The following is a 57,671-nucleotide window of genomic DNA, read 5'->3' as shown; positions in this document are numbered from 1 at the left end:
CAGAAAAATTGGCAATACCTTGAAAATCAACTTTTGTTGAAAAATGTGGAATATGCATATATACAAAATGGAGGTAAACAAAATCAACTATTTGAGGAGATCCATATTATAAGTGGACAAGAAATTTTGCCTTTAACTTCATACTATATATTGAAGTATATAGAAAAGTATAAACTCGTTCCAAAAGATATATTTAATAATAAGGTAGGAATCATTGCCGGTGAATTAGAAGAAACTATTGATCTCATAGGGAATATAATGGATGATATTACAGACTTAACTTTGTTTGCACCACAACCTTTAATCTATAAGGATATTGTTATTGCTTTACATCAAAAGAAACGATTAAAGGTAAGGGTTGTTAAACCTGAAAAGGTGATACTAAGTAAGATGGATATTGTATTTGATTTAAAAGATAGAGGCATCTACGCAACATGGTGCAGTCCCAACGCTATCTATATAGATTATAAGAATAAAGTAGTAAGGTATATGGATCAAATTGGAGGGGCGCTGCCTAGAATATGGTATGATTTTGATATAGTATGGGAGGGTCGGTTAATTAAGCTTTTTGAATTGCAAATGATATTAGCAGTTCAAGGCATAACAGGACGCTCTTTAAGAAAAGAATTTAAACAGCTAAACCTAAGCATTCGAGATGTCTACACTAGGCGCATAAGTTGACATCTAGCTTAGAGTGGGTTATAATTTTAAAATTAATAGTTGAATGCGCTTTAGAAAGGGAGTATTTTAAAATGGCAGAGAAACAAATATTACTCACATATGAGGGGATTAAAGCCTTAGAAAAAGAACTTGAAGAACTCAAGACAGTTGAACGTAATAAAGTCGCTATTGACTTAAAAGAAGCGAGAGCACAAGGTGATTTATCTGAAAATGCTGAGTATGACGCAGCAAAAGATAGACAAGCTGAGATTGAATCTCGTATTGTTGAAATTGAAAAAATGCTCAAAAACGTTGTTGTTATTGACGCTGATGATGAAGAAACGGCTGATAAAGTTAAGCCAGGACATAAAGTAAAATTACAAGACCATACATTTGAAGAAGAAGTAGAATACCTTATTGTAGGTTCTACAGAAGCAGATCCTATAAATGGTAAAATTTCAAACGAATCACCAGTAGGTGCAGCTCTTATTGGGCGCCAAGTTGGAGATGAAATCGTTGTGGAAACAGAATTTGGAACAGATCGTTATACAATTTTAGCTATATCAACTAACTAAAGATTAAGTTGAAGCACGGAGGAGGAAAAATTTTGTCAGAAGTAGAACAAAATGTAGTAGAACAAAATGTAGTAGAACAAAGTATAAATGTAAATGAGCTTATTAAAGTACGTCATGATAAGTTAAAAGATTTACAAGAAAAAGGTAAAGATCCATTCCATATTACAAAGTTTGATGTTGATGCACATAGTCAAGATGTTATCAATAACTTTGATGAAATGGAAGGCAAAGATGTAACAATTGCTGGACGTATTATGGCAAAAAGAGATATGGGTAAAGCGTCATTTATTCATATTCAAGATCAACAAGGTAGAATCCAATCTTATGTTAGAAAGGATGAACTTGGTGAAGAAGATTATGCAGAATTCAAAAAATATGATATCGGTGACCTTGTAGGGATTACTGGACTTGTATTTAGAACACAAAAAGGTGAGATTTCTGTACGTGCACATAAAGTTACGCTTTTAGCAAAGAGTCTTCAAATTCTTCCAGAGAAATATCATGGATTAAAAGATACAGAAGTACGTTATAGACAACGTTACTTAGACCTTATTGTAAATCCAGAAGTAAAAGATGCATTTGTTAAACGTTCTATGATTATCCGTGAAATTCGTAGCTTCCTTGATCAAAAAAGCTTCTTAGAAGTTGAAACACCAGTACTTCACTCAATTGCAGGTGGTGCTGCGGCTAGACCATTTATTACACACCACAATGCATTAGATATTGATATGTACATGCGTATTGCTCTTGAACTTCACTTAAAACGTCTTATCGTTGGTGGATTTGATAGAGTATATGAAATTGGTCGTGTATTCCGTAACGAAGGTATGTCTGTAAGACATAATCCAGAGTTCACACTTCTCGAACTTTACCAAGCATACGCAGATTACGAAGATATTATGAACCTTACAGAAGAACTTATTCGTCACGTATCAAGAGCTGTAAATGGTACAGCTGTTGTAGAATATAATGGCGTTACAATTGACCTTGAAAAACCATTTGCTCGTTTATCAATGGTAGATGCAGTTAAACAATATGCTAATGTTGACTTTAGAGCAATTGCGGATGTAGAAGAAGCACGTAAAGTTGCTAAAGAACATCATATTGCATTTGAAGCACATCATGGTAAAGGTGATATCCTTAACTTATTCTTCGAACATTATGTAGAAGAACACCTTATCCAACCAACATTTATTACAGAACATCCTGTAGAAATTTCTCCACTTTCAAAACGTAAACCTACAGATCCTGAATACACAGAAAGATTTGAGTTATTCATCGTAGGACGTGAGCATGCAAATGCTTTCTCAGAACTTAACGATCCAATTGACCAAAGAGGACGTTTCATGCACCAAGAAGAACTTCGTGCAGCTGGTGATGATGAAGCAACTGAAATGGATGAAGATTTCCTTACAGCACTTGAATATGGTATGCCTCCAACTGGTGGTTTAGGTATTGGTATTGACCGTTTAGTAATGCTCCTTACTGATTCTTACTCAATTAGAGACGTACTCTTATTCCCAACAATGAAACCAATTAATGAATAATCTTAATAAAAAAGATACCCGCATATTAATATGTGGGTATCTTTTTTTTATTTAAGGTATTGTTTGCTTCAATGGAAGAAACAATATAAGGCATAAGGTTAGGTGTATCAGAATAATAGCTTAGTATAAGTATATTAAGTGTATAAGAAGCATCTACGATTAATGGAGAACATAGTATCTTGCCATATAACTTTATAAATTCAGCTTGTGAGCTGATAGAACAAGAAGAGATATAGGTCAATGTCTCATCTAAAATAGTATTTATTCTTGAGGAATCAAGTTTTAATAATATTTGATTTAGAGCAAGGCAGGTATATTTAAGTGCAATATCAAATTCTTTCTGGGTGGCATAAATACTAGCAAGATAGCCATAGATTTCAATCAAATCATCTCCATAGCTAACTTTTTTGTAAATATGAATAAGTGGTAAGACTTTCTCAAAAAGCTTATTAGCTTGTAAGAGGTTTGAACATTCTAAATGAGTATGTATAAGATGTAGATTAATCTTGATTTCTTCTTCTAGGGCTAAATCATGCTGTTTTAATAAAGAATCATACAAGGAAATAGCTTCTTTAGGTCTGTTAAGCTTACGAAGGCAATGCGCTTTTATAAATTTTAATTCTGTTGTTAAAGTAAAATGCTCCCGATAGATGCTTATTAAATCTAAGGCTTCTGCATATTTAAGGAGTTTATAATAAGAATGAATAGTATAGTTATAAACTTGTTCAGTATAACAGGAGGAACAATGAGGCTGATAATGTAAGAAGAGATATGAGTAATCCAGAACGTCTTTAAACTGATTTAAATAATAGTGACAATGCATAAGATGATAAGTTATATCGATGTATTTAGGATCCGCATCTTTTTGGTTAATACATTCTAAGCTAACTAGAAAATAAGTTAAAGCCTCTCTATAAAGGTGTTGTGATTCAAAAAAAGTACCTGCAATTTCAAAAAGAATTGTACGTTCTTGATTAAGATTATATTTTTCTAATAGGAGAGACATTTGAAAGAAATCGTTATTATGTAAAAAAGTTTTAATTAACTCAGGATGTGATATAAGATTAGAAATAAAAGTTGATGCGATAGATTGTGCCTGTATAGTAGGAGATTCTAGTAAATATTCTAGAGTGGTATTGAATGGTAATCCTTTAGCTTTACAAAGCTCCCTCATATTTTCAAATAATACTTGGGCAGTAGAGGGATTAAGAGCAGTTTTATTTGTTTCAATCATACTAAGCATATTTCTTGTAATGTATGTTCCACATAATTCGGATTGTTTAATTTTATATTGCTGACGTAATACTTTGAGCTTTTCACCGGGAGACAGAATTTTAATATCCATGATTAACCTCCAGATTATATCAAATAAGTGTTAATATAATCATATAGAAAATTGTACAAAAAGTAAATAAATATTTAGACTAATTACAAAATAATAGTATATATCTAACAAAGTGATAAAGTATGTTGACAATAAAAGGCATAAGGCATTATACTATTAGTAGTTCTTTTTAAGACTACTAATAGTGAAACTATATTGAAATAAAATAATTTAATATACTACGAGGAGGGCAATAAATATGAGTACAATTAAAGTAGGAATAGTAGGTTACGGTAATATTGGACGTGGTGTAGAGGCAGCATTAAATCAAAATCCAGATATGGAACTTGTAGCTGTTTTTACAAGAAGAGCGCCAGAAACACTTCAAATTCATAATGCTACAGCAAAAGTTGAGCATATGGATGCTTTAGAAAGTTATAAAGGTAAAATTGATGTTATGATTTTATGTGGAGGATCTGCTACTGATTTACCAGTACAAGGGCCAGAAATCGCACGTCACTTTAATACTATTGATAGTTTTGATACACATGCGCGTATTCCAGAATACTTTACAAACGTAAATGAAGTGGCAACTGAAGCTAATACAACAAGTGTTATTTCTGTAGGTTGGGATCCAGGTTTATTCTCAATGATTCGTATGATGTCAGGAGCAATCTTACCAGTAGGAGAAGATTATACTTTCTGGGGTAAAGGTGTAAGTCAAGGACATTCAGATGCGATCAGACGTGTTAAAGGCGTTAAAAATGGTATCCAATATACTATTCCAATGAATGAAGCAGTGGAAAGTGTAAGAAATGGTGAAAATCCAGAACTTGCAACAAGAGATAAACATCTTCGTGAATGTTTTGTAGTTGCAGAAGATGGAGCAGATTTAGCTGAGATTGAAAATACAATCAAAACAATGCCAAACTACTTCTCAGATTACAATACAATTGTAAACTTTATCAGTGAAGAAGAATTAAGAAGAGATCATGCAAAAATGCCACATGGTGGATTTGTATTTAGAAGTGGTGCTACAGGATTTGAAGAAGAAAGTAAACAAATTATTGAATTCTCACTTAAACTAGATAGTAATCCACAATTCACAGCAAATGTTTTAGTAGCATATGCTAGAGCAGCTGTAAGAATGAATAAAGAAGGTATGAAAGGTGCAAAATCAGTATTTGATGTACCACTTTCATACTTATCACCAAAAACAAGTATGGAATTAATGACAGAATTACTTTAATAGCTAATATAAAAAGAAGCTCATGTATTTTATATACATGAGCTTCTTTTTATATTAATAACGTTTAATTATTTATGAGCAAGAAGTAGTGCAACTTCTCGGACTACTTTACAACATACGGCAGTAGATACGCCAGATGGGTCATAGTGAGGAGACAATTCTACAATATCAGCTCCAACGAGATGGTTAAGACATGTTAATGATTTAAGAGCGGATATTAATGTATTAAAGCAGATGCCACCTGGTTCAGGGGTGCCGGTGCCAGGGAAAATTGAAGGATCTAAAACATCTAAATCTATTGTTAAGTAGACAGGACGATCCTTTAACTTAATAGTGATATCTTCAAAGGTCTCTAAATTAAAGGGATTAAGATAAGTATGTTCTTTTGCCCAATTGAACTCTTCTTTAGTACCAGAGCGTATGCCAAATTGATAAATGCGATGATCACCTAAGAAATCCCAAGCGCGTCTAATAACAGAAGCATGTGATAGTTTTTCGCCCATATAATCATCACGTAAATCAGTATGTGCATCTAAGTGGATGATACATAAGTCAGGATGTTTTTCGTAAAGTGATTGAAGAGCAGGGAGTGAAACCAAGTGCTCTCCACCAATCATTAATGGCTTTTTATTATCATTAACAATTTGTGTGATAGTGGTTTGAATTTCTTTAAGTGCGTTTTTGGTATTACCAAATGGCAGTTCGATATCTCCGATGTCACAAAGACTATAATCTTCAAGATCTAAATCTAAATAAGGAGAATAGGTTTCAAGCCCATAAGAATCAGGACGAATAACGCTAGGGGCAAATCGAGTACCTGGCCTAAAACTAGTTGTTCCATCAAAGGGAGCACCTACTAAGACTATCTGTGAAGACTCATAAGAGGCATCAAAACCAATGAATTGTTGTGTAGTACTTACATTATGCATTTTCTAGACTCTCCTTTACGTAGGTTGGGAGCATAAAAGCGCCCATATGTAAATCTGTATTATAATAACGTGTACGAAGTCCAAAATTCATCCAGGCTTCTTTTTGAAGATCTGCTAATGGGTCATACTTTTTAGATGCAAAGCCAAATAACCAATGACCGGAAGGATATGTAGGCATATGGAATTGATAAACCTTTGCGATAGGGAATGTAGCTTTGATTTTAGAGTGTGCACGTTTCATTTCATGAGCGTAAGATTCATAATAAGGACTTTCATGTTGATTAATTAAAATACCAGCATCACTAAGTACACGTTTACAGTTGTTATAAAAATCATAAGTAAAGAGGCCTTCGCCAGGTCCGATGGGATCAGTTGAATCTACTAAGATGAGGTCGTAAATTTCATCATTCGCTTCTTGAACGAATTTAAGACCATCTTCAAAATAAAGAGTAAGACGAGGGTCTTGATCTAACTGACAAGCAGTCTGAGGAAGATACTGCTGACATAGACGAACAACACGCTCATCAATTTCGACCATATCTACTTTTTCAATATGATTATAGCGGAGAATTTCACGTGCAGTACCACCATCTCCACCACCGATAATGAGAACCCTTTTTATACTAGGATTAACCGCCATAGGAATGTGAGTAATCATATCATGATAAATAAATTCATCTTTTTGGGTTACCATCATTAATCCGTCTAGAGTAAAGAAACGACCAAAGGTATCACTTTCAAAGAAGTCAATTTGTTGAAAAGGACTTTTTTCAGAATGCAGATGCTCTTTTACTTTAATTGAGAATCTAGTATCTTCTTGATGATTCTCTGTATACCATAAATCAATCATAGTTATCTCCTTCATGTTATTAATAATCATCTATTGTAAACATGGCTTCTGTTACATTAGTGCCATAGAAAATTTCGTCCATCTCATGACGGACTTTTTTTGCAATAGATTGTGCTGTACCAGGGTGTAACTCATCTTTTGTATATCCAAATAGATAATTGTTAAGATCAAAGTTTTTTAACTTGCATTTTGTATGGAAGATATTTTCTTGATAAACATTTACATCAATCATATGATAAAGATGTTTAATGTGTTCAGGAATAAAGTTTTGGATAGAATCTATTGGATGATCGATAAAGAGTTTATTACCTGTAATATCACGTGTGAAACCACGAACTTTATAATCAAGTGTCATCATATCAGCATCAAAAGAGTGAATAAGATAGTTAAGCGCTTTTAACGGTGAAATTTCTCCGCATGTTGAAACGTCAATGTCAGCTCTAAAAGTACTAATACCATCTGTAGGATGATATTCAGGATATGTATGTACAGTAATATGGCTTTTATCAAGGTGGGCTGCAATAATCTCAGGAATTGGTCCTGGTGAAGCACATTGTTGATCAACACTAGGTTGAGGTAATGGATTCTCTGAAATTAAAATAGTTACACTGGCACCTTGAGGTTCATAGTCTTGCTTTGAGATATTAAGAATGTTAGCCCCAATAATTTGAGTAACAGTAGTCAGTATTTGTGTAAGTCTATCCGCGTTATATTGTTCATCTATATAATCAATATAAGCTTCTCGATCCTTAGGGGTTTTGGTATAGCAGATATCATACATGTTAAAACTTAAAGTTTTTGTAAGGTTATTAAAACCATGTAACTTCAGTTTTGGTACGTCTAAATGTTCCATGTGCGAATAGACCTCCTAGAAAATAATCATAAATTTTTAACATTGATATTATATTCATAGATGGAATAAGAATGCAATAGAAAATTTATATAGCTATATATTAGGTTTAGTAATAGTGTTATTAAAATGGACAACTAATAGATGATTAAAAGTTTTTAAATACTAAACAAAAAAAGAAAAGGCTTTGTTTGTTTTAGAATATAACGTACTTATATATTAGAAGAAAAGATAAAAAACTATTATTTGATAATATAAAAAAATTAAAAATCATAATTTCAAAAAATGAATAAGTTTAGTAATGGTTTATATTAAAATTATAAATATTAAGTTTGAAAAAATTTGTTAATATCAATTTAATCTGTGAAAATATGTCAGAAATCGACGAAAATTGTAAAGCATATAAGCCTTCTTGAATATAGTGTAATTATGGGGGGGTCACTATGAAGAACAACTTAGAGCTTAAATGGGAAGAACTCAAAATCCCATATACAAATACAGGCATTACCTTTAGTACAACAGATGAAATTAAAGCGGATGAAAGCATAATCGATCAAGAAAATGCTCTGGCAACACTTGAATTTGGCTTACAGTTAGGTGCAAAAGGTTATAACATGTATATATCAGGATCAGATCAGAAAACTATTTTTGACTACGTACTTGGAAGGCTTAAGGATAAGGCAACCAAACGAAATGTTCCCCCAGATATGTGTTATATATATAATTTTGAAAACCCTTCCACACCTAAAGTTATATGGATGCAGCCAGGGGATGGTATACGCTTTAAAAATGATATGAAAGAATTTAAACAGTTTTTAATAAATGAATTAAAAGATAGACTTGATACTCTTGAGGCAGAAAAGAAAAGACAAAAATTAATAACTGAACTAGATGAAAAAAAAGAAGAGGCTTTAGCTGAATTAAAAACATATGCGAAAGACATGGGATTTCAAGTAAAAATGGCAGAAGAAGGATTAGGTTTTATTCCTCTTACATTAGAAGGAAAGCCTCTTTCAATGGATGCATATGAAAAATTAGATGATGCAGACAAACATACGATAGAAGAAGTTATAGATCAACTATCTGAGTTCTCAGAAGAAGTGCTGAAAAAAGTAAGAGATATTGAAAAGTTATATAGTCAATATATGGATGATATAGATGAAACAATTGTATTAAATGAAGTAGGCTATTACATGAAATACCTTAAAGATACCTATGGAAGCTATGATGAAGTTAGCCAATATCTAGATGATATTGCAAATGATATTTTAGAAGATGTGAGCATCTTTGCTGGGAATAGCAATAGTGAAGGGCAGGATATTAAAGGTCTTTTACCATGGCTTGGGAACAGTGGTGTTAGTGAAAAAGTTAATCATTATAGCATTAATGTACTTGTTGATAATGGGGGATTAAAAGGTGCGCCGATTATAACATCAAGAGATTTAAGCCAGGGACATTTAGTAGGAAAAATACGCATTGATACTGAAGTCACTACAAGTCATACAGATTTTAATCAAATTTCAGCAGGGATGTTACATCAGGCAAATGGAGGTTATTTATTACTTTATGTAAAAGACCTTTTAGATTATCCGGGTTCTTTTGACCTTATTAGAAGAACATTAAAGACAGGGGAGGTAAATATTGAAAGCATGGGTGGAGGAAATAACACCAATACTATTGGTATAACTCCTCAGCCTATACCTGTAGATTTTAAAGTTATTTTAGTAGGTGATTATGAGATTTATCATTTATTAACTGAAATGGATTTAAGTTTTAAAGATCTCTTCAAGATTAATATTGATTTTAAAGATACAATTACAAGTGGTGAAGTAGCTATTATGAATATAGCTAGTCAAATAAAATCTCTGTGTAATAAAGAAGATTTACCACCAGTAAGCTGTGATGGCATACTGCAACTTGTGGAGTACAGCCATAGGTTAGCGGAAAGCCAAGAAAAAATGAGTGCTAACTTACAACCTATAATGGATTTAGTAAGAGAAGCAAGTGTATTTGCACAAGGGACTATAACTAAGGATAATATTATCCAAGCAAGACGAATGAAGATGCTTTTTAAAGACACGTTACAAAAAAATATAGAAGAGAAATACGCCAAAAATATATTTTTAGTTGATGTAATGGGGAAAAAAGTAGGACAGATTAACGGATTAGCTGTATATTCAGTTGGAGATTTTTCTTTTGGAAGGCCTGTTAGAATCACAGCAACGACTTATAGAGGGAAGAGTGGTGTTGTTGATATTGAAGGCGCTGTAGGGTTAAGTGGAAGTATTCATTCAAAGGGTGTTCAAATTATTACAGGTTTCTTAGGTAATCACTTTGCACAAAACTATCCATTAAGTTTATGTGGAAAGATTTGTTTTGAGCAAAGCTATGGGGGAGTAGACGGAGACAGTGCATCAAGTGCAGAACTTTATGCAATTTTATCAAGCTTATCAGAAGTACCTCTAAGGCAAGGAATAGCAGTTACAGGTTCTATTAATCAATATGGACAAATTCAACCTGTTGGTGGTATCAATGACAAAATAGAGGGCTTTTATAGAGTCTGTAAGCAAAAAGGATTAACTGGAAAGCAGGGGGTTATGATTCCAGATCAAAATAAAGGTGATTTGGTCTTGGATGAAGAAGTAATTAAGGCTGTAGAGCAAGGGAAATTCCATATTTATGCTATTACTTCTTTTAGGGAAGGAATCGAGGTCTTAACTGGAGTACCGGCAGCTCAAGTTGAAGAACGAGTAGCGCATAAGCTAAAAATATATAGTGTGGATAGCCCAGAGAAGCTTTCTAGGTTAAAAAAACAAAAAGTTAAAAAAAGTAAGTAATAAAAAGGGACTGTTTAATGTAACAGTCCTTTTTTCATATTTATTAAGGATTATCTACAGGATGCTGAATATTATAAAAATAATAGTAAATAAAATATGGAATATGGTATAATAATTCATATAAATAAAAAGGGGAGTGACCACATGAAAAATACTATTATCTCAGTACTTGTTGAAAATAATTATGGGGTAGTTGCACGTATAGCAGGTCTTTTTACAAGAAGAGGATTCAACTTAAATAGCTTTGCTGGAGAAGAAACTCATGAAAAACAAATCTCTAGAATTACTATTTCAGTTACTGAAGATGAAAATTCTATTTATCAAATACAACAACAAGTTGAAAAGTTAGTAGATATTAAAAAGGTAAAAGTATTAGATGCTAAAAAGGATATTATAAGAGAACTTGCAATTATTAAGGTAGCATTAAAGCCGGAGTTATGTAGTAAAATTAAAGAGCTTACTGAACGTTATAGCGTAAAAGTAATAGATATTGATACTGAAGTAGTTGTATTTGAAATATGTAATAGCAAAGATATGATTGATGAATTTATTGATACAGTTAGAGACTATGAAATTATTGAAAGTGTAAGAACAGGTGTGATTGCACTACAAAGGGGTAATCAACATATCTAGTGACCAACTTAGGAGGCAGGTGAGTGGAGAACATATTGAACTTACAAGATGTCATTATAAATGAAATCTTGGCAGAACTTATTGATGAAATAGAAGATTGGTTGGTTATTTATGATAAACAGGGGAAAATGATCTATATCAATAGACACGTAGAACGCTTATCTGGATATTCAAAAGAAGAAATTTTACAAGATCCTATGAAGGCACCATGGGATATAAATACATATAATACAACCCTTAAAGAACGTGCTCTTCTTGCTATAGGACAAAATAGAAAGTTTGAGACCATTACACTAAATAAAAATAAAAAGCAAGCAGAATTTTATCTTTCATTAACATTATCCGGTATTAAGGATAGGAATGGTGAACTTGTATTATACATAGCTATAGGAAAAGATATAACAGGAGCAAAACGCTTACAAGAAAAATTACATCGATTAAAATATATTGATGAAGTTACTGGATTACCAAATCAAGCAGCTTTCATAGAACATATTTATAGTAAAGTAAAGAAAGAAGATGCAAGTTTTGCAGTTATTTTGTTTGATATTAGCAAGATGAGCTATATTAATAATACCTATGGATTAACAACTGGTGATGCATTAATGAAGGAAATTGCAGATAGATTACACAAAGTATTACATAAGGATGGGGCGATAGCAAAACTTAATTCAGATATTTTTGCTGTAATTTATGAAGATGTAGAAGAGCAAGCAGAAGTAATTGAATTTATTAATATTATTTTTAACCATATACATAAGCCATTTAAAATTGAGGAAAAAGAAATTTATATTGAAATGTCAGTAGGAGTGAGTATGTTTCCTACTCATGCAAAAAAAGCAGGACAGCTCATTAATAAAGTACAAATAGCACTTGCGAGAGCAAAAGAATGTCTAGGGAAAAATAAAGTTATTTTTTATGAAGATCAGATACAAGATGAAGTACAAATGAGGATGTTACAAGAGAGTGATATACACCAAGCATATAAAAATAACGAATTTATCGTATACTATCAACCATTTATTGATTTAGAAAGAGAAACCCTTACGGGGATGGAAGCATTACTAAGGAGAAAAAAACAAAGTGGTGAAATAGTAATGCCGAGTAAGTTTATTGATTTACTTGAGCAACTAGAACTCATTGAGCAAGTGGGTGTACAGGTCATTGAAGAAGTATGTAGACAACTAAGAGAATGGATTGATGAAGGATATAGTATTGTACCTATTTCGATTAATTTATCAATGCTTCAATTTAAAAATCCTAATCTATCTAATGATATTATTAATATGTTAGAAAAATACAATATTCCACCAAGCCTTATTGTGCTTGAGATTACGGAAAATATGGTGATACAAGAAGTTGAAATGGCACAACAAACTATTTTAGAACTTAGAAATTATGGATTTAAGATAGCCATAGATGATTTTGGAACAGGTTATTCTTCATTGGGGTATCTTAAGAAGTTTTTATTTGATCATCTAAAAATAGATATTTCGTTTATAAGAGAAATCACTAAGAATCCTCAAGATAGGGCCATAGTAAGTGCTATTATATCTATGGCAAAAGCATTGAGTTTGCAAACTATAGCTGAAGGTATAGAAACTCTTGAACAATTAGAAATTATACAAGAAATGGGATGTGAGATGGGTCAAGGCTACTTATGGGATGCACCTCTCAAACCAGAAGATATTAAAAATAAGTATCTATTAAAGCTATACAAATAAGTAAAAGAGGCAATGATTATTATTGTCTCTTTTTATATAAAGTGTAAAAGTACAAAAAATGTGAGTAATAGGTAAAAAATGACCTTGTAAATGCGGGCTTAAATATGCTACACTAAATAAAAATAATAGAAAATAAAGGAGCTAGTATTGAATGGATACAATTCAAAACATGACATTAGCTCAGTTAAGAGAACTTGCAAAAGAAAAAGGTCACAAGAATATAAGTAAGCTTAAAAAGGCTGAAATTATTGATCTTCTTATGTCTAACAATTCTAATCAAGTTGCCCCATCTTTAATTAACCAATCTGACTCTGTTCAAGAACAACAAGTAGTTCAAAGTAATTCAAGTGTAGAAATGAAAGTAAGTAATGCTTCAACCTATGAAGAAAATGTTGAAGAAGCAGAAATTGATGAAGAAGAAGTAGAAGAGCCAACACAATTAAGTCGTACAGACCGTATGACAGGTGCAGGGATTTTAGAAATTATGCCTGATGGATATGGCTTTTTACGTGCGCGTAATTTTATGCGTGGTGAAAATGACATTTACTTATCTATTTCACAAATTCGCAGATTTAATTTAAAGACGGGAGATTGGATAGAGGGGGATATGCGTAAGCCTAAAGAAGGAGAGAAGGCCGGAGCACTTTTATATGTTCATAAAGTCAATGGTGATCGTCCAGAAAAGGCTAAGTATAGACCGAACTTTGAAACACTCACACCGGTATTTCCAAAGCAAAGACTTTCTTTAGAATATGATGAAAGTGTATTATCAACTAGAATCATAGACTTAATTGCACCTATTGGAAAAGGGCAAAGGGGGCTTATTGTAGCACCACCTAAAGCAGGTAAAACTGTTCTCTTAAAGCATATTGCTAATGCGATTACACATAATCATAAAGATGTATCCCTGATCGTTCTTCTTATAGATGAAAGGCCAGAAGAGGTAACAGATATTAGAAGAAGTATAGAGGGACAAGACGTACAAGTTGTCGCATCAACATTTGATGAACCACCAGAGCATCATAAACAAGTTGTTGAGATGGTACTTGAACGTGCAAAACGTATGGTTGAACAAGGGAAAGACCTTGTTATTTTACTAGATAGTATTACAAGAATGGCAAGGGCCTATAACTTGACAATTCCACCAAGTGGACGTACTTTATCAGGAGGGCTTGATCCAGCTGCACTGCATATGCCGAAGAAGTTTTTCGGTGCTGCAAGAAAGATAGAAAATGGTGGAAGTTTAACTATTTTGGGAACTGCTCTTGTAGAAACAGGCAGTAAAATGGATGAAGTTATTTTTGAAGAGTTTAAGGGAACGGGTAACATGGAACTTGTTTTAGATAGATCTCTTTCAGAACGTAGAATTTTCCCTGCTATTGATATCTACAAGTCAGGTACTAGAAGGGATGATTTACTTTTAACACCAGATGAAGCAAATGTAGCATATAACATCAGAAGAGAGATGTCTCGTGGAAGTTCGGCAGAAGTTACAGAGGGGCTTATCAGTAAAATGCTTAAATATCCAACAAACACATTTTTTGTTGAAAAAATGAAGCAAAACCCATAGGATTTGTCCTTGCAATTTGAAAATAAGCATGATATAATACTAACGTTGTCATAATAGTATTGTTAACGTTTGAATTAACATAGAAAGAAACATGAAAGAGGTGAATAGCATGAATAAAGAAATCCAACCAAAATACGAAGAACTTGAAGTTGTATGTAACTGTGGTAACACAATTAAAACACGTTCAACTAAATCAGATATTCGCGTAGAAGTTTGCTCTAATTGTCATCCTTTCTACACTGGTAAACAAAGAGCTGCACAAGCTAAAGGTAGAATTGATAAATTCAACAAAAAATACAACGTTTAATAATCGTAAACGAGAGGGGTTGAGAGGATGGTCTCAACTCTTTTTTTTTATTCGACACGAAAGCTTTACTTTTATGTTGTATAATTTAATATAAATAGAGGTCTTAGTTCAGATGGTACTTTGATTTTATCTGAACTTTAGATTTTATAGTTTCTTAAAATGAGGAGGTGCAATAATGGCAAGAACAGACATTGGTGGCCAAGCAGTTATTGAAGGCGTTATGATGAAGGGTAGAAAAATCTACGCTGTCGCTGTTAGAAAACCAGATGAAGAGATTGTAGTTGATGTACAAGATACAAAGAGTATTTTAGACAAATATAAAATACTTAGATGGCCTATATTAAGAGGTATCGCAGTCTTTGTAGAGTCCCTTACACTTGGTGTCAAAACTTTGAGTTATTCTGCGGAAGTCTTTGGCGATGATGAAGAGCTAGAAGAAAGTAAGTTTGAAAAATGGCTTATGGAAAAGTTAGGCGATAAGGCAGAGAAGTTTTTAATTGGTGTGACCATGTGTATTTCCTTTGTCCTTGCAATTGGAATCTTTATGATTTTACCAATGCTTATGAGTACCTTATTTAAAGGCTTCATAGAGTCCTCATTTGTGCTCAATTTAGTAGAAGGTGCATTTAGAATTGCCATCTTCTTAGGATATATGAAATTAGTAACTTGCTTGAAAGATATTCAGCGTACATTTCAATATCATGGAGCTGAACATAAGACAATTAACTGTCTAGAAAAAGAGCAAGAACTTACTGTAGAGAATGTTAGAAAGTGCTCTAGACTTCATAAAAGCTGTGGGACAAGCTTCTTATTTGTTGTTATGATTGTAAGTATTCTAGTATTTAGTTTATTTACAACAGAGAGTGTCTGGTTACGTATGGTAGTACGTATTGTAATGGTACCAGTTGTAGCTGGTATTTCATATGAATTTATTAGATGGGCTAGAAAAGCAGATAGTAATAAGCTTGCTATTCTTCTAAGTAAACCAGGTATGTGGCTTCAAAAATCATTTACAACTCTTGAACCAGATGATAAACAAATAGAAGTAGCGATTGCTGCAGTAAAAGGAGTTTTAGATAATGAACATAGCGAGGGAACAACTAAAAGATGCAACTGTTAATCAGATGATAGCATTAGGTAGAGACGTACTTATGAGCTATAATAAACCTGATGCAACAATCGATGCAAGATTACTTGCTCTTCATGTATTACACTGCAATATGAGTGAACTTTTGCTACATGGGAATGAACGAATGACAGAGCATTTAAAAGAATCTTTTATGTATATGATAGCAAGACGTGCTGGTGGTACACCTCTTCAGTATATTACAAATAATCAAGAATTTATGGGATTAGAGTTTTATGTAGATGAACGCGTACTTATCCCGAGACAAGACACAGAAAGTCTTATTGAGGCTATCATAAACTATAGCAAAACACATAAGTTAGCAAAAGCAGTTGAAGTAGGTGTAGGGTCTGGGTGTATTAGTGTTTCTTTAGCACATTATATAGATGGACTTATATTAGAAGGAATAGATATTTGTCAGAATGCCTTAGATGTAGCAGATAAAAATATTAAAAAACATAATTTACAAGAACGTATTACCCTCTTGAAAAGTGATGTGTTTGCAGATTATGATGGAGAAGAAGAGAGTTTAGATTTAATCGTTTCCAATCCACCGTATATTACTTTTGAAGAATGTAAGGGGCTAATGCAAGAGGTAAAAGAATTTGAACCACGTAAAGCCTTAACTGATGAAGGGGATGGGCTAAGGTTCTATCGTGAAATTACAAAAGAGGGTAAAAAGTATTTAAAACCTAATGGATTATTAGCTTATGAAATAGGTTATTTACAAGGAAAAGATGTATGTGCTATTTTAGAACAAGAAGGCTTTAAAGATGTTCAATTAATCCAAGACTTAGCACATCGTGATCGTGTTGTTATTGGTACTAAAATATAATTTTTTTAATGAGGTGAATGAATGTTTGATCAGTTAGAAGATCTGGTACAAAAATTTGAAGACATAGGTGAAATGATCAGCGATCCAATGGTTATTGCAGACCAAGACAGATGGCAAAAACTGATGAAAGAACACAGTGATTTAAGACCTATTGTGGAAAAATATAAAGAGTATAAAGATACGTTAGCAGCAATTGAAGATGCATTAATGATGCTTGAAGACAAGTTAGACGATGATTTTAGAGAACTTGTAAAAGAAGAGCTTTCAGAAAACAAAAAACGTGTTGAACCACTGGAAAATGAAATCAAACTTTTACTTCTTCCAAAGGACCCTAATGACGAGAAAAACGTTATCGTAGAGATTCGTGGTGGTGCAGGTGGAGATGAAGCAGCATTATTTGCAGCTGACCTTTACCGTATGTACAATCGTTATGCAGAACGTCAAAAATGGAAAACAGAGCTTATGGAAGTTAACGAAAGTGGTATCGGTGGATTCAAAGAAGTTATCTTTATGATTAAAGGGCAAGGTGTATATTCTAAACTTAAGTATGAAAGTGGCGTACATCGTGTGCAACGTATCCCATCAACAGAGTCAGGTGGACGTATCCATACATCAACAGTTACAGTAGCAATCTTACCAGAGGCAGAAGAGGTAGATGTAGAACTTAACATGAATGATGTACGTATTGACGTATTTAGAGCATCTGGTAATGGTGGTCAGTGTGTAAATACAACAGACTCTGCTGTACGTGCAACACACGTTCCAACAGGTCTTGTTGTATCTTGCCAAGATGAAAAATCACAGCTTAAAAATAAAGAAAAAGCACTTAAAGTATTACGTGCTAGACTCTATGATATGGAACAAGCTAAGCAACATGCAGAAATGGCAGCAGAAAAGAAAAGCCAAGTAGGTACAGGTGACCGTAGTGAACGTATCCGTACTTATAACTTCCCACAAGGGCGAGTAACAGATCACCGTGTAGGTCTTACATTACACAGATTAGATACTATCCTTGATGGTGACTTAGAAGAAATTGTTGATACACTTACAACTGTGGATCAAACAGAAAAACTTAAACTCGTAACAAACGAATAATAATATAAAAAAGCTGTTGCACTTAGTGCAGCAGCTTTTTTTATGTAAATAACTTAATCAAAGATAAAAATTAGAATGAAGATAAATATTAAGTTAATGTGAAATAAATTTAAAGAAAATTATAATATATTTTGATTAAAATGTTAAATATGTTACAATTATTATGAATGATAGTCCTAAATAGTAATATACATATACTGTAGGACTAAAATTACCAAAATATAGGGGGTTACAAAATGAAAAAAAGTACAAGGAAAGGTTTGAGCTTTTTACTATCTTTAGTCATGGCTTTTGCAATGATTATACCAACTTATGTAAAAGCAGCAACACCTGGCAGTACAGAAGTTAAGCTTACGATTTTGGGCACAAGTGACATGCATGGTAATTTGACAAGTTATGTGTACGAAGCAGCAAAAGACTATGAAAATAGTGGATTTGCTAGAACTGCAACATTGGTTAAACAAACACGCACGGAGAATCCTAATACATTAGTAATTGATAATGGTGATACAATTCAAGGAACCATTATGACAGATGACTTATACAATACAGATTTATCTAAGCCTAATCCAGTAATGGATATGATGAACTACATTGGATATGATAGCATGACACTAGGAAACCATGAATTTAATTTTGGTGTTCCTATGATTGAAAAACTTAAAAAAGAAGCTAAATTCCCTATTCTTTCAGCTAATATTTATAAGAAAGCTACAGGAGAAAACTTTGCTACACCATACATAGTAAAAGAATTTGACGGTGTAAAAGTTGGTGTACTTGGGCTTACTGTACCTTCAGTTCCATCATGGGATGCAAATAAGGAAGGTGTTAAGGACTTAGAGTTTAAGCATATGGCTGATGAAGCCCAAAAATATGTTAAGATTTTAAAAGAGAAAGAACAAGTAGATGTTATTATTGCTACAGCTCATGCTGGTCTTGATTCAAGACATGAACAAGATGGAGGAGATGCTGCAAGATTAGTGGCAGAAAGATGTCCAGAGATAGATGCTTTCTTAGTTGGGCATGACCATATCACAGTCAATGAAAATATTAATGGTGTGCTTGTAGCAGCACCTTATAAAGACAGAGAAGTTGTTCGTTTTGACTTAACAATCAATAAAGATACAAAGAAAGTTACAGATAAGCAAACAACTATTTTGAAACTTGCAGATTATACAGCTGACGAAGGTGCAACAAAAGTAGCGGCACCTTATGATAAAGAAACAAAAGCATTTTTAGAAAATACTATTGGGGTGGCAACAGAAGACTTCCATCCAGCTTCCGAAGTAAAAGGTATTCCAGAAGCTCAAATTAAAGATACAGGTCTCATTGACCTTATCAATAATGTTCAATTAGAAGCAACAGGAGCTGATGTTGCAGCAGCAGCATTATTTAAACCATCAGCAAACCTACCAAAAGGTGAATTAAACTTTGCTAATGTATTTGATATTTATCAATATGCAAATACATTAGTAGGTATTGAAGTAACAGGTAAAGAACTTAAAAATTATATGGAATGGTCTGTATCTTATTACAACACATTTAAACCAGGCGATTTAACAATCAGCTTTAATCCTAATATTCGTGTGTACGCTTATGATATGTTCCAAGGTGTAGATTATACAGTAGATATTAGTGAGCCAGTTGGTAGCCGTATTAAAGATGTTATGTATAAAGGGGAACCTTTAGCAGATGATATAGTACTTAAATTAGCGATTAATGACTATCGTTATAGTGGAATTGGGCCAAGTGGTGAAAAGATTATTAGTGGAACACCTTATTTCACATCAGATCCAAAAGCACTTAGAACTTACATTAAAGAGTATATTGAAAAAGAAGGTACAATTACTCCAGTAGCAGATAATAATTGGAAAATAGTAGGGAATGAATGGAATCTGGAACTTAGAAAAATAGCAGTAGAAGCTATTAACAATGGTACAATTGTACTTCCAACATCAGCTGATGGTAGAACAGTAAATGTTGGAGCTGTAACAGAATTAGACCTTATTCAAGCAGGATTACATCCAACCTATACAGACTTTATGACAGTCATTCATACAAATGATAGTCATACAAGAATTGAAGAAACATCAAGTGATGGAATGGGATTTGCTAAAGTAGCAGACAAAGTAAATCAATTAAGAACAAGATACGGAAAAGATCATGTGCTTCTTTTAGATGGTGGAGATACACTTCATGGTTTGCCACTTATCACGACAACAAAGGGCGAAGCAATGACAAAGGTAATGAATGCATTAGGATATGATGCTATGGTAGCAGGTAATCATGATTTTAACTATGGTTATGAAAGACTTATTGAACTTGATAAGATGTTAGAGTTCCCAGTCCTTAGTGCGAATGTAACTAAAGGAAATGATGATATTTTAACTCCTTACATCATTAAAGAAGTAGCAGGTAAGAAAGTAGCTATATTTGGGCTTGAAACACCAGATACAACAATTATGACACATCCAAAAAATGTAGAAGGACTTACATTTGAAGATCCAAGTAAAGCTGCCCAGAAGATGGTTAAAGAATTAGAAGGAAAAGCAGACTTTATTGTTGCATTATGCCATTTAGGATTAGACAGTAATAGTTCTATTACAAGTGAAAAAGTAGCAGGAAACGTAAAAGGCATTGACCTTATTGTAGATGGACATAGCCATACAACCTTGCCACAAGGTAAGATCGTTAATGACACATTAATTGTTCAAACAGGAGAATATACTAAGAATTTAGGGCAAGTAAATATTCTCTTTAAGAAAGATGGAACATTTGATATGGCTCCGATGCATATTACAAAAGCAGATGCAGCTGGCTTAACAGCAGATAAAGCTGTATCAGACTTAATCAAAGAGCTTAAGGCTAATTTTGATGTAGTAACAGAAGAAGTAGTAGGCACAACACCAGTTGCGCTTCAAGGAGAACGTGAATTTGTAAGAAAAGGTGAAACAAACTTAGGAAATCTTATTACAAATGCACTTATTGAAGCAACAGGAGCAGATGTAGCTCTTACTAATGGTGGTGGTATCCGTGCATCTATAGATGTAGGAGATATTACAAAGAAAGAAGTTATTACAGTACTTCCATTTGGAAACTATGGAGTAATGATTGAAGCAACAGGACAAGAAATTAAAGATGCCCTAGAAGTGGGAGCAGCAAAATATCCAGAAGCTAATGGTGCTTTCTCACATGTGGCAGGTATGAGCTATAAGTTTGACCCAGCACAACCTGTAGGTAACCGTATAGTAGAAGTATTAGTAGATGAAAAACCAATTGATTTAAATAAAACTTATAAATTAGCAACTAATGACTTTATTGCAGCAGGTGGAGATGGCTATGTAATGTTTAAAGGTAATAAATCATTGGGTGAATTTTCTGCACTTGATGAATTAGTTATTGAATACCTTAGTACAAAAGGTGTAGAAGGTATTGAAGTAAATGGTAGAATTGTACCTATTACTTCAGAAGTAGAACAAGTAGAATTAAAACCAGCTGCTTAGGTATATAAAAAAGAGACATAGGGTATGACCCTATGTCTCTTTTTTATATACCTAATACTAAATTTTAAATGTAACAAGGATATGATAATATTAATGATTATTTTCTGGATTTTTGTTCCAATGTTTCTTAAAAGCAGTTGTTTGTGTGCCTGGGTCATTTTCTAGGCCACTATGTTTTCTACTTTTTTGAGAACCTTGTTGTGGAATATTCTTTTTAATAGCTTCATCCATTTAGTATCACCTCACTTTAAATTTCTTAATTAGTATGGAATAACTAGAGAAAAAGTATTTATAAAAGATAAAAGCTTAAGTTGTAAAAAAATAACAAGTTTAAAATGGGAACTTTCTTGGAACATACCCCGTCTAAGAATACATATAAAACAATTAAACTGTATAACGAGGAGAATTCAAAATGAAAATAAATAAAAAATTAATGGCAATGATGATGACTTTAGCAATCGGAGGCGCACTTGTAGGATGTAGCAGTACACCAGAACAACCAGTAACACCACCAGAGGTTGTAGCACCAGAAGTGACACCAGAGGTAACACCAGAAGAAGTACCAGGTGAAGGACAGGAAGAACAATCAGCTTTAGCAGCAGATGTAACAAAAATTACAGAAGGTATTGAACTTCCAGGCTCAATGCCAATGACAGAAGATATGTTGAAAGATACTTATGGGATTGATACAAGCTTACTTAAAGATTACTACGTATCAATGCCAATGATGATGGTACATGCAACAGAAATTGCTATCTTCGAATTAAATGACGAAGCAGATGTAGATGCAGTTATGGCAGGAATTGAAAAAAGACAACAAGGTTTAGCAGAACAATGGAAAACATACTTACCAGATCAATATGAGCTTGTTCAAAACTACAAAACAGCTATAAAAGGCAATAAAGTATTATTTGTAGTAAGTGAATCAGCAGAGCAAATCGTAGAAAATTTCAATGCAATGAACTAATAGAGTAAATAAAAAATATCCTCTTAGACTAGTATGACTAGTCTGAGAGGATATTTTTTATGGGCTAGAAAAAGATAGGTAGCATTATGTTATAACTGGTTCTAAATAGTGTGTGCACCTCCATAATATATAAGAGGAGGTGGACAAGATGAATATTGGGAGTATGATCTTATTAGCATTATTAGCTGAAGGTTCAGGTGTTTTAATAGGAATTGTTCTCTATTATCTATTCGATATCAAAAGTAAGCGTTTAATAGGAATGCTATTTGGAACAACATCAGGTATTATGATTGCTATGATTTGTTTTGATGTATTACCTCATGCTACTAAGTCAGGGGAAACCACACTTATGATTATAGGTGTAGCCATAGGCATTCTAATAGGATTGTTCCTAGAGGATCTGACTGATTTATTAGGAAATGGTATAGGGGGCAAGCAAAATAAAACAGCACATACTGGACTAATGCTGATATTAGGGATTGCAATTCATAATATACCAGAAGGTATTGCACTAGGAACATTAGGAGCGACTTCGCCTGAAACAATTATGCAATTTGCTTTTGTAATGTGTATACATAGTATACCAGAAGCTATTGCCATAGCTATTCCACTAAAAGCAGGAAAGACTTCGGGGAAGGTAGTAGGCTGTATCCCACTAGTTTTAGGGGGAATTATGGCAGTAGGAGCAGGTATTGGATATGTAATGAGTCAAGTAGCAAGTGACTTTATAACAGTAGTGTTAGGATTAGCTGCTGGAATTATCCTCTATATTGTATGTGAAGAACTTATCCCAGAATCACGTAAAATATGGAATGGTCGTATGACAACCGTAGCAACTATTATAGGTATTATCTTAGGAATGCTTTTGATTGGATAATATTACATTTTAAATACAATTATTTCAAAATTACTTAGGTAAAGAAAAAGTATGATAAACTAGTTATAAACAGACAAATTTAGACAAGAGGGAGACTACTAATGAAAGCTAAAAATTTACTAATGAGTATTGTAGTTTGTGCATTTGCACTCACTATGCCTACTTTTGGTGAGCAACATATAGAGTACGTACAAAATAGTTACAATGAACTTGTAAAAGAAATCTCAATTAATTTGAGTACTGATAAAACAGTGCGTAACTTTAATAATACATATTACATATCAACAGACTTTATCAAAAATAACATATCAGGAGCAAGCTTAACTTGGAATAGTACGAGTAAAACCACTGAAGTAAATATCGAAGGGAAAATCTATAGTTTTAAAGCAGATGACCAAGAGCTGATTTCAAGTGGTATAAGCTATCCATTAAGTGCTCCTGTACTTGTAAAAGATAACAAAACATGGGTGCCTATGAAAGGGTTTATGGAAGCCATAGGTGGAGGCATTCAATATAATGCTTCAAATAAAACAATGAAGATACAAATGCCACTTACAGAGATTGAAAGGCTTAATAATCCTCCAGTAGCAGATTTTGGATTTGAAGCAGAGAGCTATATTGAGGGAGAAGACTTCAATGTTGTTGAAAAGAGTATGGACCCAGATGGACATTTAATAACAGATAAGTCTTGGAAAATACAAGGTGATTCTAAAGAATATAAAACTTTTGAAGAGTTAAAACCTAACTTAAAAGTAGGTACCAATATCATTAGCTTACGTGTAAAAGATAGTGTAGGTAGATGGGGAGAATGGACAAGCAATGAGCTAAAAATTACTGCTAATCAAGCACCTGTTGTTACTGAGCTAAAAACAGATAAAGAGTCTTATAGCCAAGGTGAACCAATTCTCTTTAAAGATTATACTTATGAAAATGAAGAATGGGAAGAAATTGTAGAAGAAAAGTGGACCTATCAGTATATGGGACAAGAGGATAGCCAAATCCATGAAGATAAACCTTACAAACTTTTCTCAGAAGGCACTTATAAAGTAACTTTAGAAATTAAAGATAGCTTTGGGAAATGGAGTAAACCATATAGTATAGAGGTTAAAGTAACAGATAAAGTGATGCAGAGTGAATTGATGTATCGTTTTACAGAAGGTCGTATGGGCGATATACTAGAAAACTATAATAACTTTAATTTCCAAAACTTTGAGGCTATTATACCAACAAGAGCCACGTATACAGGTGCAACACTTCTTATGAGTAATTCACCAGAATCTATTCCTACAAAAGGCATTCTATATGAAGATACTTTTGAAGGAGAAGGTCGTATTTTATATCATCATAAAAATGCATCAACAGATGGTAGTAAAAAACGCTTTGTTATTATAATGGAAAATATTAATGAGTTTCCTATAAAAGTTATTAATATGAATGAAAGTCATAAAGGGCCTTCTACAGATGTATTATATCTTGGGCAACAAGTAACACAAGATATACTTGGGCAAGGTCGTGAAAAACAATATACATTAGAACCAGGTGAGAAAAGATACCTTTATGATACAGGTAATAGAAGCTGGTACACAGGACAAACTATTTCAGGAATGTTAGATTTATATTCTCAAAGTCCTTTGAAGATTACAATTGCTATGGTTGGTGATAAAACAGAATTTCAACATATGGAAGGTTTAACTTACTTACCACATGATGGTGTACATACAAGAGGTACATTCCCAAATGCTGATCGTTACTATACAGTAGACATTGATAAGAGTAAGCCTTATAAGCTTATGCTAGGATTACCTTCAGGAGATATTGAACAACTTATTACAGGATATGATGCGCTTACAGGTAAGGATGCAGTAAATAAAGGTAACTATGGTGTTAAATACCATATTCAAATTACGACAGAAGAAAATACTGGTATTTTATTAAATCCAAGAGGAAATATATTTAAAGGAGCAGTCGGCTGGGTGAATGGACGTAGCTTTGCTGCACCAAGTGGTCACTTAAATGGTGGTAAAAATGCTGTAACTATAGGGACAGTTCAGCCAGATAAGAAAAAAGAGTTACTTTATATGCTTCCGAATGGTTCTTCAGCACCAGTATTGATTTGTTTTATTCCAGAAAGTATGTGGAATAATTATTAAAAATTAAATGATATAAATTAATCGTATAAAAATCCTCCAAGGTGTAAAAATAAAGGTGTATTTGAACCTAAATTACGCTAAGGAGGATTTTAAAATGCCAAAATTAAATTGTGGTGTAGAAAACTGTGCATATAATGCAGAAAGATGTTGTTGTTTAGGAAATATCAATGTGGATGGATCAAATAATACGGAGCACACAGAAGGTACTTGCTGTAATAGTTTTACAGAAGACAGTGGAGCTCATAACTGTAGTGGTGTGCCAGCTGTAGATTCAGAAGTAGACTGCCAAGCTACAAACTGTACACATAATGATAATTGTAAATGTCATGCAGATAGTATTGAAGTAGTAGGAAATGGTGCATGTCGTTGTGGTGAAACAGAATGTAGTAGTTTTTGTAAAGAATAGGTAAGTATAAAGTAAATGTAAAATCATATACTAACTATGCTTAGATGACATCTTAGGAGGAGACAGACTATGAAAAACTCAAAAAATTCAAGCTATAACAATGCATCAAATTGTGGGTCAAACTGTGGATCAAATTGCGGGAATGTAACTAATAAAGCATCAAATAATGTAACAAGTTCAACATATGATGAAGTTACAGATTGCGGTAATTGCGATCGTTGTGGTAAAAAATAGTTTAAGGTAGAATTAAATTTCTAATAAAGAGAGGCTGTTAATATAAACAGCCTCTCTTTATATTTATATAAGGTAGAATAAAACTTATTTCTTAAGATATTTGTAGAGAGAATATGTTGCATATAGACGTCGAACTGGTGTACGATAAATGGGGAGTTAAATCTTGTACAACAGCTTCTTCTTTTTTAGTACATAGTGTATGATAGAGAGAAGTAGAAGCAATACTTTTATTAGTTAATAAAATTAAGATAGAAGGGAATGAAAAAGCATGGAACAAAATAAGCCCTTTAAAATAGAATCGGCATTTCAACCTATGGGTGACCAGCCACAAGCTATTGAAAAATTAGTAAAGAGCATTGAAAAGGGTAACCGATACCAAACACTTTTAGGTGTTACAGGTTCAGGAAAAACTTTTACAATGGCTAATATTATAGAAAAGGTTCAAAAACCTACTTTGATTATCGCACATAATAAAACACTAGCAGCTCAGCTCTATAGTGAGTTTAAGGAATTCTTCCCTAATAATGCAGTTGAGTACTTCGTATCTTATTATGATTATTACCAGCCAGAAGCTTATGTGCCATCTAGTGATACTTATATTGAGAAAGATTCTAGTGTTAATGAAGAAATAGATAAGCTTCGTCACTCAGCTACAGCAGCTTTATCAGAGCGTAATGATGTTATTATTGTAGCCAGTGTATCCTGTATATATGGGTTAGGTGACCCGATTGATTACGAAAATCAAGTTCTTTCGCTGCGTACAGGTACAGAAATGGATAGAGATGATGTCCTAAGAAAACTTGTGCAGATTCAGTACAATCGCAATGATATGGACTTTGCACGTTCCACCTTTAGAGTAAGAGGTGATACGGTGGAAATTATCCCAGCAGGTGCTTCTGAGAAAGCCGTTCGTGTAGAATTTTTTGGAGATGAAATTGATCGTATAGCAGAAATTGATCCTTTAACAGGTGCAGTACTAGGCTATAGAGATCATGTATCTATTTTCCCAGCATCTCATTATTCTATTAGTAGAGATAAGATGGAACTAGCTATTGAAGGCATAGAAGAAGAACTTAAAGAACGACTTGCTGAACTGAAAAATGAGGATAAATTATTAGAAATGCAACGCTTAAGTCAACGTACAAACTTTGATGTAGAGATGTTACGTGAAATGGGATATTGCTCTGGCGTAGAAAACTACTCTAGGCATTTATCAGGGAGAGAACAAGGGAGTACACCTTTTACACTTCTTGACTATTTCCCAGATGACTATCTTATTATGATAGATGAATCTCACATGACAGTCCCACAAATTCGTGGAATGTATAACGGTGACCAAGCACGTAAGAATGTTTTAGTAGACTATGGGTTTAGATTACCATCTGCATTAGATAATAGACCATTAAAATTTGATGAGTTTGAAGAAAAAGTAAATCAAATTATGTTTGTTTCAGCAACACCATCACAGTATGAATTAGAACATTCACTAAGTATTGCAGAACAGCTTATTCGTCCAACAGGACTACTTGATCCACCTATTGATGTACGCCCTGTAAAAGGACAAATTGATGATTTACTTGGTGAAATTAATAAACTGACTACAAACGGGGAAAAAATATTAGTAACAACTCTTACAAAACGTATGTCAGAAGACTTAACAGACTACTTAAAAGAAATGGGCGTAAAAGTAAAATATCTTCACTCAGACATTGATACATTAGAACGTATAGAAATTGTACGTGATTTAAGGTTAGGTGTATTTGATGTATTAGTAGGGATTAACTTATTACGTGAAGGGTTGGATATACCAGAAGTTTCACTTGTAGCAATCTTAGATGCAGATAAAGAGGGCTTCTTACGTTCTGAGACTGCTCTTATTCAGACCATTGGACGTGCAGCAAGAAATGCAGAAGGCCATGTTATTATGTACGCTGATAAGGTAACAAGGTCTATGGAAAATGCTCTTTCGGAGACCAACAGAAGACGTCAAATCCAGATGGATTATAACGAAGCACATGGTATTGTACCTCAGACTATTAAGAAAGATATTCGTGACTTAATTGTAGCAACAAAAACAACGAAGAAAGAAGATGAATTCTTCAAAGAAAAAGATCCAGAATCTATGAATCCAGAAGAGCTTAAGAAAACAATGGATAAAGTAGAAAAGGAAATGAAAAAGGCTGCTCGTGACTTACAATTTGAACGTGCGGCAGAGCTTAGAGATACACTAATTAAGCTTAAACAGCTTTCTGTATCTAGATAAGTAATATTTTAAATTGACTAATATTACAAACGAACATATGTTTGATTTTGCCTTCTAGTATGCTATAATAACTCTAAAAAGATAGGCAAGAAGGGGATAAAATGAAAAATAAGATTATGATAAAAGGTGCGTGTGAGCACAATTTAAAGAATATTGATCTTGAACTTAACCGTGACCAGCTTATTGTTTTTACCGGCCTAAGTGGTTCAGGAAAATCTTCTTTGGCCTTTGATACGATTTATGCAGAAGGTCAAAGACGTTATGTAGAATCTTTATCGGCTTATGCAAGACAATTCTTAGGACAAATGGAAAAGCCAGAAGTAGATTATATCTCTGGACTTTCTCCAGCTATTTCTATCGACCAAAAGACAACAAGTAAGAATCCTCGTTCAACTGTAGGGACAGTAACAGAAATCTATGATTACCTTAGATTACTTTTTGCTCGTGTTGGTGTACCACATTGTCCTAACTGTGGCAAAGAAATTAAAAAGCAAACCATTGACCAAATGGTAGACCAACTGATGGAGTTACCAGAACGTACAAAAGTACAGTTACTTGCACCTGTAGTTAGAGGACGTAAAGGACGCCATGAAAAGGTTCTTGAAACAGCTGTGAAACAAGGCTATATTCGTGCACGTATTGATGGTGAAGTTTATGACTTAACGGAAGCAGAGTTAGATTTAGATAAGAACAAAAAGCATTCTATTGATATTGTAGTTGACCGTCTTGTTATAAAGCCAGGTATTGAAAAACGCCTAACGGACTCTATTGAAACAGTTATGAAGCAATCAGGTGGACTTATGATTGCAGAAGTTAATGGTGAAGAAGAACTTAATTTTAGCCAAAGCTTCTCTTGTCCAGATTGCCAAATTAGTATTGATGAGATTGAACCACGTTTATTCTCTTTTAATAACCCATTTGGAGCATGTCCAACTTGTACAGGCCTTGGAGAAAAGCTAGAAGTAGACCCAGAACTGGTTATCCCAAATCCAGAGCTTAGTTTAAGACAAGGTGCGATTGCTGTTATAGGATGGGGCTCTATTGCTAATCCAGACAGTTATGCTTATGCTCTTTTTGAAGCTTTAATGAAAAAATATAAATTTGATCTAGATACACCATTTAATCAGTTATCAGAGAAGGTTCAAAATATTATTCTATATGGAACAGGTGATGAAAAAGTTCAATTCACATTCCATGGAGAGTATGGAACAAGAAACTATGATTATGCTTTTGATGGTGTAGTGGGTAATACGAAGCGTCGTTATGAAGAAAGCTCTTCAGAAAGTATGCGTGATGAATACGAAAGTTTTATGACAAGTATTCCTTGTAAGACTTGTAAAGGTGCAAGACTTAAGCCAGAGGCACTTGCAGTAACAGTAGGTGATAAAAATATTAATGATGTAACTAACATGTCTATTGGAGATCTTAGAAACTTCTTCTTAGATGTAGAGCTTAGCAATAGACAAAAGGCTATCGGGGCTCAAGTATTAAAAGAGATTAATGCAAGACTTGGCTTCTTAGTGGATGTAGGGTTAGATTATCTTACACTCTCACGTTCTTCTGGGACCTTATCAGGTGGAGAGGCACAACGTATTCGTCTAGCAACTCAAATTGGTTCAGGGCTTGTAGGTGTACTTTATATTCTTGATGAACCAAGTATTGGACTTCATCAACGTGATAACGAAAGACTTATTCAAACATTAGTAAGACTTAGAGATTTAGGTAATACCCTTATTGTTGTAGAGCATGATGAAGATACTATGCATGCGGCTGACTGGATTGTAGATATTGGACCAGGAGCAGGAGAACATGGGGGAGAGATTATTGCAAGTGGTCCACTAGACACTATCTTAGCCTGTGAGGGTTCAGAAACGGGAGCATATTTAAGTGGACGTAAGCAAATAGAAATCCCAGGGCAAAGAAGAAAAGGTAACGGTAATAAAATTAAAGTTGTGGGTGCTAAAGAAAATAACCTTAAGAATTTAAGTGTTGAGATTCCTCTTGGTACATTAACTTGTATTACAGGTGTGTCCGGTTCAGGGAAAAGTACATTAATTAATGAGATTCTCTTAAAACGCCTTGCTCGTGACCTTAACCGTGCAAAGGTGAAACCAGGAGCTCATAGAGATATTAAGGGATTAGAAAACTTAGATAAGGTTATCCATATTGATCAATCTCCAATTGGGCGTACACCACGTTCTAATCCAGCAACTTACGTTGGGGTATTTGATATGATTCGTGATGTATTTGCAGGTACACAAGAAGCTAAGATGAAAGGGTATCAAAAAGGCCGTTTCAGCTTTAACGTAAAAGGTGGACGTTGTGAAGCATGTCGTGGAGATGGAATGCTTAAAATAGAAATGCATTTCTTACCAGATGTCTATGTGCCTTGTGAAGTATGTAAAGGAAAACGTTACAATAGAGAAACCCTAGAAGTTAAATACAAAGATAAAACCATTTCAGACGTACTTGCAATGACAGTAGAAGAAGCACTTAAATTCTTTGAGAACTTCCCAGCTATTAGCCGTAAGCTACAAACACTTTATGATGTAGGGCTTGGGTATGTAAGACTTGGACAATCTTCTACAACACTTTCAGGTGGGGAAGCACAACGTGTTAAACTAGCTACAGAACTTAGCAAACGTAGTACAGGCAAAACCATGTACATTTTAGATGAACCAACAACAGGATTACATTTTGCAGATGTGCATAAATTAGTAGGCATTTTAGATAGACTTGTAGAAGGTGGAAACAGTGTCGTTGTTATTGAACATAACTTAGACGTTATTAAAACAGCAGATTACATTATCGACTTAGGACCAGAAGGTGGTAGCCGTGGTGGCGAAATTGTCGCAACAGGTACACCAGAGCAAGTAGCAAAAGTTGAGAAATCTTACACAGGTAAGTTCCTTAAGAAAATGTTATAAATGTATGATGTATTTCCTCTAATCATAAAAATAGGTGTTGTACTAAGTACAACACCTATTTTTTATTTATCTATAAGAATATAATGTTAATTCACTATCTTCGTATTTAACAATCATACGTTCTGTAGCTGTAGAAATTATACCTGAGTATTCAGAACCACCATATTCTTTTTTGAAATCTTCAATGATATCAGTTATGAAGTTTTCAAGAACACGTTTTTCTAAACGATTTGCATTGCTTGCAAAATCATTCCAGCTATCTTTTTTAGCTACTGGAAGGTCAGTGAAAATGTTGAAGATTACAACACCATCTACTAATTCAACTTCAGCATCAATGATTTTTACTTTTACGTCTGTCATGAGACCAGAATTGATAGCTGGAAGTTCTACTAAATCAAGAATATCTTCTTCCATGTGTTTTAATGAAGCATTACTGATTTCTGTATTGTAGTTAAATCTACCCTTTGTTGAATAAGAGAATGAACCAATTGTTTCATCTTGGTAATCGTCTTCAAGAGTACCAGCAATTTCAACAGTACCTAAATTCTTTTGGATATCTTCACAGATATCTTCTAACATTGTAGTAAGTTTAGTACTTGAAATACGATTAAAGTCTGTTTTATCTACTTTACTACTGTAAGATACAGTTAAGTTTAATACTTCTTTTTTACTATCGTAAGTAAGGCCAAAGCTCCACTCTACATTGTGTTTATCTTCATAGTCATCTTCAAGAAGAGAAATCATCTTTTTGATGCCTGATGCTGATAAGTCTGGTTTTTTAGCTTCTTCTTCTTTTTTATCTTCTTCTTGTTGTTCATAGTATGCAACTTTTTTCTCAGCTGCTGCTAATTGGTTTTTAAGAGTAGCAATTTCTAAGTTTTTATTTGCAAGCTCTTGTTCTGTTACAGATGTAGAAGGTGTTTTTGAAGAAATTTGAACAGTTTTATTTGAACTATCCCAACCTACATTGTTATTAGTCATTTGACCAGCATCACGAAGAGATACATAAACAGTACCATCGATCATGAATGGTTCATATTGAGGAGTTTGGAAACTACCATCGTATGTAACTTTAATATTGTTATAAACTGCTTTTACATTTTTTGTAAGGTTTGCTGCACTTGTAGAAAATGCACCTGTTCCAATAGCCATAGCACAACCTAATGCTAATGCTTTTTTCATTTTTTTGCTCATATAATAACCTCCTTTAAGTATACATAGTTTAAATACAAGCTGTTAAACATAAGTATACTCAATAGGAGGCGAAAATTCAATTTAACTCTGGAAAATTAATGAAATTGTAATAAAGTATTATTTGATGTCTAATTTTCCATTTTTAAACATGAAAGTATAGGTAGGTTGTTTTGCATCATCTTCTTTAATTATACCTTCAATAGGAATAGTAGTAGTACCTAGATTTGTTTGAATCTCAGATATAATAGAAGTAAGAAGTTTTTCAAGGTCAGCTTTAGAAATTTGTTTGAAGGCCTTAGCATCTTCTTTATCATATTCTATAGCAATGATAACACGGCCATTACTAAAGAGAATATCAAAATCCCAATCTACTTTAAATTGTTTATCGTAGTTTTTTTCAAGTTTATCTTCTAATTGTTCTAATACATAATTAATAGCAAGGGGATTATTAAGGTCTACTTTTGGAGCGCTTGCAAAAAGAGTGAGAGATTGGCTTGCAATAACACCAATACATAAGGTTTTAAGGCAAAAGTTTTTAATAGACATATGAAGTCCTCCTAAAATTAAAGTCTATAAATAGTATTTAAAGTAATGAGAAGAATATTCTGGTAAAAATTAGTATATATAAACCATTAAAAGTAGTTTATACTTGAATAAGAGAAGAAAAAAGGAGTAACGCTATGTTTGATATAAAAGAAGAACTCAAAAAGTTACCAGGTTCACCAGGTGTTTATCTGATGAAGAATGAACTGGATCAAATAATTTATGTAGGCAAAGCTGTTAGTCTTAAAAATCGTGTAAAACAGTATTTTCAACAGTCAAAAAATCATTCTATAAAAACTATTAGATTAGTAGAACAGATTAAGAGTTTTGAATATATTGTAACGACATCCGAGCTAGAAGCTTTGGTTTTAGAATGTAATTTAATTAAAAGATATAACCCTAAATATAATATAAGGTTGAAAGATGATAAACATTATCCTTATATAAGAGTAGATATTCATAATGTCTTTCCAAGGGTAACAGTAGTAAGGAAGATGAAAAAAGATGGTGCTAAATATTTTGGGCCTTATACAGATTCCAATGCTATGTGGGAAATGGTAGAGTTTATTAAGAAGACGTGGCCACTTCGTACGTGTACAAGGGTACTCCCTAGAGATATTAATAAGGAACGTGCTTGTTTGAATTATCATATTGGACAATGTAGTGGACCATGTATTGCTGAAATTAACGAAACAGACTATAAGGCAATTATAGAAGAAGTGGTATCTTTCTTAGGAGGGAAATATCAAGATATTATTAAACGTCTTGAAAAAAGTATGGAAGAAGCGTCTATGAACTTAGAGTTTGAAAAAGCAGCACTCTTAAGAGACCAACTTACTGCTATTAAAAAGATAGAACAAAAGCAAACTGCAAGTAATAGCAGTATGGAAGACCAAGATGTTATTGCTTTTGCAAGAAGTGAAAAAGATACATTAATGCAGATTTACTTTGTACGACAAGGTAAGCTCATTGGTCGAGAGCACTTCTTAATCAATGACACACAAGGAGAGGACATAGAGCAAATCTTTAGTGATTTCATTGTGCAATTTTATTCAGAGGCAACATTTATTCCAAAGCAAATTCTAGTAGAGAAAATGCCAGAGGATCAACAAGTTGTTGAAGAATATTTAACCATGCATAAGGGAAGTAAAGTCAGTTTAATTCTCCCACAAAAAGGGACAAAGCATAATCTATTAGAACTAGCAAGTAAGAATGCCTATATTACTTTAAGTCAATTTGGCGATGAGATTAGGCGTCAAGAAGCAAGAACCCAAGGGGCATTGAGTGAAATACAAGAAGCTCTTGGGTTTAATATACAGCTTAATCGTATAGAAGCGTATGATATTTCTAATACACAAGGGATTGAATCTGTAGGTGGTATGGTTGTCTTTGAAAAAGGTAAGCCTAAACGTAGTGACTATCGTAAATTTAAGATTAAAAGTATACAAGGCCCTAATGATTATGGAAGTATGGAAGAGGTACTAGATAGAAGAATTGCAAGGCTTGTCCAAAAAGGCGAAGAAGATAGTTTTACCAAAATGCCAGATCTAATTTTAATGGATGGTGGAAAAGGGCAAGTCGGTGTAGCAGAGAAAATATTGGATAAATATAAACTCAATATTCCAGTATGTGGTATGGTTAAGGATGATAAACATAGGACAAGAGGGTTATTGTACCAAAATGAAGAGATATTATTAAAACCCACTACAGAAGGCTTCAAGCTTATTACCCGTATCCAAGATGAGGTACACCGATTTGCTATTGAGTACCATAAGAAACTTAGAAGTAAAGCACAAGTTCAATCTGTCCTAGATGATATTAAGGGGGTAGGTAAGGAACGTAAAAAATACTTGATGAATCACTTTAAAAGTGTGGAGCTTTTAAGACAGGCATCTGTAGAAGAGATAGAATCGGTACCAGGGATTACAAAAGATGTAGCAATGAATATTTATACTTTTTTCCATAAAAGATAGATGATATAATGTAATATAGTGTAAAAAAACAGAAAAAAGGAGTAAAGGCATGTATTCTGTAAAAGTAAGTAAATTGATTGAACATTTTAAGCTAGAGCCTTTAACACCAAATATTGAGTATGAAAATAGACAAATAAAGGACTCAGATGTTAATAGACCAGCTCTTCAGTTAGCAGGGTTCTTTGACTATTTCGATCCAACAAGATTACAAATCATTGGTAAAGTAGAACATACCTACATGGAACAAATGCCAGAAGATGAGAGGAAAAAGTGTGTAGAACGTCTTATGAGCTATACAGAAATTCCTTGTATTGTATTTTGTAGAGAAGAAATAGAGCCATTCCCAGAAATGGTTGAGTATGCTGAAAAAAGTGGCATCCCATTATTTAAGACCAATATGTCTACAACTAGCTTCTTAGCAGAAGTGAATAGATGGCTACACGTAGAGTTAGCACCTCGTATTTCTATGCATGGTGTACTTGTAGATATCTATGGAGAAGGTGTACTGATTACAGGAGAAAGTGGTATTGGTAAGAGTGAAACAGCCCTAGAACTTGTAAGAAGGGGACATCGTCTAGTAGCAGATGACGCTGTAGAAATTAAACGTGTTTCAGGAACCACTTTACTTGGTTCAGCACCAGAGGTTATTCGCCACTTTATAGAAGTACGTGGTATTGGTATCGTAGATGTTAAACAAATTTTTGGTGTAGGTTCAGTTAAAGAAATGAAAAATATTGACCTTATTGTTAAATTAGAAAATTGGGATCAGAAGAAGCAATATGATCGATTAGGTTTAACAAATGAGTATATCGATATATTAGGAATTAATGTAGTAAGTCACTCAATTCCAATTAGACCAGGTAGAAATTTAGCTATTATTTGTGAAACTGCAGCAATTAACTTTAGACAAAAGAAAATGGGATATAATGCAGCAGAAGCACTTAATGAACGTGTTATGAATAACTTACAAAATAATTTTAATAATTAAAGCTTGATGGAGGATTAGGGATGTATTATATTGGTGTAGATTTAGGTGGGACAACAATTAAAGTAGGATTAGTAAATGATGAATATCAAATTATTGATAAAATTGTTATTCCTACAGGAAGAGAACGTTCATCAGAGGCAGTACTTAAAGACATGGCAGATGTATGTAGACAGATTATGAATAAACATGGTCTTACAGAATCTGATGTACACTCAATTGGTATTGGAAGCCCAGGAATTGCTTCTCCAGTTGAAGGGATTATTCACTATGCAAGTAACTTAAACTTCAATGAGGTAAATGTAAGAGAAGAAATTCAAAAGTATATTAACCTTAATGTGTATGTAGAAAACGATGCAAACTGTGCAGCTTTAGCAGAAGCTATTTGTGGTGCAGCTAAAGGTGAGAAAGATGTAGTTGTTGTAACATTAGGTACAGGTGTTGGTGGTGGGATCATCATCGGCGGTAAAGTATATAGTGGTGCTTTTTGCGGTGGTGGTGAAATTGGTCACCATGTTCTTGAGTTAAATGGTCGTCCATGTGGCTGTGGTCGTAAAGGATGTTGGGAACAATATGCTTCTGCAACAGCACTTATCAATGATGCAAAGGTAGCGGCAACAGCTAATCCAGGTTCTCTTCTTGCAACTATGGTAGAAGGAAACTTAGAGGGCATGACAGCTAAAATTGTATTTGATGCAGCACAAGCAGGTGATGTGGTAGCAAATGAAGTACTTGATCAATACTTCAAATATGTAGCATATGGTGTAGCTAACCTTGCTTATATGTTACAACCAGGTGTAGTTGTACTTGGTGGTGGTATGAGTGCACAAGGTGAGAACTTAACAGTACCTGTTACAAAATATGCACAGGCGCAGATGTGTCCAGGGCTTGAACTTAGAAATCCAGTTAGAGCAGCTATTTTAGGTAATGATGCAGGTATTATTGGAGCAGCCTTAGTAGGTACAACTCTTCAATAGTATATTTCTAGATAAAATATGTTTCAAAGGAATATTGGGAGAGATTTTGAAACATACTACGGGCATTACCTTAATAGGAGGGACATATGCTAAGGCACGAAATCGTAAGGCAAATAGAAGAGGCAAGACAAGAGCTGAATGATATGTTGGGGACTTACGAAGATGGGCAAGATGATGAAGATATTATTCATTTAAGTCAGAGTTTAGATGAGCTTATTGTACAGTATATGCAGCTCACTAAATAGACAGATTTTTTACAGATGTTAGTCATGAGATAAATCGGGACTGTTATGACATAGGTTGTAACAGTCCCTAAATTTGTATAGATAATAGCTTTTAGTATTTGGGTTTATAGGGAGGTAAAAGATGAATAGTCAAGACGTACTAAAGAAATATATTAATAAGTATAAATGGTTGTATTTAATAGGCATAATGGTTTTATTAGCGGTAGACTATATGCAACTCTTTATTCCAAAGATAACAGGTAGTGTTACAGATGGAATTAAAGATGGAAGTATGACATCAGAGGGCATACTACAAATGGTCATGCTCCTTATAGGTGTAGCCGTGATTATGGGATTATGCCGTATAGGATGGCGTTATTGTATCATTGGGTCAGCTAGAAAAGTAGAAAGAGATGTTAGGGAAGACTTATTTGAAAAATGGGTAACACTAGATAGTCAATATTTTAATGAACATAAAACAGGAAATTTAATGGCATATGCAACTAACGACTTAAATGCTATTCGTATGATGGTAGGACCTGGTGTTATTACTATATTTGATGCTGTTATTATGACAGTTATGGTTATTGGGCAAATGGCATTTGCTATAGACCTTAAGCTTACTTTGGTTGCAATTTTACCGATGCCACTTATTGCTCTTTCAAGTTACTATTTTGGAAGAATTATAAAAAAGCGTTTTAAACAAAAACAAGAAGCCTTTGCTCTTCTATCCGATAAAGTACAAGAGTCCTTTTCCGGGATTAAAGTTATTAAGTCTTTTGTACAAGAGTACTATGACTTACAAGACTTTGATGAAATAGCAGAAGATAATTATACAAAGAACTTAAAACTTGCAAAACTATCAGCATTTCTTAATCCACTTGTTATCTTTTTAGTAGGTTCAAGTTTATTAATCTCAATAGGATATGGTGGTTATTTGACTATGATTAATGAGATTACAATAGGTGAATTTGTAGCTTTCAATCAATATATTTTAATGCTAAGTTGGCCAATGCAAGCTATCGCTATGGGGATTAATACTTTTGCTCAAGGCATGGCATCTGTAAAAAGAATAGATGAAGTGTTAAGCGAAACAAGTCAGGTTCAAGATAGAGAAGATGCAGAGGTATTACCTAAGTTAGAGGGACATATTCGCATTAATCATCTTAACTTTAATTTCCCAGATAACAATCAACCAGGTTTAAAAGATATATGCTTAGAAGTTAAACCAGGTGAAACGTTAGCTGTACTTGGACGAACAGGAAGTGGGAAGTCAACATTAGTTAATTTACTTCTTAGAATTTATAATGCACCAGAGGGAAGCATCTTCTTAGATGAAACAGATATTATGGATGCAAAAATACAAGATGTCAGAAAACAAATAGGATATGTACCACAAGATAACTTCTTATTTAGTGATACAATTATGAACAATATTGGATTTGGTGTAGATCATATATCTCGTGAGACAGTAGAAGAAGCAGCCAAGAAGGCAGATGTACATAAAAATATTATCGACTTCCCACATCAATATGAGACAGTAGTAGGAGAAAGAGGAACAACACTTTCTGGAGGTCAAAAACAAAGAGTATCTATTGCAAGGGCACTTATTTTAGATACACCAATCTTGATTCTAGATGACTCTTTATCTGCAGTAGATACAAAGACAGAGGAGCTTATCTTAAATAATCTAAAAGAAGTAAGGCAGGATAAAACGAACATTATTATTGCCCATCGTATTTCAACAGTACGTCATGCAGAACATATCGTGGTACTTGAAAATGGCCATATTGCTGAATATGGAGACCACGAAAGTCTACTTGCAGTTGATGGAATTTATGCAGAAATGTATAGAAAACAACAACTTGAAGAAGAGATTAGTGAGGCATAGGGGGGATATGAGAATGAAAACACAAGATAGTAGACTTATTAGACGTTTATTAGCTTATGCAAAACCATACAAAGGTTGGTTCTTTGTTGTACTGGCCTTAATGCTTATAAGTACAGTGGCTGATTTAGCTAAGCCTGTGCTTATAGGAAATGCTGTAGACTTATTTACAGAAGGTTATAAGACACCTTATATCGCTGTAACAGACTCAGAAGGTACTGTAACTTTTGAAGGGGAGAATATAAGACAGCTACAAGCAAATGATGTAGTAGATACTGTACATCAGATGATTCAGTATAAAAATGTATATTACTGGATTGATGAGATGAAGCTAGAAGATAGCAAAGCATTAGAAGGTATGACACCGGAAGATTATAGTCAAGCATTAACCATCCAAACAGAGGGTGTAAGTCTAGAATTAAATGGGAATACTTATGAAGGACGTGTACTTTTAAAAGAGGAGTTGAAAGTATTAAGAAGTCTTAATCTACCAGAGTTAGGTAGGCTTGCAATACTCTTCTTACTTGTTCTTGTTATAAGCTTTGGATTTTTATATTTACAAGCAATGATCTTACAATATATTGGACAGAAGATTATTTTAGCAGTGCGCCATGAAATTTATGAAAAAATGCTTTATTTACCAGATAGATTCTATCATCAAAATCCAATAGGTAAACTGGTAACACGTGTAACAAATGATACAGAAACTTTAAATGAAATGTACACAAGTGTACTTGTAAACTTACTCAAACAAGTATTGTTCCTATTAGGGGTTATGGTCATGATGCTTGCTACAGATGTAAGAACAGCCCTTTGGGTGTTTGCACTCATTCCATTAGTAGTAGGCGCAACCTTTGTTTACAAATACTTCTCAAGAATCGCATATAGAGATGTACGTAATCGCCTAACACAAATGAATACATTTTTATCAGAGCATATTTCAGGTATGCGTATTATACAAATCTTCACAAGAGAAGATGCTAAAGTTAAACAAATGAAATCTATTAATACAAAGTTATATAAAGCAGGCATGAGAGAAATGACAGCATTCATGCTCTTTAGACCATTTATTTTCGTTCTTTCAACAGTTGGCGTGGGTCTTGTCCTTTTAGTAGGTGGAAATAGTGTACTTAAAGGTGCTATGAGCGTAGGTGCATTAATTATTATGGTTTCTTATACAAAAGATTTCTTTGGACCTATTGAACAATTAGCAGAGAACTTCAGTGTACTTCAATCAGCACTTGCTTCAGCAGAGAAAATCTTTACAATTTTAGATGAAGAGAATGAAATTAATAATGGAACTTATAAGATTGAAAAAGGGTTTAATGGCTCTATAGAGTTTAAAAATGTTTGGTTTGCTTATGAGGAAGAAGAGTGGATCTTAAAAGATGTTTCTTTCACGATTGAAGCAGGACAAAAGGTAGCCTTTGTAGGTGCAACAGGAGCAGGTAAAACATCTATTCTGAGTCTAATTTGCCGTTATTATGACATTCAAAAAGGGCAAATTTTAATAGATGGTAGAGATATTAAAGAATATGATATTGCTTCTTTAAGAAGTCAAGTAGGACAAGTACTTCAAGATGTATTTATGTTTACTGGAGATGTAAAAAGCAATATTCGCTTAGGAAACGACACTATTTCCCAGGAAACGATTGAAAAGGCAAGTAAGCTTGTTAATGCTCATGAATTTATTGAGAGATTACCACAAAAATACAATGAAAAAGTATTAGAAAGAGGGGCGAGCCTCTCTACAGGACAACGTCAGCTCATTTCCTTTGCTAGGGCAGTTGCTTATAACCCTAAAATCTTTATTTTAGATGAGGCCACAGCTAATATTGATACAGAGACAGAAAGCTTAATTCAAGATGCACTTTATAAGATGATGGAAGGTCGTACAACATTAATGGTAGCTCACCGCTTGTCTACAATCCAACATGCTGATAATATTATTGTGTTACATAAAGGTAAAATAAGAGAGATGGGGAACCATCAAACCCTATTAAGTAATAAGGGCATTTACTATAACTTGTACCAATTAGCATTACAAAGTCAGGTTATGTCTTAAACAAAAGATAAAAGATGAATCGGAGATATTAACAATGTAAAGAGGTGTGAAAATGACAGAAACGAATGAACTTACAGTGAAGATTAAAATGAAAATTAGTGACGTATGGCGCTATAACGTATGGGTAGGTTACCGTACATGGTTTAGCAAAATACTTGTTGTAATAGGATTAGGTATCCTAGGATGGATAGGGTATCAATTTACCCAAAATACTGGACGTATAGATTTATTTTTTGCAGATAATATTATATGGATTATTGCTGCAGCTCTCCTTTTAATCGGGAAACCTTTTAAAATATGGAATATAACAGCATCTCAGATGCAATCACCAGTGTTTTCAGGTACAACAGAGTATGTATTTTCTAAAGAGAATATTTACCTTAAAGTAGGTGAACTAGAAGATACAGTATCTTGGGATACTTATGTAAGAATTGTAGAAACAGGCAAAGACTTCAGATTTTTTGTAGATCCTGTACAAGCACAACTTTTACCAAAGCATAATATGGATTCTGAAACTGTAGCAAAGCTTAGAGAACTCATCAAGGCAGCAAAACCAGCAACAAGTTATAAATTAAAATAGGACATTAAACAATAGGCTTAGAAAGAGGATCAAATGGAAAGATTATTTCATATTTCTACAACACCCAAATATATTGAATGGTTCAATGATGATTGGGATAAAATTAAAGCATTTAGTGAGAAACATCATATGGAGGGTATAGAGCTTGGACTTACCATGGACTATGATATCAATAAAATTCCAGAAGGTGTTGTAAAAGGTGTACACTTAAGTTTTTACCCAATGTGGTTAGACTTTTGGAGAGGCGATACAGCTAAGGTAGAAGGCTTACTAGGTGGTCACCAAGCTATGTTAGATTATTATGGTGGGGCAAGTAAAGAAGTAATGATAGAGTGCTACAAAGCACAATATGCAAGAGCAAAAGCTCTTGGGGCTAAGTATATGGTATTCCATGTAAGTCATATTTGTATGGAGGATTCATTTACTTGGCAATTTGATTACACAGATGATGAAATCGTAGATGCTACAATTGAACTTATAAATGCAGTCTTTCCAGCGGATGAAGAAGGGCCTATGTTATTATTCGAAAATCTTTGGTGGCCAGGACTTACTTATCTTGATAAACAGGTAACTAAAAAACTTTTAGACGGTGTGAAGTATGGACAAAAAGGTTTGCTTATGGATATCTCTCATTTGATTTTAACCAATCTTAAAATAGGTAATGAAAAAGCTTGTTATACTTATGTGAAAGAAGTGGTGCAAAACCTAGGAGAACTTAAAGAGTTTATCTATGGTGTGCACTTAAATAAGACACTTCCTAAACATTATATGCAACAAGACCGCAGTTACTTAGTTGAAAGGTATAGAGAAGCTAAGACACCACAACTTAAAATGCGTGTTTTAAAACAACATATACAAAAGTTAGATCCTCATCAACCCTTTGATCATGAAATTGCAAAGCAAATCGTAGAGTATATTAACCCTAAGTTTTGTGTATATGAGACGAATCCTGTAGATATATATGAAATGGCATACTTTATCAAGCGACAAAACCTTGCATTAGGTATTTCATATAAATAATATCATGATAAAATAATTAATCATGTGTATATTGTTGACAGCGTATTTCTTTTTTCTTATAATAGTTTTGTAATAATTAGTTAATAAATTATGAAAAACACGGAGGAAGTAGAAATGCAGCTGAAAAAACCATTACTCATGTTCATTGTAGTCGTATCAGCAATGTTTATGCCAACTTTTGTATTTGCTCAAGCATATGGAAAAGTTAATGTTGCTACACTTAATATGAGACAACAGCCTGATTCAAAAGCTACTAACATAGGTCAACTAGATCAAAGAGATGAAGTAGACATTATTGGACGCGCAAATGATGCATGGCTAGAGATTAAGACAAGTAGTGGGAAAACAGCTTATGTTTTTGCAGAATACGTATCTATAGAAGAAGCCCAAGGAACAATAATAGGACAAGGCGTTAGGCTTCGTGATTATCCTTCAGTAACAGGTTCAAGTGTGTTTGACACTTTAAGTAAAGGTGAAAAAGTTGTTATTGAATACGTAGTAGATGGATGGTGTAAAGTTATTCATGATGGAAGAGAAGGCTTTATTAGTCAAGAATACGTAGAGTCTAAGTTTATGAAAGAAATTAAAACGAAGACTATGGCAGAAGTAAAACGTGTTGTACCAGCTCAAAAGGTACAAGAAGCTACAGGTACAAGTAGTAATAATCAAAGTAATAGTGGAAGTACAAGTGAAAAAGAAACAGTTGCGACTTCAGGCATGAGCTTAGGCAGTACCATTGTAGAAGATGCTAAGCAGTTTGTTGGTAACCCATATGTTTATGGGGGGAATAGCTTAAGTACTGGTGTAGACTGCTCAGGATTTACACAACAAATTATGAAAAGACATGGTATTAGTATTTCACGTACATCACGTTCGCAATATGAGAATGATGGCTATCAAGTAAGCAAGAGTGAATTGCAAAAAGGTGACTTAGTTTTCTATGGCTACAATGGTTCAGTATCACATGTAGCGATTTATATAGGTAGTGGCAAAATTGTTCATGCTAATACAAGTAGTACAGGCATTATTATCAGCTCGTTAGATGGATCTGGTAAGCCATACATAGGTGCAAAAAGAGTAATTTAAGATAGATTTATCAATCTAAACATAGATTTTGTAAAAAGATGAGTATAGAGACATACAAATGTATATGGTATTACAAAGTTAATATCGTATAGAGATTTGTATGTCTTTTTTTGTTTTATCTTATAACCTATCTGTACATATATTCTTTAAATCAATAAAGTTTATTATTCTTAGAGAAAATGATAAATAAGTATAAATATGGTATAAGAAAATACATTGATTTATTAATGAAAAGGGGTATAGAATAGAGAACGAATTGAAAATAGAGGGAGAGTAAGAATGAAAGAAAACATAAAAAATATGACAGTAGGTTCTCCGATGAAGTTAATCGCTAGCTTCTTTATGCCCCTATTACTAGGTATGTTATTCCAACAGTTTTATAGTATGGTTGATACAATGATAGTTGGAAGATTTTTGGGTGCAAAGGCATTAGCAGCAGTAGGTGGAACAGGTTCTATTAACTTTATGATTATTGGTTTTTGCATGGGTGTATGTAATGGATTTGCTATTCCAGTAGCACAGGCGTTTGGAGCAGGGGATGAATCCTCAGTAAGGAAGTATGTAGCAAATAGTGCATGGCTATCGGTTGTATTTTCACTGGTAACAACAGTAATTGTATGTGTATTATGCCGTAAGATATTAGGATGGATGGATACACCAAGTGATATTTTTGAAGGGGCATATGATTATATTTTTGTTATCTTTTTAGGGATACCTGTTATTTACTTATATAATTTATTGGCAGGGATACTAAGGTCTCTTGGAGATAGTAAGACTCCGCTCTATTTCCTTGTGATATCCTCTTTATTGAATATTATACTAGATTTGGTTGCTATTTTAGTATTAGATATGGGTGTTGCTGGGGCTGCATGGGCAACAGTTATTTCACAAGGTATTTCTGGTATTTTATGCCTTATATATATTTATAAAAAGTTTACTATTCTTAAGATAAATAAGGAAGAGTGGCAACCAAAATGGGGATATATGCGTGGGTTATGTATGATGGGTATACCTATGGGACTTCAATATTCTATTACTGCTATTGGTAGTGTTATTTTACAAACAGCTGTTAATTCATTAGGTTCTATGGCTGTAGCGGCAATAACAGCAGGTAACAAGATTAATATGCTATTTTGTTGTCCATTTGATGCGATGGGGGCGACTATGGCAACTTATTCGGGGCAAAATGTAGGTGCTGGAAAATTTGATAGAGTAACAGATGGTTTAAAAGCATGTAGTTTAATTGCGCTCTTGTATTCAATTGTTTCTTGCGTCGTATTATTTATTTTTGGAGAGCAATTATCCCTAATGTTTGTCGATGGATCAGAAGTAGACATTATAAGGGATGCAGCATTATTACTTAAATGCACAAGTACATTTTTCTTCCCATTAGCGCTTGTGAATATTGTAAGATTCACTATTCAAGGTATGGGATTTGGAAATTTAGCTATTTTAGCAGGTGTATGTGAAATGATTGCTCGTAGTGTAGTTGGTTTTGTATTTGTGCCAATGTTTGGATATACGGCAGCATGTTTTGCTAGTCCAGTGGCTTGGATTATGGCAGATTTATTCTTAATACCAGCTTATATTTATGTTATTAATAAGTTGAAGAGGAGAAACTTAGAGCAAGACTATATGAATGTGTCATTGAGTCAGTAAAAATTTAAGTTTGATATAGAAGATTTATTAATCTCTTTAAAATGATAAAAAGTAAGAAGCTACTGTCTAGATGCAGTAGCTTCTTACTTTTTTTGTGATATTTTTAAATATAAAACATATAACTTTCTTCAGGATTATATTTAGCTAATTCTTCTTTGAGCGTGGCAAGAGTAATCGTATTAAGTGTAGTATAGATGGAATCATCAAGAGTTTGCCATACAAAATGATTCATTGTTTTTTCAATAGCATCATCTGTCACAGAGCTTTCAGTTTTTTCGAATAAATTTGTTTCGATAGCTTGAAGAATTTGAGCAACAGTGATCTCTTCTAGAGGGTGTGCTAATTGATAGCCACCTTGAGCACCTTTAATAGAGATGACTAAATGAGCGCGTTTAAGTAGAGAGAAAACTTGTTCAAGATAAATTTTTGAAAGACCGAGTTTTTCAGAAATGGTGAGTATGGTTATACATTCACCAGAGGTAGAAACTTGTGCAAGTGCAAGCATAGCTGCTAAACCATAACGGCCTTTAGATGAAATACGCATAGATAATCCTCCAATACCTAGTAAACCAATATGTTTTGCTTAAATATAGTATAGAGCATAAAAAAAATAATAACAATAATAAAAATAATTTTTTAAAATAGATTGACAATTTAGAGTGAGAGGCATATATTATTAGCATAGTAAACAGATATGTTTTATAAGATAAATGAAAATAGATTATTTTATAAGGAGTGATTGATATGGCAAAAATTTATAAAGGTTTAACTGAACTTATTGGGGGAACACCTTTACTTGAACTTGTTAATTATAATAGAAATCATGATTTACCAGCTCAGATATTAGCAAAACTAGAATATTTTAATCCAGCAGGTAGTGTAAAAGACCGTGTAGCCAAAGCAATGATTGAAGATGCAGAATCAAAAGGGATTTTGACATCAGATTCAGTTATTATTGAACCAACAAGTGGTAATACAGGTATTGGTCTTGCTGCCGTAGCAGCAGCTAGAGGCTATAGAGCAATCTTAACTATGCCAGAAACAATGAGTATAGAAAGACGTAATTTATTAAAAGCTTATGGGGCAGAAATTGTTCTGACAGAAGGTGCAAAGGGAATGAAAGGCGCTATAGAAAAAGCTGAAGAACTTTCTAAAACTATTCCTAATAGCTTTATACCAGGTCAATTTGTAAATCCAGCTAATCCAACAGCACATATTCATACAACAGGCCCAGAAATTTGGGAAGATACAGAAGGAAAAGTAGATATTTTTGTTGCTGGTGTAGGAACAGGCGGTACTATTACAGGCGTAGGACAGTATTTAAAAGAAAAAAATCCTAATATTAAAATAGTAGCAGTAGAGCCTGCTGACTCACCAGTACTTTCAGGAGGTAAACCAGGACCACATAAGATTCAAGGCATAGGGGCTGGCTTTGTACCAGAGGTACTCAACACAGGTGTATACGATGAAATTATTAAAGTTAAAAACGAAGATGCTTTTACAGTAGGTAGAGAAGTGGCAAGAACAGAAGGCATTCTTATTGGGATTTCATCAGGAGCAGCTGTTTATGCAGCTACTGAGCTAGCAAAACGCCCAGAAAATCAAGGTAAGACAATAGTTGTTTTATTACCAGATACAGGTGAACGTTATTTATCTACACCATTATTTAGTGAATAATTAAAATGAAAAAGAGTTGGAGATGTTTATTGAAAGTTAGGATAAACGTATTCAGCTCTTTTTAGATAAAAAGGCATAATTAGAGTGCTTTAATAATAAGATTATAAAAGAGCTTCTTTACCATTTTTTTCAAGGGAGGCGGTCAAATGAAAAGAAATAGAAGCATTAGTGTATTTTTTATAGCTCTTCTTATTTTAATCCTACTTTTGATAGGCTATTGTACTATGAATCAACCGGAGCAGGTAAATGAAAAAGCCTCACTAAGTGAAAATATTATAGAAATAGCTATGAGCAAAAGAGGTAGTCAAATAGTAAATCATATTGCCAATATATAGGTAAGATAAGGAATATGTAAAATGCATTGTAAAGGAATGAATGACAAATATAGCTTGACAAGTATTAGACCGTTCTCTATACTAGTTCTAATTATTCAAAAGGAGGTTAGGACATGAAAAATATTGCAGCATTTTTTGATATAGATGGGACGATATATAGAGAAGGGCTTATTACTGAGGTATTTAAAAAGATGATTAAGTATGAACTCATTGATGCAAGTAAATGGCATAGTGATGTAAGACCAGCTTTTTTAAACTGGGATAAGAGATTAGGAGATTATGATACTTACTTATTGAAGATGGTTGATGTATATACAGAAGCTGTAAAGGGTACAACACCTTATCACATGTCCTACATTGCGCAAAAAGTAATAGAGCAAAAGGGAGATCGTGTATACACATTTTCTAGACAACGTATTAAAAATCATAAAGAAAACGGACATAAAGTCATTGCTATATCAGGTTCACCTATTGAACTCGTAAAAGAAATGTCTAATAAATATGATATGGATGACTACAGGGGGACAATCTATAAAGTAAATGAACAAGGTACTTATAGTGGTGATATTATTCCAATGTGGGATGCTGTAAGTAAGCGTAAATCTATCTTAGAAATGGTAGATAAGTATGATATAGATCTAGCTGAAAGCTACGCTTATGGAGATACAACGGGAGACTTAACTATGCTTAAAATGGTAGGCCATCCGTTTGCAATTAATCCAACTAAAGAATTACTGAGCAAGATTCTAGAAGATGAAGAGCTCAAACAAAAAATTACAATTATTGTAGAAAGAAAAGATGTAACTTATCGTATGTCTTTAGAGCATTTAGATCTTATTTGATAGCTTAAACCGGAACTGTAAAAATTTTGAAAAAATAAATCTAAATAGTTTGAAAACTTACTGATTCCCTCGTATAATTAGAGTATTAGTGTAATCGAATTTATCAGTTAAAGGGGGAGCATATGGGCAAAGTCAAATTCTATGAAGAGAAGTGGTTTTGGTATATTATCTTAGTAATGATTAGTATTATGTGTCTTACAAGAAGCAATAAAATTATCGTTAAGGGGAATTGCAACGGAAATGGGAATGGATCAGGTTCTAATAATACGGCCAATAATCCATGATATAAGGGAAGATGTTTTATAGATATGCACACAACTTGTTTATAAAGTTAAGTTAAAATAAATTCACTTGACAGAAGTTATGTAATGTGTAAAAATAAAACATCTTGAGTATATACAGGAAGGGGAATAGGATGAAGACATTAGAATTTTACAAACACCTCTTACAAGAAAAAGGTATCGAGCTTGAAGCGGGGGTATTAAAGAATGAAGAGCATTATTTTACAAAACTTTATGTGGCACACAAGCTTGAATCAGTAGACTGTAATGAAGAAGCGTATGAAATTTTACGTGGTCTTTATGAAAAAAGTGCAGTCCGTTATGATAGACACCTCTTTGCAAGTTATGAGGATTATTTAGAAGAAAAAGTAAAATATTTTGTAAGTCTTGCAAACTTAAGCTATAGCTTAACAGGGGAAGCAGCAAAAAGTTTACCATATTTAGATGAAGCTTTAATCACTTTAGATGGTGAAGAGAGTGCTTACCCATATATAGATAGAGATGAAATAGAAAAATTAAGAGATCATTATAGAAGCCTTGTTGGATAATCCAACAGGCTTTTTTCAATACTTGGGTCAAATTCTTACCAGGTACATAATTACGACAAAAACGGTGTCCAAGTTACGTAGAATTGATATAATAGAAGAAAAACTAAGAAGGAGGAAGGCATGTGGTAGAGTTTGTATTAGGGGTAGCCAAGAGTGGCAAGACCACAGTATGTTACAAGGAGATTCAAGAAGCTTTAAGAGAAGAGGCATATCATAATCTTATTATGATTGTCCCAGAACAATTCAACTTACAAATACAAATTGAGCTTGCTAAGCTCCTTAAGCCTGGACTTCTTAGAACAGAAGTTATGAGCTTTAAGAACTTAGCTAAAAAAGTACTTAAAGAGGTTGGTGGGATTAAGCAACCACTTATTGACGACTTAGAGCGTGTCATGATCCTCAAAAAATTATTAGAACAGCATAAAAAAGAGTTATCTTATTATAAAACAAGTTATAACAGTGAAGGCTTTGTTGATGGCATGAATCGTCTCATTACTATTTTTGAACAAAATGAAGTGGATAAGGTGATGTTAGATGCTTTAGCAGGAGATGACAAAAGTAGTGATGTGTTCAAATGCAAGATGCAAGATATCACAGCTATTAATGAATGGTTCCATGGCTTTATTAAAGAACGTTTTGTGACTGTTGAAAAGACAATGGAGCGTTTGGCAGGCTCTATTTCTAAAAGCCATTATTTGAATGAGGCTGTTGTATGGATTGATGGATTTTATGGCTTTACAGCAACTCAGCTTAAAATTATAGAAGAGCTTATGCATAAGGTGCAAAAGGTAGTTATTACCCTTCCCATTGATCGCCACTACGATAAGAGTGAATATGTTTATCCCAATAATCCATTCTATGATAGCATTAAAAATTATCAAGCGCTTATTAAACGTTGCGAGTTAAGCCAAGTGGAGTTTAAAACAGAAGTGATAAAACCTGAAAATGTAGATACAGATGCCTTGAGCTATCTTAATGAAAATTATCTCAAGTCTTATGCTAAGCCTTATGGACTACCACAAGAATCAGTCAAGCTTGCAACCTACGCTTCAAAAGATGATGAGGTCGTACAAGTAGCAAGGCAAATGGTGAAGCTTATTCGTGATGAAGGCTATCGCTACCATGATATGGCTGTACTTGTAGGAGATATGGGCCAGTATAAATCTACTATTGTAAGTACCTTTAAAGAATATGGTATCCCAGTGTTTATGGATGATAAAAAAAGTATCCATACCAATAGTTTAGTTGCTGTGATTGATGCAGTACTAGATGTGATGACAACCAGCTGGAACTATAAGAGTATGATGACATTCTTACGATTTAATATGTTAGACCTATCCCGTGAGGAAATAGACTTATTAGAAAATTACATGCTAGAGCATGGTATACAAAATAAGAGAAAATGGCAGGCAGAGTGGACAAGAGAAAGTAAAGGTATGGATTTAGAAATTATTCAAGGCATTAAAGAACGTGTTATGAGTCCACTTATTCATTTAGAAGAAATATTACAACAAGCCAAAGATACCAGTGGAAAAATGCCTATTAGTGAAGCGAGTAAAGCAATCTATCTATTCCTTGAAGAAATTCATGCTTATGAAACCATTCAAGCACGCATTGCATACTATAAGCTGAATGGAGAACTTGCCCTTGAATTAGAAAATACCCAGATATGGGGACAGGTTGTGGATACATTAGAACGTTTAGTAGATCTACTTGGGGATGAAAAAGTAGCTTTAAAAGCTTATAAAAATATCCTTAAAACAAGTTTTGGCTATATAGAGATGGGGATCATACCACCTTCGAAAGATCAAGTGATTGTAGGGAATATTGATAGAAGCCGTATTCCACAAGTGAAAGCACTATTTATATTAGGGGTTAATGAAGGGGTTATACCAAAAGTAGATGAAGGCATGCCACTCTTTTCAGATATGGACAAGTTGACCTTGATGCAACTTTGTGAAACTGGAGATGAGAAACGTTCTAGGCTATACGATGTTATGGTGAATAACCCACTCTATATGGGGCAGTTTTTAGTGTACTATGCTTTTACAAGAGCAAGAGAAAAACTCTATGTAAGTACCATACAAGCAGATGAAACAGGGAAAGCCCTAAGACCATCTATTGTATTCTATAAAATGAAGAAGATCTTTGGAATGGAAGAGATGAACAAAGATACCTTAGACCCACTTCAATTACCACGTCCAGCACTAGGGTATGTAGGCTGGGAGATGAGACGCTACTTAGATGGGCAAGGAGAAGAGGGACCATGGCAAGATGCCGTAAGTTGGTTTATGACTTCACCACAGTGGCAAGATAAGTTTAAACATCTGACAACCTATATGGCTTATAGTAATCAGCAAGATCAACTCAAAGAGGAAAATGCGAAGCTCCTTTATAGTGAAGGCTTAGTAACGAACATATCTCAGTTAGAACTTTATCGTAACTGTCCATGTTGTTACTTTATCCGTTATGGACTTAGAGCTTCAGAGCGTAAAGTACTTCAGTGGAATGCAGCAGATCTTGGAACACTTTTCCACCAGACATTAGAACGTTATCCAAAAGAGCTTAAAAAGCGTCAGGTAACCTGGACGACTGCTACGGAAGAACAACAAGATGAGTCTATTGAAGAAGCACTTCGCTATAGTGCGGCTAAGCTTAGTCAAAATGCGAAGCAAGATGGTAGATTTGCCTACACTTTAAAAAAGGCAAAGAAAATGACCAAACGTGCAATAGGTGCTATGACGTATCAGTTAAAGGCTGGAGAATTTGTACCAGAAGCCTATGAAGTAAGCTTTGGTAGTGAAGAGATGCCACCTATTGAAATTGTATTAGATGATGAACATACCATTTATCTACGTGGGCAGATTGACCGTGTGGATGTCTATATGAAAGATGAAGAAGAACGTTATGTTAAGGTACTAGACTATAAGTCAGGTAACAAAAACTTTAGTCTCCTAGAACTGTATCATGGTCTTCAACTTCAACTTTTACTTTATTTAGATGCTTATCTACGTCTTAATGAGCGCAATAAAGCTGCGGGTATGTTTTATTTCCATATTGATACACGTACCATCAAGTACGAGACAGGGATGGCACTTAGTGAAGCACTCACTAAGCAACTTAAGCAATACAAATTATCAGGACTTAGTATTGATAACTTAGATATTCTAGAAAAAATGGAATCAGGTATTAAAGGAGAGATTGTACCAGCAAAAGTGAAAAAAGATGGTACCCTAGGTAGTACATCTCAAGTTGCTAGCGAAAATCAGTTTAAAGCATTAATTGGCTATATGCATGATTTGATTCGTAACTTAGGTAAGGATATGTTAGCTGGGAAAATCAGTGCAAGACCTTGTAAATTAAAAGAAAAAGATGCTTGTGCATTTTGTAAGTACCATACGATTTGCCAATTTGATCCTGCGACAAAAGATAATCATTATAATCAACTTGAGCCATTAGGAAACAAAGAAATATGGGAAAGACTTGCTAAAGGAGGGATGAATGATGGCATGGACACCGATGCAACAAGCTGCGATTGATAAACGTGGTGCAACCATACTTGTATCAGCAGCAGCTGGTTCTGGTAAGACAGCAGTCCTTACAGAACGTGTATTTAAAAGGATTATGGGAAATGAAGAAGAAGTAGGTATAGATATTGATAGATTCTTGATTGTAACCTTTACAAGTGCAGCTGCCCATGAGATGAAAGAACGTATCGCTGATAAAATGAGCAAGGCGATAGAAACATTGCAACAAGAAGAGGAAAGTGAAAAGGCTATGGAGCAAGTTGCCTATTTAGAAAGACAACTTGCTCTTTTACCGAAAGCATCTATTTCTACCATTCACTCCTTCTGTCTTAAAGCCATTAAGAACTATTTCACCTACTTAGAGATTGATCCTAACATTAAAGTAGGCAATGAATCTGAGTTACAGGTTATGAAATTAGATATTCTAGAAGAAATGCTAGAAGAAGCGTTTGAGGAAGAAGATAACGAAGACTTCTTAGAACTTGCAGAGACTTATGGAAGCATTCGCGGATTAGAGCCATTAATGGATCTTATCTTAGATCTTTATACTTTTTCTAAGAGTACCATATTCCCCAATGAGTGGTTAGATGAGATGAGCAACAAACTTTGTGAGCCACATGAAGGGATTGGTGAATCAATCTGGGAAAGGGAACTTATAGCAGAGATTCTAGAAGACTTTAAAGATTTGAAGCTAGTCTATGATGAGGCACTTAAACTTACTCGTAGACCAGATGGGCCAGCAGCCTATGAAGAAACGTTGGTTAAAGATTTTGAACAAATTGAGCGCCTATTAGAAGTGCCAGTATCAGATGTAGAGATGCTTTTAGCTTGTATAGATGGTATAAGTTTTGGACGATTATCCAGTAAGAAGCAAGATTGTAGTGATATTCTTAAAGAGCGTGTCAAAGGCTATAGAGAACTTGCTAAGGATATTGTGAAGAAAGCTCAAACAGTAACCAAGCTTCTACGTGACCCTTATCTAAGCAGCAAGACATATAAAGCAGGTGAACTTATGCAGACACTTGTAAAATGGGTCAAAGCTTTTGATGCACGTTTTAGTGAGGCGAAGAGAGATAAAGGACTTGCAGATTATAATGACTTAGAACATTTAGCCTTAAAGCTTTTTGTAACACATGGTGAAACGGAAGATGGATATACCGAGCTGATTTATACAGAAGTTGCTAAGGAATTAGCAGATTTCTATGAGGAAATTTATATAGATGAGTACCAAGATAGTAACGCCGTGCAAGAGACGCTCCTAGGTGCTATTGCCTTAGCTAAAGAGAATGGGCCAACTCGCTTTATGGTAGGAGATATGAAACAGAGTATTTATCGCTTTAGACTTGCTAACCCACTTATTTTTGCAGATAAGTATGAACGCTATGAGAAGTTTGAAGAGGGTGCTATACAACCTGAAATCTGTATTGACCTTTCACAAAACTTTAGAAGTCGTGCCAATATCTTAGAAGCGACCAATGATTTATTCAAACAAATTATGAGTAAGCGTGTAGGAGAGCTTTGCTATGACGAAGATGCCAAGCTTAAAGTAGGTAACCATTATACAGAAGGTGACTACGAGGCCTACCAGGAAGAAGTGGCAGACCATGTGGAGGTATGCTTAGTAGAGACACAAGATACAGATAAGGAAGAGAACGAGGAAGCTTCAGGAGAAGATACACCACAAGACCTTAAAAATATAGAGGTTGAAGCACTTATGGTGGCACAAAAGATTAGTGCAATTCTAAGAGGTGAAGCCAATCCAAAGGTTGTCTATGATAAGGAAGAAGGGAAGTATCGTAAAGTAGAGCCCAGGGATATTGTAATCTTACTCCGCTCTGTACAGGAAAAAGCTAACTTATTTGAAGAAGCTCTTTTGCGTGAAGGGATAGATGCTTATGCTGATGTAAGTAGCAACTTCTTTGAGGCAATGGAAGTGCAGATTATGATAAGCCTTCTACAAGTTATTGATAACCCAAGACAAGATATACCTCTTCTGACTGTATTACGTTCACCGATGGTAGGTTTAGATTTTGATGAGATACTACAAGTACGGAAGCTAGATGAAGAGGTCGACCTCTATACAGCACTTTGTAAATATGTAGAAGAAAGAGAGCCATCTATAGCATTACAAGAATTTGTAAAATTACTGGCTCATTATAGAGAAGAAGCGTCACTTATGCCATTAGAAGAATTGATGGCAAGGCTTTTTATAGAGACAGGTTACTATAGCTATGTAGGCATGTTACCAGCAGGGGCTAAGAAAAAAGCCAATTTGAAACTGCTCAAGAAATATGCCGAGGATTTTGAAGCCAATAATGGTGTAGGACTTTTTGCATTTTTACAATACATGGATAAGTTGAAAGCATCAGGTGCAAAAATTGGAGAAGCGAAGCTAGTAGGAGAAAGTGAAAATCTTGTTCAGATTATGACCATACACAAAAGTAAAGGGTTAGAATTCCCTATTGTATTTGTGTGTAATACCAACAAAACTTTTAACAATCAAGATATTATGAAAAACGTCCTTATGCATCATGAACTCGGTTTAGGACCAAAGTATACGGATAAAGATACCAATATTCTTTATGAAACGTTACCGTTTGAAGCCATTAAACGTCGTATTATCTCTGAGAATATTTCAGAAGAGATGCGTGTACTTTATGTAGCACTTACAAGAGCAAAAGAAAAGCTATTTATAACAGGGACAGTTAAAGATATAGATAAAGAAGTTAATAAATGGAGTCCATTTGCCATTAGAAATAGTGAAGGGATTCTACCACTAGGACTTAGAAAGTCACCAACTTATTTAAGCTGGATTGGAATGAGCTTATTCGCACATGCAGGCTTTGATGATTTGCGTGCTAAACTTGGTGTAGAACCTACTTATCTCTTTGAAGGTAAAGGAAGATGGCAGCTGAGCTGTATACCTAAAGAGGCACTTCTTAGCAATCATCAAACCCTAGAAGAAAAGGTGGAACAAAGAGAAGCATTACTAGAGGATTGGAATGTAGAGACAGCATATACAGAACATAAGGATGCGCTTTACAACTATCTAAACTATGTCTACCCTTATGAGAGGGCAACAACGATGCCTGTCAAAGTTACTGTATCAGATTTGAAAAAACAAGCCATGCTAGAACATCAGGTTAAGGAAGAAAATGTTCAACAAAAAAACATGAAGGCTACAAGTATAGAGTGCCCAAGCATCCAGAGTGAGAGTAGTGGAGTGAACGCATTAGGAGAGAGTATACAAGAGGGGGATGAGTCTGTTATACTAAGTACCCAAATGTATGGACAAGATCAAGAAGAAAATACGGCATATTATATCTCTAAGCGTGTAGGTGTAGAGACTCAACAAGCTACAAAACAGGATGTGAATGTAGTAGATGAAGTACTTGCCACATCTGGTGATGATATGAGATGGGGAATGTTTGAAGATAAGGTTGTTCCAAAGTTTATGCAACAAGAAACAACGATGCAGGCAACTGTAAGAGGAACATTAATCCACAGTGTATTTGAGCAACTCGATCTCCTCCAATGTAAAACAGCTGACCTTATTATGGCAGAACTTACACGTCTTGTAGAGACGGGTAAACTTCATGAAGAAGCAGCAAGTTTAGTAGACTTAGCAAGATTAGAGCGTATGGCTCATTCTGAAATGTTAAAACGTATGGCAGAGTGTCAGCATATTTGGAAAGAAAAAGCATTTGTTTATTTATTACCAGCTGATGAAGTAGAAGAAATCTATGATAGAGAAGAAGAAATCTTACTACAAGGGGTAGTAGATACATGCTTTATAGAAGAAGATGGTTTAGTCATTATTGATTATAAGACAGATTATATTGATAAGCATGGCATAGAAGAAGGCATTAAGCGTATTAAAGAACGCTATAGTGTACAGCTTGAACTCTATGCAAGAGCCTTAAGCGAAATTACAGGGCTTCCTGTTAAAGAGAAATGTTTATACCTTTATCATATCGATACATGGGTAACTTTAGATTAAAATGAGGGAGAATGAAGATGATTAGATTAGAACGTACAGATGTTATGAACATTGAAAATGCTATTCGCGGAGCAAGAAATCCAATGAATAGCTGGCATAGAATAGACAGTCATTATGACGAAGAAGGTAACTATATCCTTGGAGAGAATGATCTAGATTTAGGATCAAGACTTTGTAAAGCAGGAAGTGATCACCGCAAATTCTTACGTCAAATCTTTGTTTCTGTAGATATTACAGCACCTCTTTACTGGTGGAAAGAATACGATACTTACAAAGTAGGTACAACTACAAACTCTACAAGTACAATGCATAAGATTCATAGTAAAGCTTTTGAAGTAGAAGATTTCAGCACAGATCATATGAATGAAGCAACACTTGCAACAATGGATTTAATCATTAAACAGTTAGAGACACTTCGTGTAGATTTTAACGAAACAAAAGATAAAACAACTTGGTACAGTATCATTCAATTGTTACCATCAAGCTATAATCAAATGCGTACATGTTCAATGACTTATGAGAACATCCGTAATATGTATACAGCGCGTAAACATCATAAATTAGAAGAGTGGCATACTTTCTGTAGATGGGTAGAGACTTTACCATATGCCCAGGAGTTTATAATAAAATAATAAAAAATAAAAATACCCCTAAGGTAGATTGCTTAGATAGAAGCAACAATACCTTAGGGGTATTTTTGTAATACTTAGTTTTTAGAATCCTCCTCAACCATACGCCAGCCTATATATTCAGTAAGACCTGCGCCTAGGTTATCCGTATTCATTTCTACCCCTCCACCAAGATTTTCGGTAGAGAGCATAGCTGCTAA

47 protein-coding genes (2 of these 47 cut by a window edge) are annotated in these 57,671 nt (G+C 34.1%); 38 read left to right on the top strand and 9 right to left on the bottom strand.

From position 1 onward, the window contains the following. The 3 genes from PBV87_RS22465 to lysS all read left to right on the top strand — a co-directional run. Positions 1–681 carry the 3' portion of a hypothetical protein gene (locus tag PBV87_RS22465; RefSeq protein ID WP_053982736.1) on the top strand. It extends 162 nt beyond the left edge of the window, so only the last 681 of its 843 coding nucleotides appear in the window; its start codon lies beyond the left edge, outside the window; it ends in the stop codon at positions 679–681. A gap of 71 nt (positions 682–752) precedes the next feature. Next, entirely contained in the window at positions 753–1,235 is a 483-nt protein-coding gene (gene greA / locus PBV87_RS22460; RefSeq protein ID WP_271013812.1) for a transcription elongation factor GreA, read from the top strand. Between the two features lie 32 nt (positions 1,236–1,267). Continuing rightward, a complete protein-coding gene (gene lysS / locus PBV87_RS22455; RefSeq protein ID WP_271013811.1) occupies positions 1,268–2,782 on the top strand; it encodes a lysine--tRNA ligase in 1,515 nt (504 codons plus the stop codon). Between the two features lie 25 nt (positions 2,783–2,807). Here the strand turns inward: lysS and PBV87_RS22450 are convergent, their stop codons facing one another. Next, positions 2,808–4,127 (bottom strand): helix-turn-helix domain-containing protein, encoded by a 1,320-nt coding sequence (locus PBV87_RS22450; RefSeq protein ID WP_271013810.1) that lies wholly within the window; start codon positions 4,125–4,127, stop codon positions 2,808–2,810. A gap of 238 nt (positions 4,128–4,365) precedes the next feature. On the opposite strand from PBV87_RS22450, the gene PBV87_RS22445 reads away from it, so the two are divergent. Then, on the top strand, positions 4,366–5,355 hold the full coding sequence (locus PBV87_RS22445) for a diaminopimelate dehydrogenase (protein WP_053982723.1): 990 nt from the start codon (positions 4,366–4,368) through the stop codon (positions 5,353–5,355). A gap of 68 nt (positions 5,356–5,423) precedes the next feature. On the opposite strand, the gene speB is transcribed toward PBV87_RS22445, so the two are convergent. From speB to speD, 3 genes are read right to left on the bottom strand one after another with little or no spacing between them, the layout of a single operon-like run. Next, complete coding sequence (gene speB / locus PBV87_RS22440; RefSeq protein ID WP_053982722.1) at positions 5,424–6,284, bottom strand: agmatinase; 861 nt, start codon at positions 6,282–6,284, stop codon at positions 5,424–5,426. Further along, positions 6,277–7,131: a polyamine aminopropyltransferase gene (speE, locus tag PBV87_RS22435; protein WP_334305097.1), complete on the bottom strand. Its 855-nt coding sequence runs from the start codon at positions 7,129–7,131 to the stop codon at positions 6,277–6,279. Before speE ends, speB begins: the two co-directional genes overlap by 8 nt. Before the next feature lie 22 nt (positions 7,132–7,153). Next, the gene (speD, locus tag PBV87_RS22430) at positions 7,154–7,987 is read right to left on the bottom strand and encodes an adenosylmethionine decarboxylase (RefSeq protein WP_271013808.1); all 834 of its coding nucleotides are present in this window, start codon (positions 7,985–7,987) and stop codon (positions 7,154–7,156) included. Positions 7,988–8,427: 440 nt separating this feature from the next. Here speD and PBV87_RS22425 point away from each other — a divergent pair, with 440 nt between their 5' ends. The 9 genes from PBV87_RS22425 to PBV87_RS22385 all read left to right on the top strand — a co-directional run bounded on the left by PBV87_RS22425 (position 8,428) and on the right by PBV87_RS22385 (position 21,614). Further along, positions 8,428–10,821: a Lon protease family protein gene (locus PBV87_RS22425; RefSeq protein WP_271013807.1), complete on the top strand. Its 2,394-nt coding sequence runs from the start codon at positions 8,428–8,430 to the stop codon at positions 10,819–10,821. A 144-nt stretch (positions 10,822–10,965) separates the two neighbouring features. Further along, complete coding sequence (gene ilvN / locus PBV87_RS22420) at positions 10,966–11,454, top strand: acetolactate synthase small subunit (RefSeq protein WP_053982718.1); 489 nt, start codon at positions 10,966–10,968, stop codon at positions 11,452–11,454. Between the two features lie 23 nt (positions 11,455–11,477). After that, complete coding sequence (locus PBV87_RS22415) at positions 11,478–13,178, top strand: sensor domain-containing protein (protein ID WP_271013806.1); 1,701 nt, start codon at positions 11,478–11,480, stop codon at positions 13,176–13,178. A 151-nt stretch (positions 13,179–13,329) separates the two neighbouring features. Beyond that, positions 13,330–14,748, top strand: coding sequence for a transcription termination factor Rho (gene rho, locus PBV87_RS22410; protein ID WP_053982716.1), 1,419 nt, complete (start codon positions 13,330–13,332; stop codon positions 14,746–14,748). Between the two features lie 109 nt (positions 14,749–14,857). Beyond that, the gene (gene rpmE, locus PBV87_RS22405) at positions 14,858–15,055 is read left to right on the top strand and encodes a 50S ribosomal protein L31 (protein WP_053982715.1); all 198 of its coding nucleotides are present in this window, start codon (positions 14,858–14,860) and stop codon (positions 15,053–15,055) included. Between the two features lie 175 nt (positions 15,056–15,230). Further along, complete coding sequence (locus tag PBV87_RS22400; protein ID WP_053982714.1) at positions 15,231–16,175, top strand: DUF1385 domain-containing protein; 945 nt, start codon at positions 15,231–15,233, stop codon at positions 16,173–16,175. After that, complete coding sequence (gene prmC, locus PBV87_RS22395) at positions 16,135–17,016, top strand: peptide chain release factor N(5)-glutamine methyltransferase (RefSeq protein ID WP_053982713.1); 882 nt, start codon at positions 16,135–16,137, stop codon at positions 17,014–17,016. Before PBV87_RS22400 ends, prmC begins: the two co-directional genes overlap by 41 nt. 21 nt (positions 17,017–17,037) lie before the next feature. Continuing rightward, entirely contained in the window at positions 17,038–18,111 is a 1,074-nt protein-coding gene (gene prfA, locus PBV87_RS22390) for a peptide chain release factor 1 (RefSeq protein WP_053982712.1), read from the top strand. Between the two features lie 236 nt (positions 18,112–18,347). Beyond that, positions 18,348–21,614, top strand: a complete 3,267-nt coding sequence (locus tag PBV87_RS22385) for a 5'-nucleotidase C-terminal domain-containing protein (RefSeq protein ID WP_271013805.1) — start codon at positions 18,348–18,350, stop codon at positions 21,612–21,614. A gap of 90 nt (positions 21,615–21,704) precedes the next feature. Here PBV87_RS22385 and PBV87_RS22380 read toward each other — a convergent pair whose 3' ends face one another. After that, a complete protein-coding gene (locus tag PBV87_RS22380; protein ID WP_154668755.1) occupies positions 21,705–21,845 on the bottom strand; it encodes a hypothetical protein in 141 nt (46 codons plus the stop codon). 181 nt (positions 21,846–22,026) lie between these two features. On the opposite strand from PBV87_RS22380, the gene PBV87_RS22375 reads away from it, so the two are divergent. The 7 genes from PBV87_RS22375 to uvrA all read left to right on the top strand — a co-directional run bounded on the left by PBV87_RS22375 (position 22,027) and on the right by uvrA (position 31,438). Then, complete coding sequence (locus PBV87_RS22375; RefSeq protein ID WP_053982710.1) at positions 22,027–22,581, top strand: DUF4358 domain-containing protein; 555 nt, start codon at positions 22,027–22,029, stop codon at positions 22,579–22,581. Positions 22,582–22,729: 148 nt separating this feature from the next. Beyond that, entirely contained in the window at positions 22,730–23,458 is a 729-nt protein-coding gene (locus PBV87_RS22370) for a ZIP family metal transporter (protein WP_053982709.1), read from the top strand. Between the two features lie 101 nt (positions 23,459–23,559). Then, positions 23,560–25,608 carry a copper amine oxidase N-terminal domain-containing protein gene (locus PBV87_RS22365; RefSeq protein ID WP_271013804.1) on the top strand — a complete coding sequence of 683 codons (2,049 nt, stop codon included), beginning with the start codon at positions 23,560–23,562 and terminating at the stop codon, positions 25,606–25,608. A gap of 94 nt (positions 25,609–25,702) precedes the next feature. Next, a complete protein-coding gene (locus PBV87_RS22360; protein WP_053982707.1) occupies positions 25,703–26,014 on the top strand; it encodes a DUF1540 domain-containing protein in 312 nt (103 codons plus the stop codon). A gap of 69 nt (positions 26,015–26,083) precedes the next feature. Then, positions 26,084–26,248 carry a hypothetical protein gene (locus tag PBV87_RS22355; protein WP_154668754.1) on the top strand — a complete coding sequence of 55 codons (165 nt, stop codon included), beginning with the start codon at positions 26,084–26,086 and terminating at the stop codon, positions 26,246–26,248. A gap of 268 nt (positions 26,249–26,516) precedes the next feature. After that, positions 26,517–28,511, top strand: a complete 1,995-nt coding sequence (gene uvrB / locus PBV87_RS22350) for an excinuclease ABC subunit UvrB (protein ID WP_271013803.1) — start codon at positions 26,517–26,519, stop codon at positions 28,509–28,511. 101 nt (positions 28,512–28,612) lie between these two features. Continuing rightward, positions 28,613–31,438, top strand: coding sequence for an excinuclease ABC subunit UvrA (uvrA, locus tag PBV87_RS22345; protein WP_271013802.1), 2,826 nt, complete (start codon positions 28,613–28,615; stop codon positions 31,436–31,438). 66 nt (positions 31,439–31,504) lie between these two features. Here the strand turns inward: uvrA and PBV87_RS22340 are convergent, their stop codons facing one another. Further along, positions 31,505–32,632 (bottom strand): stalk domain-containing protein, encoded by a 1,128-nt coding sequence (locus tag PBV87_RS22340; protein WP_271013801.1) that lies wholly within the window; start codon positions 32,630–32,632, stop codon positions 31,505–31,507. Positions 32,633–32,749: 117 nt separating this feature from the next. After that, the gene (locus PBV87_RS22335; protein ID WP_271013800.1) at positions 32,750–33,178 is read right to left on the bottom strand and encodes a hypothetical protein; all 429 of its coding nucleotides are present in this window, start codon (positions 33,176–33,178) and stop codon (positions 32,750–32,752) included. Between the two features lie 134 nt (positions 33,179–33,312). Here PBV87_RS22335 and uvrC point away from each other — a divergent pair, with 134 nt between their 5' ends. From uvrC to PBV87_RS22285, 10 genes are all read left to right on the top strand, one after another. Continuing rightward, positions 33,313–35,148, top strand: a complete 1,836-nt coding sequence (gene uvrC, locus PBV87_RS22330; protein WP_271013799.1) for an excinuclease ABC subunit UvrC — start codon at positions 33,313–33,315, stop codon at positions 35,146–35,148. 49 nt (positions 35,149–35,197) lie between these two features. Further along, positions 35,198–36,136, top strand: a complete 939-nt coding sequence (hprK, locus tag PBV87_RS22325; RefSeq protein ID WP_053982701.1) for an HPr(Ser) kinase/phosphatase — start codon at positions 35,198–35,200, stop codon at positions 36,134–36,136. Between the two features lie 20 nt (positions 36,137–36,156). Then, positions 36,157–37,110 carry an ROK family protein gene (locus PBV87_RS22320; protein WP_053982700.1) on the top strand — a complete coding sequence of 318 codons (954 nt, stop codon included), beginning with the start codon at positions 36,157–36,159 and terminating at the stop codon, positions 37,108–37,110. A gap of 86 nt (positions 37,111–37,196) precedes the next feature. After that, positions 37,197–37,355 (top strand): aspartyl-phosphate phosphatase Spo0E family protein, encoded by a 159-nt coding sequence (locus PBV87_RS22315; RefSeq protein WP_082238540.1) that lies wholly within the window; start codon positions 37,197–37,199, stop codon positions 37,353–37,355. Positions 37,356–37,476: 121 nt separating this feature from the next. Continuing rightward, entirely contained in the window at positions 37,477–39,225 is a 1,749-nt protein-coding gene (locus PBV87_RS22310; RefSeq protein ID WP_053982699.1) for an ABC transporter ATP-binding protein, read from the top strand. 13 nt (positions 39,226–39,238) lie between these two features. Continuing rightward, positions 39,239–41,287 (top strand): ABC transporter ATP-binding protein, encoded by a 2,049-nt coding sequence (locus PBV87_RS22305; protein ID WP_271013798.1) that lies wholly within the window; start codon positions 39,239–39,241, stop codon positions 41,285–41,287. Positions 41,288–41,339: 52 nt separating this feature from the next. After that, the gene (locus PBV87_RS22300; protein WP_271013797.1) at positions 41,340–41,867 is read left to right on the top strand and encodes a YcxB family protein; all 528 of its coding nucleotides are present in this window, start codon (positions 41,340–41,342) and stop codon (positions 41,865–41,867) included. 33 nt (positions 41,868–41,900) lie between these two features. Next, entirely contained in the window at positions 41,901–42,887 is a 987-nt protein-coding gene (locus PBV87_RS22295; RefSeq protein ID WP_053982696.1) for an apurinic/apyrimidinic endonuclease family protein, read from the top strand. A gap of 114 nt (positions 42,888–43,001) precedes the next feature. Further along, positions 43,002–43,973: a C40 family peptidase gene (locus PBV87_RS22290; RefSeq protein ID WP_053982695.1), complete on the top strand. Its 972-nt coding sequence runs from the start codon at positions 43,002–43,004 to the stop codon at positions 43,971–43,973. A gap of 279 nt (positions 43,974–44,252) precedes the next feature. Continuing rightward, positions 44,253–45,632, top strand: coding sequence for an MATE family efflux transporter (locus tag PBV87_RS22285; protein WP_271013796.1), 1,380 nt, complete (start codon positions 44,253–44,255; stop codon positions 45,630–45,632). A gap of 103 nt (positions 45,633–45,735) precedes the next feature. On the opposite strand, the gene PBV87_RS22280 is transcribed toward PBV87_RS22285, so the two are convergent. Beyond that, positions 45,736–46,176 carry an RrF2 family transcriptional regulator gene (locus PBV87_RS22280; protein WP_271013795.1) on the bottom strand — a complete coding sequence of 147 codons (441 nt, stop codon included), beginning with the start codon at positions 46,174–46,176 and terminating at the stop codon, positions 45,736–45,738. A 200-nt stretch (positions 46,177–46,376) separates the two neighbouring features. Between PBV87_RS22280 and cysK the strand changes: the two genes are divergently transcribed. From cysK to PBV87_RS22240, 8 genes are all read left to right on the top strand, one after another. After that, positions 46,377–47,309 (top strand): cysteine synthase A, encoded by a 933-nt coding sequence (cysK, locus tag PBV87_RS22275; protein ID WP_053982692.1) that lies wholly within the window; start codon positions 46,377–46,379, stop codon positions 47,307–47,309. Positions 47,310–47,455: 146 nt separating this feature from the next. Then, positions 47,456–47,644 (top strand): hypothetical protein, encoded by a 189-nt coding sequence (locus PBV87_RS22270; protein WP_271013794.1) that lies wholly within the window; start codon positions 47,456–47,458, stop codon positions 47,642–47,644. Between the two features lie 113 nt (positions 47,645–47,757). Continuing rightward, entirely contained in the window at positions 47,758–48,486 is a 729-nt protein-coding gene (locus tag PBV87_RS22265; protein ID WP_053982690.1) for an HAD-IB family hydrolase, read from the top strand. Between the two features lie 122 nt (positions 48,487–48,608). Continuing rightward, entirely contained in the window at positions 48,609–48,770 is a 162-nt protein-coding gene (locus tag PBV87_RS22260) for a hypothetical protein (RefSeq protein WP_154668753.1), read from the top strand. Between the two features lie 131 nt (positions 48,771–48,901). Next, positions 48,902–49,315 carry a hypothetical protein gene (locus tag PBV87_RS22255; protein ID WP_053982689.1) on the top strand — a complete coding sequence of 138 codons (414 nt, stop codon included), beginning with the start codon at positions 48,902–48,904 and terminating at the stop codon, positions 49,313–49,315. A gap of 122 nt (positions 49,316–49,437) precedes the next feature. Next, positions 49,438–52,854, top strand: a complete 3,417-nt coding sequence (locus tag PBV87_RS22990; RefSeq protein ID WP_271013793.1) for a PD-(D/E)XK nuclease family protein — start codon at positions 49,438–49,440, stop codon at positions 52,852–52,854. Beyond that, positions 52,820–56,842, top strand: a complete 4,023-nt coding sequence (gene addA / locus PBV87_RS22245) for a helicase-exonuclease AddAB subunit AddA (RefSeq protein ID WP_271013792.1) — start codon at positions 52,820–52,822, stop codon at positions 56,840–56,842. The genes PBV87_RS22990 and addA overlap by 35 nt, the downstream gene beginning before the upstream one ends. A 17-nt stretch (positions 56,843–56,859) precedes the next feature. Next, positions 56,860–57,474: a hypothetical protein gene (locus PBV87_RS22240; protein ID WP_271013791.1), complete on the top strand. Its 615-nt coding sequence runs from the start codon at positions 56,860–56,862 to the stop codon at positions 57,472–57,474. A gap of 74 nt (positions 57,475–57,548) precedes the next feature. Here the strand turns inward: PBV87_RS22240 and PBV87_RS22235 are convergent, their stop codons facing one another. Further along, positions 57,549–57,671 carry the 3' portion of a hypothetical protein gene (locus PBV87_RS22235; RefSeq protein ID WP_154668752.1) on the bottom strand. It continues 54 nt past the right edge of the window, so only the last 123 of its 177 coding nucleotides appear in the window; its start codon lies off the right edge, out of view; its stop codon occupies positions 57,549–57,551.

The sequence above is a fragment of the Holtiella tumoricola genome (genome assembly GCF_027857615.1).
Lineage (GTDB): Bacteria > Bacillota > Clostridia > Lachnospirales > Cellulosilyticaceae > Holtiella > Holtiella tumoricola.
This window is presented reverse-complemented; position numbering and strand designations above follow the sequence as displayed.

Bases quoted from the DNA above. Each gene is read 5' to 3' on its own strand.
- speB (WP_053982722.1), bottom strand. From the start codon at position 6,284: ATGCATAATGTAAGTACTACACAACAATTCATTGGTTTTGATGCCTCT.
- PBV87_RS22400 (WP_053982714.1), top strand. From the start codon at position 15,231: ATGGCAAGAACAGACATTGGTGGCCAAGCAGTTATTGAAGGCGTTATG.
- addA (WP_271013792.1), top strand. From the start codon at position 52,820: ATGGCATGGACACCGATGCAACAAGCTGCGATTGATAAACGTGGTGCA.
- PBV87_RS22315 (WP_082238540.1), top strand. From the start codon at position 37,197: ATGCTAAGGCACGAAATCGTAAGGCAAATAGAAGAGGCAAGACAAGAG.
- PBV87_RS22290 (WP_053982695.1), top strand. From the start codon at position 43,002: ATGCAGCTGAAAAAACCATTACTCATGTTCATTGTAGTCGTATCAGCA.
- PBV87_RS22285 (WP_271013796.1), top strand. From the start codon at position 44,253: ATGAAAGAAAACATAAAAAATATGACAGTAGGTTCTCCGATGAAGTTA.
- PBV87_RS22265 (WP_053982690.1), top strand. From the start codon at position 47,758: ATGAAAAATATTGCAGCATTTTTTGATATAGATGGGACGATATATAGA.
- PBV87_RS22295 (WP_053982696.1), top strand. From the start codon at position 41,901: ATGGAAAGATTATTTCATATTTCTACAACACCCAAATATATTGAATGG.
- PBV87_RS22365 (WP_271013804.1), top strand. From the start codon at position 23,560: ATGAAAGCTAAAAATTTACTAATGAGTATTGTAGTTTGTGCATTTGCA.
- rpmE (WP_053982715.1), top strand. From the start codon at position 14,858: ATGAATAAAGAAATCCAACCAAAATACGAAGAACTTGAAGTTGTATGT.
- ilvN (WP_053982718.1), top strand. From the start codon at position 10,966: ATGAAAAATACTATTATCTCAGTACTTGTTGAAAATAATTATGGGGTA.
- PBV87_RS22280 (WP_271013795.1), bottom strand. From the start codon at position 46,176: ATGCGTATTTCATCTAAAGGCCGTTATGGTTTAGCAGCTATGCTTGCA.
- PBV87_RS22320 (WP_053982700.1), top strand. From the start codon at position 36,157: ATGTATTATATTGGTGTAGATTTAGGTGGGACAACAATTAAAGTAGGA.
- greA (WP_271013812.1), top strand. From the start codon at position 753: ATGGCAGAGAAACAAATATTACTCACATATGAGGGGATTAAAGCCTTA.
- PBV87_RS22310 (WP_053982699.1), top strand. From the start codon at position 37,477: ATGAATAGTCAAGACGTACTAAAGAAATATATTAATAAGTATAAATGG.
- PBV87_RS22335 (WP_271013800.1), bottom strand. From the start codon at position 33,178: ATGTCTATTAAAAACTTTTGCCTTAAAACCTTATGTATTGGTGTTATT.
- prfA (WP_053982712.1), top strand. From the start codon at position 17,038: ATGTTTGATCAGTTAGAAGATCTGGTACAAAAATTTGAAGACATAGGT.
- PBV87_RS22260 (WP_154668753.1), top strand. From the start codon at position 48,609: ATGGGCAAAGTCAAATTCTATGAAGAGAAGTGGTTTTGGTATATTATC.
- PBV87_RS22425 (WP_271013807.1), top strand. From the start codon at position 8,428: ATGAAGAACAACTTAGAGCTTAAATGGGAAGAACTCAAAATCCCATAT.
- PBV87_RS22255 (WP_053982689.1), top strand. From the start codon at position 48,902: ATGAAGACATTAGAATTTTACAAACACCTCTTACAAGAAAAAGGTATC.
- PBV87_RS22380 (WP_154668755.1), bottom strand. From the start codon at position 21,845: ATGGATGAAGCTATTAAAAAGAATATTCCACAACAAGGTTCTCAAAAA.
- uvrA (WP_271013802.1), top strand. From the start codon at position 28,613: ATGAAAAATAAGATTATGATAAAAGGTGCGTGTGAGCACAATTTAAAG.
- hprK (WP_053982701.1), top strand. From the start codon at position 35,198: ATGTATTCTGTAAAAGTAAGTAAATTGATTGAACATTTTAAGCTAGAG.
- prmC (WP_053982713.1), top strand. From the start codon at position 16,135: ATGAACATAGCGAGGGAACAACTAAAAGATGCAACTGTTAATCAGATG.
- uvrC (WP_271013799.1), top strand. From the start codon at position 33,313: ATGTTTGATATAAAAGAAGAACTCAAAAAGTTACCAGGTTCACCAGGT.
- PBV87_RS22300 (WP_271013797.1), top strand. From the start codon at position 41,340: ATGACAGAAACGAATGAACTTACAGTGAAGATTAAAATGAAAATTAGT.
- rho (WP_053982716.1), top strand. From the start codon at position 13,330: ATGGATACAATTCAAAACATGACATTAGCTCAGTTAAGAGAACTTGCA.
- uvrB (WP_271013803.1), top strand. From the start codon at position 26,517: ATGGAACAAAATAAGCCCTTTAAAATAGAATCGGCATTTCAACCTATG.
- cysK (WP_053982692.1), top strand. From the start codon at position 46,377: ATGGCAAAAATTTATAAAGGTTTAACTGAACTTATTGGGGGAACACCT.
- PBV87_RS22360 (WP_053982707.1), top strand. From the start codon at position 25,703: ATGCCAAAATTAAATTGTGGTGTAGAAAACTGTGCATATAATGCAGAA.
- PBV87_RS22445 (WP_053982723.1), top strand. From the start codon at position 4,366: ATGAGTACAATTAAAGTAGGAATAGTAGGTTACGGTAATATTGGACGT.
- PBV87_RS22355 (WP_154668754.1), top strand. From the start codon at position 26,084: ATGAAAAACTCAAAAAATTCAAGCTATAACAATGCATCAAATTGTGGG.
- speD (WP_271013808.1), bottom strand. From the start codon at position 7,987: ATGGAACATTTAGACGTACCAAAACTGAAGTTACATGGTTTTAATAAC.
- PBV87_RS22270 (WP_271013794.1), top strand. From the start codon at position 47,456: ATGAAAAGAAATAGAAGCATTAGTGTATTTTTTATAGCTCTTCTTATT.
- PBV87_RS22240 (WP_271013791.1), top strand. From the start codon at position 56,860: ATGATTAGATTAGAACGTACAGATGTTATGAACATTGAAAATGCTATT.
- PBV87_RS22385 (WP_271013805.1), top strand. From the start codon at position 18,348: ATGAAAAAAAGTACAAGGAAAGGTTTGAGCTTTTTACTATCTTTAGTC.
- PBV87_RS22370 (WP_053982709.1), top strand. From the start codon at position 22,730: ATGAATATTGGGAGTATGATCTTATTAGCATTATTAGCTGAAGGTTCA.
- PBV87_RS22340 (WP_271013801.1), bottom strand. From the start codon at position 32,632: ATGAGCAAAAAAATGAAAAAAGCATTAGCATTAGGTTGTGCTATGGCT.
- PBV87_RS22450 (WP_271013810.1), bottom strand. From the start codon at position 4,127: ATGGATATTAAAATTCTGTCTCCCGGTGAAAAGCTCAAAGTATTACGT.
- PBV87_RS22375 (WP_053982710.1), top strand. From the start codon at position 22,027: ATGAAAATAAATAAAAAATTAATGGCAATGATGATGACTTTAGCAATC.
- PBV87_RS22305 (WP_271013798.1), top strand. From the start codon at position 39,239: ATGAAAACACAAGATAGTAGACTTATTAGACGTTTATTAGCTTATGCA.